Here is a 57,671-nt window from a genome sequence, read left to right on the forward strand (position 1 = left end):
GGCTCTCCGGGTCCTGGAAGACGATGCCCACCCGATCCCGGCTCTCGCGGGGGTCGAGCCCGTCGACCTCTACGGTGCCCTCCTGCTCGCCCGAGTCCTCGGGCAGCAACCCGGCCAGCGCGGCGAGCAGGGTGCTCTTGCCGGCCCCCGACGGTCCCAGCAGCAGCACCCGCTCGCCGGCCTCCACACGCAGATCCACCCCGCGCACGGCCCACGCCCGCCGCCCACCATGCCGCCACCCGAACCCCCGCAGCACTACCGCCCCCACAACACCCACCCCCTACCCCGTCCCCGACCCACCCCTGGCGTTGATCATGAGGTTGGCGGCACTCCCGGAGATCCACATCGCCGTCAACCTCATGATCAACCGGCTTCCCGCGGCGTGCGGGTCAGATTGGGGTGCGGTCGCGGCCCGCGGGGAAGCGGTCCAGGGCGCCGGTGGTGGCCAGGGCGCGGGTCAGGGCCCAGGCGCCGGCGCCGGCTACTGCGGCGGCGCTGACGATGGTGAGCAGGGCGTAGGGGATGCGGTAGCTGGCCAGGGCGTACTCGCTGTTCCAGACGAAGAAGTCGAACAGTGCCGCGCCGAGGCCGGTCAGCGCGCCGGCGATCAGCGCGGTGGGCAGCCGGAACGAGCGGTACCGGAACGCGGCGAAGGCCAACTCGGCGCCGAGGCCCTGGATCAGGCCCTGGACGATGGTGACGCCGCCCCACTCCGCGCCGAGCAGCGCGGAGACTGTCGCCGCCACCGCCTCGCAGAAGAGCGCCGCGCCGGGCTTGCGGATCACCAGGCCGCCGAGGACGGCCGGGACCAGCCACACGCCGTACATGATGGCCTGGCCGGCGGGGAAGAACGCGAACGCCGGGTCGACGGCCCGCCACAGCAGGCCCCAGGCCCAGAAGATGACGCCGAAGGCCACCGCGATCACCGCGGCGACGACGATGTCGACGGTGCGCCACCGGGTGGTGTTGTTGTCTCGCATGATTGCTCCCAGTTCTGAACGCGAACCAGGAGAAGACGCACGCCGCGTCCGGATGTGCCGGACGTCGACGCGGCTGGAGGTCGACCGAACTCCCTGCGCTGGCATTACCCAGATCAGGTTCGAGGGTCTGCGGGCGGTGCCCGCACTCTCAGCGCTGTGCGCTCCCCTGTCGGATATGAAGTTGTCGCGCCGACGCTAACACCTTTGAAGATCAACAGGCAATGTGATCTTTCCGCAGCTCACCGGCGCGATCGATCGACGCCGTCGATCCCGCCCCGGATGGTACGAGTGACCCACGCCGACCGTGGGTAGGCTCACGATCATGCGGATCGAGACCCGGGGGTTGACGTTCGACGTCCGCGTCGGCGGACCGGAGGGCGGCGCACCCGTCCTGCTGCTGCACGGCTTCCCCCAGCACGGCGGGGAGTTCGACGACGTGGTGCCCGCGCTGCACGCCGCCGGCCTGCGTACGTACGCGCCGGACCAGCGGGGCTACTCGCCGGGCGCGCGGCCCGAGGCGGTCGAGGCGTACCGGCTGCCGGAGCTGGTCGCCGACGCGGTGGGCGTACTCGACGCGTTGGGCGTCGACGCGGCGCACCTGGTGGGGCACGACTGGGGCGCGGTGGTGGCCTGGGCCGTCGCGGCCGGCCACCCCGAGCGGGTCCGCACGCTGACGGCGGTCTCCGTGCCGCATCCCGCCGCGATGGCGTGGGCGCTGGCCGAGGACCCGGGGCAGAAGGCGCGCTCGGCGTACATGACGCTGTTCCGCAAGCCGGGCAAGGCGGAGAAGGCGCTGCTGGTACTGGGCGCGACCGGGCTGCGCCGGATGCTGCACGGGGTCGGTGGCGACGCGCGGGTGGCCGCGTACGCGGACCCGATGCGTGAGCCGGGCGCGTTGACCGCCGCGCTGAACTGGTACCGCGCCATGTCCCGCCGGGACCTCGCGGCCACCGGGCCGGTGACGGTGCCGACCACGTTCGTGTGGAGCGGCCGGGACATCGCGATCGGCCGCACCGCCGCCGAGGCGTGCGCCGACCACGTGAGCGCCGACTACCGGTTCGTCGAACTGCCCCGGGTGAGCCACTGGATCCCCGACGAGGCGCCCGGACCGCTGGCCGAGGCGATCCTGGCCCGGGTGCACGACCCGGCCTGACCCTCCCCGCGACGCCGCCGGCAGATGCCGGGCCCCATTCCCGACGGAGGTACGACATGGACGGAGCAGACATGACGGTGAGCGCCGAGGACTTCCTGGCCGTGGTGACCGCCACGATGAACCAGGTGGCCGAGAGCCAGCGTGCGGCGGTGGGGCTGGCCGCCGACCTGATCGCCGAGGCGGTACGCGCCGACGGCGTGGTCCACGCGTTCGGCACCGGCCACTCCGAGGCGCTGGCCATGGAGATCGCCGGGCGGGCCGGCGGGCTGGTCCCGACCAACCGGATCGCCCTGCGGGATCTGGTGCTTCTCGGCGGTGCCCCGGCGGACACGCTCGGGCCACTGTTGGAACGCGATCCGTCGGTGGCGCACCGCCTCTACGAGTTGGCCCCGGTCAGCCCCCGGGACGTATTCGTGCTCGCCTCCAACTCGGGCGTGAACGGCGCGATGGTGGAGTTCGCGTCGCTGGTCAAGGAGAAGGGGCACGGGCTGGTCGCGATCACCTCGACGCGGCACTCCGGGCAGATGACCTCGCGTCACCCGTCGGGCCGTAAGCTCGCCGACTTCGCCGACGTGGTGCTCGACAACGGCGCCCCGTACGGCGACGCGACGCTGCCGTTGCCCGGCGGCGGCGCGGTCGGCGCGGTCTCGTCGATCACCGCGGCGCTGCTGGCGCAGCAGATCACGGTCGAGGTGGTGGCCCGACTGCTGGCTGCGGGGGAGCGGCCCCCGGTCTACCTGTCGGCCAACATCGCCGGGGGCGACGAGCACAACAACGCCCTGGAGGCCCGGTACGCGGGCCGCATCCGGCGTGGCTCCTGACGGTCGGGAGCTGGCCGGATCCGGGTGACTCCTGACGGTCCGGAGCGGGCCGCATCCGGCGCGGCTCCTGACGGTCGGGCGCGTTGACGGCGGCAACCGCAGCCCTCGGCGCATCCGCGCGGAACCGGGTGCCAGGCAGTGACGTGAGTCGGTTTCGCGCGTCGGCCGTTGGGGCATCAGCGATGCTGCCGCCGGCCGCCCCCCGCCGGCAGTACCGTCTGACCGGAGGTAGCGCGTGTCCAAGGAAACCGAGAAGCAGCGTTGGCAGCGAAACTTCGCCGACCTGCTCCAGGAGTTGCGGGTCGCCCAGACCGGCGTGCAGATCCTCTTCGCCTTCCTGCTCACCCTGCCGTTCAGCAACGGCTTCACCCGTACCAGCGCGTTCCAGAAGGACGTCTACATCGTCGCGTTGCTGGCGGCGGCCGCCGCCACCGCGATGATCATTTCTCCGGTGGCGTTCCACCGCGCGCTGTTCCGGCAGGGCCGCAAGCCGGAGCTGGTCCGGTTCGCCCACCGGATGGCCAGTGGCGGTCTGGCCTTCATGCTGATCGCCATGGTCAGCGCGGTGTTGCTGATCACCGACTTCGTGCTGGACCGTGGCATCGCCATGGTGCTCAGCGGCCTCACCGCGCTCTGGTTTCTCACCTTCTGGGTGTTCCTGCCGTTCTCCCGGCGCAACTGGGGTGAGGACGACGTCGACGACGACGAAGACGAGGAGCCGCGGTCCCTCGGCGACTGACAACTGTCGATCAAGTTCGATATTTACCGAACGCTACCCCTGGGTAACACCCGGGGGTAGCGTGCTGTTTGTCGAGCACGTTGACGCATCCGGACCGAGGTTCGAGGGGGCCGCCGTGACCACGACACATAACAGCCGACCCACACCCGACGGCTCAGGCGACGACCAGCCAGTGCCGACCGCTGCCGACCAGACCGCGGCGACCGCCACCGACCAGCCGGCGACGAGCGCCGCCGGGCAACCCACGGCGACCGCCGCTGAAGGCCCGCGCACGGCCGGCGCGGCCGGGCCGCTGCCGACGGAGGCGGGGCAGGTGTCCGAGAAGGAGGCCCGCCAGGTCGCCGAGGCGGCCCGGGAGTCCTCCTGGGACCGTCCCAGCTTCGGCAAGGAACTCTTCCTCGGCCGGTTCCGGCTCGACCTGATCGACCCCTGGCCTCGCTCCGACCCGGCGGACGTCGCCCGCGCCGACGAGTTCCTCGGCCGGTTCCGCGAGTTCCTCACCGCCGAGGTGGACGGTGCGGCCATCGAGCGGGACGCGTCCATCCCGGACGAGGTGTTCCAGGGCCTGGCCCGGCTCGGCGCGTTCGGCATGAAGATCGACCGGACGTACGGCGGGCTCGGACTGAGCAACCTGCACTACTGTCGGGCGCTCATGCTGGCCGGCTCGGTCAGCCCGGCGATCGGCGCGCTGCTCTCGGCACACCAGTCCATCGGGGTGCCGCAGCCGTTGAAGATGTTCGGCACCGCCGAGCAGAAGCAGCGTTTCCTGCCCCGGCTCGCCGCCGGTGAGGTGTCCGCGTTCCTGCTCACCGAGCCGGACGTCGGCTCCGACCCGGCCCGGCTGGCCACCATCGCCGAGCCCACGCCCGACGGCACCGGCTACCGGCTCGACGGCGTGAAGCTCTGGGCCACCAACGGCACCGTCGCCACCCTGCTCGTGGTGATGGCCCGGGTGCCCGCAGCTGAGGGGCGTCGCGGCGGGATCACCGCCTTCGTCGTCGAGGGAGACACCGAGGGCATCACGGTGGAACGGCGCAACGAATTCATCGGCCTGCGTGGCCTGGAGAACAGTCTGACCCGCTTCCACGACGTCTTCGTACCGAAGGAGAACGTCATCGGCGGCGAGGGCAAGGGCCTGAAGATCGCGCTGACCACCCTGAACACCGGGCGGCTGTCGCTGCCGGCCATGTGCGTCGGCGCCGGCAAGTGGGCGTTGAACGTGGCCCGGGAGTGGGCCGTCGACCGGGTGCAGTGGGGGCGGCCGGTGGGCGAGCACGAGGCGGTGGCCCAGAAGCTCTCCTTCATCGCCGCGACGACGTACGGCATGGAGACCATGCTGGATCTCTGCTGCCTGCTCGCCGACGACGACCGCAACGACATCCGTATCGAGGCGGCGCTGGTCAAGCTCTACGCCAGCGAGATGGCCTGGAAGATCGCCGACGAGCTGGTCCAGATCCGGGGCGGTCGCGGCTACGAGACGGCCGACTCGCTCGCCGCGCGGGGCGAGCGACCGGCCGCCGTCGAGCAGCTGCTGCGTGACCTGCGGATCAACCGCATCTTCGAGGGCTCCACCGAGATCATGCATCTGCTCATCGCCCGGGAGGCGGTCGACGCGCACCTGTCGGTCGCCGGCGACATCATCGACCCGGACGCCGGGCTCGGCCGCAAGGCGAAGGCCGGGGCGCGGGCCGGCGCCTTCTACGCGAGGTGGTTGCCCACCCTGGCCGTCGGCCGGGGACAGCGCCCGTCGGCGTACGCCGAGTTCGGCCCGCTCGCCGGTCACCTGCGGCAGGTGGAGCGTGCCTCGCGCAAGCTGGCCCGGTCCACGTTCTACGCGATGTCCCGGTGGCAGGGGAAGATGGAGCGCAAGCAGGCGTTCCTCGGCCGGGTGGTGGACATCGGCGCGGAGTTGTTCGCGATGTCCGCGGTCTGCGTCCGGGCCCACGCCGAGCGGGAGGACCGGCCCGAGAACGTGGAACTGGCCGACCTGTTCTGCCGGCAGGCCCGGGTCCGGGTCGACGCGCTCTTCACCGCCCTGTGGGACAACACCGACTCCGTCGACACGGCCGCCGCGAAGCGGATCCTGGCCGGACGCTACGCCGCCCTGGAGGACGGTGTGGTCACCCCCGCCGACGACCTGCCCTGGGTGGCCCGCTGGTCGCCCGGCCCGTCCACCGCCGACGACGTCCGCCGCCGCATCCCGCCCGTGCGGTGACGCCCCGGTGCCGGGCCGGTCCGTGATCGGTCCGGCACCGGCCGCCGGGTGGCCGCCCGGTCGTTGAGCAGTCGGGACGACAACTCCCGCGGCCACGCCCGTTCCGGTGGCCGGTGGGTGACGGACACCCGTGTCTCAGCGACCGCCCCGCAGGCCGAGTTGGCGCAGCTCCAGCGCGGCCAGCGCGTCGACGGTGGCGTCGTCGCCGCGCCGCCACGCCTCGGCCACGTCGGGCGCGATCCGGGTCAGCCGTCCCAGCGGCTGGGTGGCCAGCGCGCGCAGGGCGAGCAGGTCCCGGCCGGCGGGGGCGGCGGCCAGCTTCGCGGCCGAGCCGGCCCGGCGCATCCAGCGCACCCGCAGCGGCAACCAGCCGAGGAGCACCAGGCCGAGCGGGAAGACGAGCACGGCGACGGCCAGCGCGAGGGCGAGCTGGTCGACCAGCTCCTGCTGGTCGCGTCCCGCCTCGGCCAGCGAGCGGGCGGCCCCGGCGGCCCGCTCGAACGGCGCGGTCAGCTCGTCGCCGACCAGCGGCACCCGGCCGACCTTGCCACCCGCCTCGGCCAGGTTGTCGGCCAGCCCGCCGCCGGCCCCCTCCATCTTCTGTCCGGGTACGGCGAGCTTCTGGACCAGGTCGTGTAGCCACAGCGCGCCGCGGATCGCGCCGTACACCCAGGCGACGACGAGCAGGTCGGTGATCAACTGTCGGACGGCGGTCGGGAAACGATCGGCGTAGATCTTCACGTCGGACAGCGTGCCACGCGCGGCCGTCTCCGGCATGCGGCCCGAACGGCCGGCGCTACCGCCGAACGCGGGGCGGACCGGCAGGCGGAACCGAGGCCGGGCGGACCACCGTCGGCGCCGTCGCACGACGCGGGGTGGATCAGCGGCGGAGCGACGGCCCGCCGCCGGGCGGGCTCAGGCGGCGCAGGCCGGGCAGGTGCCGAAGATCTCCAGGGTGTGGCTGACGTCGGCGTAGCCGTGCTTCGCCGCCACCCGCTCGGCCCAGGTCTCCACCGTCGGCCCGGCCACCTCCACGGTGCGGCCGCAGGCCCGGCAGACCAGGTGATGGTGGTGGCCCTCGCTGCACCGGCGGTAGAGGTGCTCGCCGCCCGGCGGGCGCATCACGTCGATCTCGCCCGAGTCGGCGAGCCCCTGGAGCGTGCGGTAGACGGTGGTCAGCCCGACCCGCTCGCCGCGTTCGCGAAGCATGGCGTGCAGGTCCTGCGCGCTGTGGAAGCCCGCCAACTCGGCGAGCAACGCGCTCACGGCTGAGCGCTGCCGGGTGTTGCGGACCGTGGCACCCGTCATGGTCATGATCCCTCCCCGGCGTGGCTCACCGCGTCGGCCACGATGTGTGCGACGTGCTCGTCGACCAGCGCGTACGCGATCTCGCGACCCCGCCGGGAGCCGCGCACCACGCCGGCGCCCCGCAGCACCCGCAGGTGCTGGGAGACCAGCGGCTGCGCGGCGCCGAGCTTGTCGACCAGCTCGTGCACGCAGCGCTCGCCCTCGGCGAGCTCGCTGACGATGGCCAGCCGAATCGGCGCCGAGAGGGCACGCAGCAGCTCGCTCGCACCCTCGAAGGCCTCGTAGCCTGATCCGTCGGTCACCCCGTAACGATAACCAATCCCACCGACACGCCGCTGACCAGGATCAGTGGAGCACGACCTCGTGCGGCTCGGGCGTGGGAGTGTCGGCCGGGGTGCGCCGTCGGCGCAGCACCCGCCACGCCGCGCCGAGGACCGCGACCACCCCGAACGAGGCGATCGCCATCAGCACCACCGAGGCGCCGGGGGCGGTGTCGGCGTTCGCCGCCACCCAGACGCCGGAGCCGGCGGCGAAGAGCCCGAGTGCCATCGCCGCCGCCATCGTGCTCCGGAACCCCCGGGTCACCTGCTGCGCGGTGGCCACCGGCACCACCATCAGCGCGCTGATCAGCAGCACCCCGACGGCCCGCATCGCGATGGTCACGGTGACCGCGGTGGACACGGCGAGCAGCATGTTGAGCGTGCGCACCGGCAGGCCGGAGACCCGGGCGTACTCCTCGTCGTGGCAGACCGCGAACAGGGCCGGGCGCAGCGCCAGCATGGTCACCCCGATCGCCGCGCCGAGCACCGCGATGGTGGTCAGGTCCTGCGGGGAGATCGTGGTCAGCGACCCGAACAGGTAGGCGTTCAGGTTGGCGCTGGTGCTGTCGGAGAGCCCGACCAGCGTCACGCCGCCCGCGATGCCGCCATAGAAGAGCAGAGCCAGGGCCAGGTCGCCGGAGGTGCGCCCGCGGGCGCGGACCAGCTCGATGGTGATCGCGCCGAGGGTCGCCACGACCACCGCGACGAGCACCGGAGAGCGGTTGAGCAGCAGGCCCGCGCCGACGCCGGTGAGCGCCACGTGCCCCACCCCGTCGCCGATCAGGGCGAGCCGCCGCTGCACCAGATAGATGCCGAGCGCCGGGGCGGCCAGGCCGATGACCAGCGCCCCGATCAGGGCCCGCTGCATGTAGGGGTACTGGAAGAGTTCCATCTCAGCTGCTCCACAGCCCGGCGGGCTCGTCGGGACCGTGCGGGTGCACGTGGTCGTGGTCGGGCTCCGCGTGGTGGCCGGCGGGCTCGGGCACCGCACCGTCGTGGCAGATCCCACCCTGGTGTACGACGACCGCGCGGCTGATCAGCGGACGCAGCGGCCCGAGTTCGTGGGCGACCAGCAGCACCGTGCCGCCGCCGGCCACGAAGTCGTGCAGCGCCTTGGCGAACGCCTCCTGGCTGGCCACGTCGACCCCGGCGGTCGGCTCGTCGAGGACGAGTAGTTCCGGCTCGCCGGCCAGCGCCCGGGCGATCAGGGTGCGCTGCTGCTGCCCACCGGAGAGGGTGCCGACCGGGTCGCGGGCCCGGTCGGCGAGCCCGACCGCCTCCAGCGCGGCGGTCACCGCCGCCCGGTCCGCCGCGCCGGCGGGACGCAGCACGCCCCGCCGGGCGAGCCGGCCGGAGGCCACCACCTCGCGGACGGTGGCCGGTACGCCGCTGCCGGCGCCGAGGCGCTGCGGGACGTACCCGATGCGGTGCCACTGCCGGAAGCGGCGCAGTGGGCGGTCGAAGAGGGTGACCGACCCGGAGCTGAGCGGCACCAGACCGAGTGCGGCGCGAATCAGGGTGGACTTGCCGGAGCCGTTGGCGCCGAGCACCGCGACCACCTCGCCGGCGGTCACGGTCAGCGAGACGTCGCGCAGCACGGGGCGGCCGTCGTAGCCGACCACCCCGTTGGTGACGGTGATGACCGGGGTCGTCATGAGCAGCTCAACGCCGTCCGCAGGGTCTCGAGGTTGGTACGCATCACCGAAAGGTAGTTGCCGCCGTCGGTCGACAGCCCTTCCAGGGGATCCAGTACCGCGGTCTTCGCGCCGACCGTGGCGGCGATGGTCTCGGCCACCTTCGGGCTGACCAGCGTCTCGAAGAAGATCGTGGTGGCCTTGTGCTTCCGGGCCTCCTCGATCACCTCGGCCAGGCGCTGCGGGGCGGGCTCGTTCTCCGGGCTGAGCCCGGTGATGCCGACCTGCTCCAGCTGGTAGCGCTCGGTCAGGTAGCCGAAGGCGGTGTGGCTGACCACGATCTCCCGCCGCTGGCAGGTCTTCAGCCCGGCGGTGAACTCGGCGTCCAGCTTCTCCAGCTCGGCGCGCAGCGACCCGGCCCGGGCGGTGTAGTCGGCGGCGTGGTCTGGATCGGCCTGGCCGAGCCGTTCGGCGAGCTTGTCGCCGACCGTGGCCAGGCGGGTCGGGTCCAGCCAGAGGTGCGGGTCCTTGGCACCGCCCTCCGCAGCCTTGCTCGGCTCCTCGGGGTGGGCGTGCTCCTCGCCCTCGTGGTCGTGGCCGCCCGCGGCGGCGTCCATCAGCGGCTGCACGGTCGACACGTCGAACACGCGGTCCTTGGCGTTCTGCTCGACGGCCTCGTCCAGCGCCGGCTGGAAGCCCTTGAGAAGGATGACCAGCTCCGCCTCGACGACCTGGCCGACCTGGCGCGGGTTCAGCTCCAGGTCGTGCGGCTCCGCCCCGGGCTTGACCAGGTTGGTCACCTTCACCGCGTCGCCGCCGATGCGCTCGGTGAGGAACTGCAACGGGTAGAAGGCGGCCACCACGTCGACCCGCTGCGGGTCGGCGCCGGCCGCGCCGTCGTCGGCGCAGGCCGCGACACCGCCCAGGGCGAGCAGGGCGGTGGTGGCGGCGGCCAGGGTGCGCGGGGCGGAGCGGATGTTCATGCCATGAACTGTCCGCGACAACGATAATGATTGTCAAAAACGCATGCTTGCATGTCAGAGCAGCTTTGCCAGCCCCGCGGTGACCAGCAGGGTGAGCGCGACCAGCCGGATGATCCGGGTCGGCGTCGTCTGGACCGACCAGGTGGTGACCAGCAGCGCGGCGACGGCCGCGGCGAGCAGCAGGGTGAACAGGCCACCGACCACGCCGGGAGTGAAGAACGCGACCAGCACCAGCACCAGGGTGACCAGGAACACCGTCGTCGGGTTCGCCCGGGCCAGCCGGGCCGGCAGGGGGCTCTGCGTACGCTGCATTCCACAGACTCTACGAGGAGGAACCCCGTGCTGGTGACAAACCGGTTCGTGGTGGACGTCGATGTCACCGACGAGTTCACCGAGCGGGCGCACGCCGCCCTCACCGCGCTCGCGGCCCGCCCCGGTTACCTGCGCGGCCAACTGGTCCGGGCGCTGGACGACCCCCGCCACTGGTGCCTGGTCACCGAATGGGAGTCGGTCGGCACCTACCGGCGGGCCCTGGGCGGCTTCGACGTCAAGATCACTGCGGTGCCGCTGCTCGCCGAGTCGGTCGACGAACCGTCGGCGTACGAGGCACTCGCCAACGCCGCCCCGGGCGGGGACGTGGTCGTCGCCGCCAGCGATCGGGCCGCAGGTCCTTACCGCTGAGCCCGTGGGCACTACATTGCACTCATGACCGCTCCCGGACCGGCGACCCCGCCGTACCCTCCGCCACCCGGCCCGCAGGGGGCACAGCCGCCCGCCGTGCCCGGTCCGCCGGCGGACCCGGGCGTGCCCACCCCGCCGGCCGGACCGGGAGTCTCCCCGCCGTTCGCGGCGCCACCCACCGAGGGCCGAAACACCCGGCTCTGGCTCGGGCTGGGCGCCGGCGCGCTCGCCGTGCTGCTCTGCTGCGGCGGCGGCGGCGCAGCCGTGGTGGGCCTGGTCGTGACCGGGGTGCAGGCCATCCGCGAGCAGGGGCGCACCGTCTCCACCGACTACTACCGGGCGCTCGTCGAGCGGAAGTACGGCGCGGCGTACGACCAGCTCTGCGACGACGCGCAGCGGCGCGAGTCACGCCGGGAGTTCGAGCGCCGGGTGGCCGCCGAGCCGCAGATCGCCACCTTCCGGGTGGGCGACGTGGACACCGTCTCCCTCACCGTGCCGGTGGACGTGACCTACTCGGGCGGCCGGCAGGACCGGCAGGAGGTCACCCTCGGGCAGGACCAGCAGACCGGCGGCATGGAGGTGTGCGGGGTGAGCTGACCCGCCCCCGGTATTCTGCTGGGCCCGGGGCGGTACGGGTCGTACCGTTGTCCCGAACTGTTCCTTTCCATCCTCACCACGTCCCCGCCGACCGCCAGTCGGCGTAGGAGGAAACATGCCAGCCGACCGTATCGACGCCGTCGTCAGCCTCGCCAAGCGCCGAGGCTTCGTCTTCCCCTCCAGCGAGATCTACGGAGGTACCCGGTCGGCGTGGGACTACGGTCCGCTCGGCGTGGAGCTGAAGGAGAACGTCCGCCGGCAGTGGTGGAAGACGATGGTCCAGCAGCGCGACGACGTGGTCGGCCTCGACTCCGCCGTGATCCTGGCCCGCGACGTCTGGGCCGCCTCCGGCCACCTGGACGCCTTCGTCGACCCGCTGACCGAGTGCCAGTCGTGCCACAAGCGGTTCCGGGCCGACCACCTGGAAGAGGCGTACGAGGCCAAGCACGGCAAGCCGCCGGCCTCGCTGACCGAGCTGAACTGCCCCAACTGCGGCAACAAGGGCACCTTCACCGAGCCGAAGATGTTCAACGGCCTGATGAAGACCTTCCTCGGCCCCGTCGAGAGCGAGGAGGGCATGCACTACCTGCGGCCCGAGACCGCCCAGGGCATCTTCGTCAACTACAAGAACGTGGAGACGGTCGCCCGCAAGAAGCCGCCGTTCGGCATCGCGCAGACCGGCAAGTCGTTCCGCAACGAGATCACCCCGGGCAACTTCATCTTCCGCACCCGCGAGTTCGAGCAGATGGAGATGGAGTTCTTCGTCGAGCCGGGCTCGGACGAGCAGTGGCACGACTACTGGCTCTCCGAGCGCTGGAACTGGTACATCGACCTGGGCCTGTCCGAGGAGAACCTGCGCTTCTACGAGCACCCGAAGGAGAAGCTCTCCCACTACTCGAAGCGCACCGTCGACATCGAGTACCGCTTCCAGTTCGGCGGCACCGAGTTCGCGGAGCTGGAGGGCGTCGCCAACCGCACCGACTTCGACCTCACCACGCACAGCAAGCACTCCGGCGTCGACCTGTCGTACTTCGACCAGGCCAAGGGCGAGCGCTGGATGCCGTACGTCATCGAGCCGGCCGCCGGCCTCACCCGCGCGGTGCTGGCCTTCCTGCTCGAGGCGTACGACGAGGACGAGGCGCCGAACACCAAGGGCGGCGTGGACAAGCGCACGGTGATGCGCTTCGACCCGCGGCTGGCCCCGGTCAAGGTGGCGGTGCTGCCGCTGTCGCGCAACGAGGCGCTCTCGCCGAAGGCGAAGGGCCTCGCCGCCGACCTGCGCAAGCGCTGGGTGGTGGAGTTCGACGACTCGCAGGCGATCGGCCGCCGCTACCGCCGTCAGGACGAGATCGGCACCCCGTTCTGCGTCACCGTCGACTTCGACACCCTGGACGACAACGCGGTGACCGTGCGGAACCGGGACACCATGGCCCAGGAGCGCATCGCGCTGGACCAGGTCGAGCGCTACCTGATCGAGCGCCTTCCCGGCTGCTGAGCTGCTGCGGGGCCCGGCCGGCGTGGAAACACGGCAGTCGGGGCCCCGTACACTTGTCCGGTGACCGCTTCGACCGCGACCGCACTGCGCCCGTTGACCATCGGGCGGCACGAGGTGTGGCCGCCGGTGGTGCTCGCGCCGATGGCCGGCATCACCAATGTCGGCTTCCGGCAGCTCTGCCGGGAACAGGGCGGCGGCATCTACGTCTGCGAGATGATCACCACCATCGCGCTGGTCGAGCGGAACCCGAAGACGCTGCGCATGATCGCGTTCGGCGACGACGAGCGGCCCCGCAGCCTCCAGCTCTACGGCACCGATCCCGAGATCACCGCCGCCGCCGTGCGGATCGTGGTCGAGAAGGACCTCGCCGACCACATCGACCTCAACTTCGGCTGCCCGGTGCCCAAGGTCACCCGTAAGGGCGGCGGCTCGGCGCTGCCGTGGCGGCGCCGGCTCTTCGCGCGGCTGGTCAGGGCCGCGGTGGAAGCCGCGTCGCCCGCCGGGGTGCCGGTCACGGTCAAGATGCGCAAGGGCATCGACGACGACCACCTGACGTACGTCGAGGCGGGCCTCGCCGCCCAGGATGCCGGCGTGGCGGCGGTGGCCCTGCACGGGCGTACGGCCGCGCAGCGCTACTCCGGCACCGCGGACTGGGACGCCATCGCCACCCTCAAGCAGGCCCTCGATGTGCCGGTGCTCGGCAACGGTGACATCTGGGAGGGCGACGACGCGCTGCGGATGGTGGCGCACACCGGCGTCGACGGGGTGGTCGTCGGCCGTGGCTGCCTGGGCCGGCCGTGGCTCTTCGCCGACCTGGAGGCCGCCTTCGAGGGCCGTCCGGATCGCCGCCTGCCGAACCTCGGCGAGGTGGCCCGGACCATGCGCCGGCACGCCGAACTGTTGGTCGACCAGTTCACCGCCGGCTCCCGTACTCCTGCCCGGGGCGAGCGGGACGGCTGCACCGACTTCCGCAAGCACGTCGCCTGGTATCTCAAGGGCTTCCCGGTCGGCAGCGAGTTGCGCCGGGAACTGGCGATGATCGAGAGTCTGGCCCAGCTCGACGACCTGCTCGGCAAGCTGGACCCGACCGAGCCCTTCCCGATCGCCACGCTGGGCCAGCCGCGCGGTCGTACCAACTCACCCGGCAAGGTCTTCCTGCCCGAGGGCTGGCTGGCCAGCCGCGACGACGACACCGTTCCCGAGGGCGCCGAGCTGGCCGACTCCGGCGGCTGAGCCCCGGTTCGCGCGGCCGGACCGGCCCTACCCGGCCAGGTCCCCGGCAATCGGCCCTGCCCGGCCAGCGGTCCCCGGTACGGCCGACGGGCAGCGCCGTTGCGGTCTCGGAGTGCGGTTCCTTGCGTGCTGCCCCCATCGGTGACGGCGAGCAGGAAGAGACGACGAAAGGGCCGGCCCCTTGTGGGGGTCGGCCCTTGTCGTAGGTGCTGCGTGTGGTGGGTCAGGAGGTGTAGCCGCGGGTGGCGATCCAGTCGGCGAGGTTGTCGACGTTCATCCGGTAGGAGGCCTGGTTGGGGTCGGCCGAGTCGGAGATCGTCACGGTGTTGCCGTTGTCGCGGTAGCCGACGACGCTGATGTAGTGGCCGCCTTCGAAGGAGTGGGTGGTGCCGTCGGTGTCGGTGGCGGTGCCGGCGATGTTGGCGACCACGGCGTGGCCCTCGTCGACGGCCTTGACGATGTCGGTGCGTAGGGTGTCGGTCTGCTTGTCGTCGGCCTTGGGCTCGCGGATCTCCACGGAGCGGTAGGCGTCCTTGCCGGTTTCCTTGTTCAGGACGGGGGTGATGTCGTTGATGGAGTTGGTGCCGGCTTCGGTGGTGCCCATTCGCTTGGCCATGGCGTCGACGTCGATGTTCTTGCCCTGCACGCTCAGGGCGTTGCGGGCGGCGGCGGGGCCGCAGTAGAAGAAGTTCGGCTGGGCCTCGTAGCGGACGTCGAGTTCCCGCTCGCTGTTCTTGCGGTCCTGGCTGACCGACACCGGCTTGCCCTCGGTGGGGGTGGGGGCGGCGTGGGCGGCGGTGATGGGGCCGGCGATGGCGCCGCCGGTGAAGGCGAGCCCGGCGGCGGTCAGGGCGGTCTTGCGGAAGATGTCGGTACGCATGATGACAGCACCTTTCGATCGGGGGTACGGCACACGCGGGGGAGCGGTGTGTCGCGAAAGGGGGGTGTCGGAAGGGATCGCTCCGGCGGCGGGGCCTGCTCGGGGCGTCGGGGTGTCTCAACGACCGGGCTCGGCAATCCATTCCGCCGGCCGGTCGGGCCACCGTGGCACGGGGAGCGGGGAGCGCCGTGGGTATGCCATGTTCAACGACCCGGGCCGGCCCACGATTCCGCCGTCCGGGTGGTGCCGGTCACGGGACGCCGCCGACCTGGAGGGGACATCTGGGCGCGCACCGGACGACGCGAAACGGACACTCGGCGCATTCTTCGCCTGATCCGCCGCCGTCGGTCATCGCGTGAGCATGGTGCGGTGAGCGCCTGTCGAGCTGATGGCGTAAACGATTCAGTAGTGATGTCCCGTCCGTCCCGGATTCGGCGGGCGGCGGCGAGTGGCCCGTGCCGGAAGGGCAGCGTGGGTCGTCTACGACATCAGCTTGAGTGCTCCGGTGATCAGGACGCCATGGACGTTACCCGGCCGTCGTAGGGTCCATGGCGTCCTGATCACCGTTGCGTGGGCCGTGCGGCGTTCGTCGATTGCGTCAGTGGCAAGGCGGACAAGTCGCGTCCGTCGGGAGACGCGGCACCGACCAGAGTCGTACGGCGGTGGCAACAGTAGGACCGATCACTCGGTCGGCGAGCGGGAGGAACCCGCCCGGGCTGCCCGCCGGGTGCGTGCCCCGTGGGGAGTCGGGCGGACGGACGCGGAGACATACTCGTGCTAGTGGGTCCGTGCCCCGGTGGGAAATCGGGCGGACGGGACGCGGAGACACGTTCGCGCCAATAGGGCCCGTGCCCGCGGGAGTCAGGCGGACGGGGTGGGCACGGCAACCTCCTCGGGGCCGGGCTGGGTGGGGATCGTCGCCGGGGAGCCGGCGGGAGCCGGCCGTCCTGCCGGCCAGGGGATCTCCGGCGAGCGGTGGAAGGCGATGCCGGCGGCGGTCCAGCGTGGGCCGTGCCCGGCCAGCCGGCCGCGGAACCCGGCCCAGTCGTGCGTCGCACGGGGTGACCAGCCCAGCTCGGCGAGCGCGGGCAGGCGCGGGAAGATCATGAACTCGACCTCGGCCAGGGAGGTGATGGACTCGGTCCACAGCGGTGCCTCCACCCCGAGCACCGCGTCGGCGGGCACGTCGGTCAGGTGGGCACCGGGGTCCCAGTCGTACGCCCGGGGCAGGTCGATCAGGCCGGCCCAGTCGTGCCCGATGGGAGTGTCCGGGGCGTACTTCATGTCGAGGTAGGCGTGGTTGGCGGGGGAGAGGACGACCCGCGCGCCCCGCTGTACGGCGTCTGCCGTGACCGGGTCGTCGCCCGTGGTGCCCCACCATTGGAGCACCCGCCCCTCGGCGTGTGCGGCGGGCGCGATCTGGTGCCAGCCCACCACCGTCCTGCCGGTGTCGGCGACGATGCGCTGGGCCCGCTCGACGAAGTCCGCGTACGTGTCGGGGCGCACCTTGAACGCCTCGTCGCCTCCGATGTGCAGCCACGGCCCGGGGGTGAGCGCCGCGATCTCGGCCAGCACGTCGGCGACGAACTCGTACGTCCGCTCGCTGGTCGGGTCGACGTAGCTGAAGCCGACCTCGGTGCCGGTGTACGGCGGCGGCGCGACGCGGTCCGGGGCCAGTTCGCCGTACGCGCTCAGCGCCGCGTGGGTGTGCCCCGGCAGGTCGATCTCCGGCACCACGGTGACGTGCCGTTCGGCGGCGTAGGCCACGATCCGCCGGTAGTCGTCGCGGGTGTAGTGCCCGCCCGGCCCTCCGCCCACCTCGTTCGCCCCGCCGACCTCGGCCAGCCGGGGCCAGGAGTCGACCGCGATCCGCCAGCCCTGGTCGTCGGTGAGGTGCAGGTGCAGGTGGTTGAGCTTGTAGCGGGCCAGGTGGTCGATCACCCGCAGCACGTCCGGTACGCCGAAGAAGTGCCGGGCCACGTCGAGCATCGCGCCCCGGTAGGGGAACCGGGGCCGGTCGGTGATCGACCCGCCGGGCAGTGTCCAGCGCTCGGCGACCGGCGTCGGGCTCTCGATGGCCGGGGGCAGGAGTTGCCGCACCGTCTGTGCGCCGAAGAAGAGCCCGGCCGGGGTGGCGGCCTCGATCCGTACCCCGTCGGACGTCACCTCCAGCCGGTAGCCCTCGCGGCCGAGGTCGTCGGAGTCGACCAGCGCCAGGGTGATGCCGCCGGCCGGGTCTGGCCGGGCGGCGTCGGTCACCGGCAGCGGGTGCCCGGTTGCTGGTCGGAGCAGGGCGGCGAGCTGCCCGGCGACCGTGCGGGCGGCGGCGTCGGCGCTCACCCGGATCACCGCGTCGGCGGTGAGCACGAAATCGGCGTCCGGGACCGGCGTGACCCGCTCCGGGGCGGGCACGACGTCGCCCAGCCGGGTCCGGGCCGGCAGGGTGGGCAGGTCGTCGGCGGTCGGGGCCAGCCGGGGTGACTGATCGTCGGCGGTCCGGGTCGGTAGCGCGGGCAGGTCGTCGGCGGTCCGGGCCGGTAGCGCGGGCAGGTCTTCGGCGGTCCGGGCCGGGGCGGCGAGCAGGTCGCCGGCGGCCCGGGTCGCCGCCCGGGCGAGCTCGGCGGCGGCCGGTTCGTGGCCGGGTAGGTCGGGGTGGCCGGGTAGGTCGGGGTGCCTGGCCGACCGCTCGTTCGCGGGGGCGCGGGACGGGTCGAGCGGCTCCGGGTCGGCGGTGGGCGCGGTGGGCACGGCATCGGCTCCGAAGGGTGTATTTACGACGGTTATGGCAAAGGTCAGGTTCACCGAAAAGCGTGTGGTCAAGACTACGAGGCAGGGCCGGAATTGCGTGATCGTGCGCATGGAAGCGTTCCCAAAAACCGGTACGAACACGGATAGTCGTGATGGCTGTGCCTATTGTCACCGAACGGTCCCAGGCCGCGCGAAGTTCGCTTAGCCTTCGCCCACCGACCGGCTCGGCATCGGGATTACCGGTGGCCCGCCCCGGGGTACTGGGAGCAACTGAACCTTCGTTAAGTGTCGGACCGGCGCGCGTGGGAGGGCTCTGGTGGCAACGCAAGAGACGGTGGAACACAAGTACGTCTACGCCTTCGCCGAGGGCAACAAGGACCTCAAGGACCTGCTCGGCGGCAAGGGGGCCAACCTGGCCGAGATGACCAATCTCGGCCTGCCGGTCCCACCGGGCTTCACGATCACCACGGAGGCCTGCAAGGCGTACCTCGCCACCGGGGCGGAGCCCGACGGCCTGGCCGACCAGATCGCCGCGCACCTCGCGTCGCTGGAGCAGGCGATGGGCAAGCGCCTCGGTGACCCGGAGGACCCGCTGCTGGTCTCCGTCCGCTCCGGCGCCAAGTTCTCCATGCCCGGCATGATGGACACCGTCCTCAACGTCGGACTCAACGACCGCAGCGTCCAGGGGCTCGCCCGGCAGGCCGGCGGCTCGGGCGAGCAGTCCACCCCCGGCGGCGCGGACCGGTTCGCCTGGGACTCCTACCGCCGCCTGATCCAGATGTTCGGCAAGACGGTGTGCGAGGTGCCGGGCGAGGAGTTCGAGCACGCGCTCGACGACGTCAAGCGGGCCAAGGGCACCCACAACGACCTCGACCTCGACGCCGACGACCTGCGAGGGCTGGTCGACGCGTACAAGAAGATCTTCTCCAAGCACACCGGGCGGGAGTTTCCGCAGGAGCCGCGCGAGCAGCTCGACCTGGCCATCCGCGCGGTCTTCGAGTCGTGGAACGCCGAGCGCGCGGTGCTCTACCGCCGACAGGAGCGGATCCCGGCCGAACTCGGCACCGCGGTCAACGTGGTGGCGATGGTCTTCGGCAACCTCGGCCCGGACTCCGGCACCGGCGTCGCGTTCACCCGCGACCCCGCCAGCGGCGCCCAGGGCATCTACGGCGACTACCTGGCCAACGCGCAGGGCGAGGACGTGGTCGCGGGCATCCGCAACACCGTGCCGTTGCAGGACCTGGAGCGGCTGGACAAGCAGTCCTACGACGACCTGCTCGGCATCATGGCCCGGCTGGAGGGCCACTACAAGGACCTCTGCGACATCGAGTTCACCATCGAGCGCGGCAAGCTCTGGATGCTCCAGACCCGGGTCGGCAAGCGCACCGCCGCCGCGGCGTTCGTCATCGCCGGGCAACTCGTCGACGAGGGCCTGATCGACCTCGACGAGGCGTTGCACCGGGTCAACGGCGCGCAACTGGCGCAGCTGATGTTCCCGCGGTTCCGGCTCGACCACGAGTTCCAGCCGGTGGCGAAGGGCATCGGGGCGTCGCCGGGCGCGGCGTCGGGCAAGGTGGTCTTCACCTCCGCCCGCGCGGTCGAACTGGCCGCCGAGGGGGAGTCGGTGATCCTGGTCCGCCGGGAGACCAACCCCGACGACCTCAACGGCATGATCGCCGCCCAGGGCATCCTCACCTCCCGCGGCGGCAAGACCAGCCACGCCGCCGTGGTGGCGCGGGGCATGGGCAAGACCTGCGTCTCCGGTGCCGACGAGATCGAGGTCAACGTCCCGCAGCGCAGGTTCGTCGTCGCCGGGCAGACGGTCGTCGAGGGCGACGTCGTCTCCGTCGACGGCACCACCGGCAAGGTCTACCTCGGCGAGGTGCCCGTCATGCCGTCGGAGGTGGTGCAGTACTTCGAGGGCAGCCTCGACCCCGAGCACGTCGACAACGCGCTGGTCCGGGCCGTACACCGGATCATGTCGCACGCCGACGCCCGGCGGCGGCTGGCCGTACGCACGAACGCCGACACCGGCGCGGACGCCGCCCGGGCCCGGCGCTTCGGCGCGGAGGGCATCGGCCTCTGCCGCACCGAGCACATGTTCCTCGGCGACCGGCGTGAGCTGGTCGAGCGGCTGATCCTGGCCCGCGACAACGCCGAGCGGGAGGCCTCGCTGGCCGCGTTGCTGCCGTTGCAGCGGGCGGACTTCGAGGAGATCTTCCGGGAGATGGACGGGATGCCCGTCACCGTCCGGCTGATCGACCCGCCGCTGCACGAGTTCCTGCCCCCGCTGGAGCAGCTCGCGGTCAACGTGGCGGTCGCCCAGGAACGCGGCGAGGACGTCGCCCAGGAGGAGGCGCTGCTCGCCGCCGTCCGGCGGATGCACGAGGAGAACCCGATGCTGGGTCTGCGTGGCGTCCGCCTCGGCCTGGTCATCCCCGGCCTGTTCGCCATGCAGGTCCGGGCGATCGCGGAGGCCGCGGTCACCGTCACCCGCGGCGGTGCGGTGGCCAGACCGGAGATCATGGTCCCGCTGGTCGGCGCGGTGCAGGAGCTGGAGACGGTCCGCGCCGAGGCTGAGAAGATCATCGCCGAGGTGGTCGGGGACAGCGGCGTCGAGGTGTTGATCGGCACGATGATCGAGGTGCCCCGGGCGGCCCTGACCGCTGGTCAGATCGCCGAGGCGGCAGAGTTCTTCTCCTTCGGCACCAACGACCTGACCCAGATGGGTTGGGGCTTCTCCCGCGACGACGTCGAGGGTGCGTTCTTCTGGCGCTACCTGGAGCTGGGCATCTTCGGCATCTCGCCGTTCGAGTCGATCGACCGCGACGGGGTGGGCCGGCTGGTGCGGATCGCCGCGGAGGAGGGCCGGGCGGCCCGGCCGGGGCTGAAGCTCGGGGTCTGCGGCGAACACGGCGGCGATCCGGATTCGGTGCACTTCTTCCACGAGGTCGGCCTGGACTACGTGTCCTGCTCGCCCTTCCGGGTGCCCGTCGCCCGACTGGAGGCCGGCCGCGCGGCGGTCGAGACGGACGGCTCCGACAGCCGCTGACGCGGAGGATGCGACAGGCCGGCGGCGGACCCGGGGGAGCAGGTCCGCGGCCGGCCTGTCGTGGGGCGGGCGGCCCGTGCGGGCAGAGCCGCACGGCAGCGGCCCGACCTGTGCGGGCGGGCCGCTGCCGTGGGCGCGGAGCCGTACGCCCGGCTCCGCGTGACCGATTCCCGGGACCGACCGCTCAGATCGGCGGGCGGCGCCAGGCGTGGGGGGTGACGCGCCGGGGGAGCCGGCCGGCCGAGGTGCGGGCCATGAGTGCGGCGTGCGCCTCGGGCACCGGCGTCGCCCCGATCCGGCGGTGGGTGTCCAACATCGAGCCGGTGCGCCGGGCCACCGCCCGCGCGTCGGCGTGCAACTCCTCCAGGTCGGCGCCGGCATCGGCGACCAGGGTCAGCAGGGCGTTGCGCCCAGCGGGGTAGGTGACGACCGCGCCGGTCGAGGTGCGGACCACCGATTCCCGGAACTCGCCGTGCCGCACCGTGTCGGCCACCCGGTGGCCGAGGCCGAAGCTGGCCGCCGCGAGCGCCGCCAGGTGCGTGGCGTCCGTCGCCGGCAGGTCGCTGGAGATCAGCAGGCCGTCCGTGCCGGCCAGCACCGTGCCCGTCACCTCGGGGCGGCGCCAGCGCAGCCCCTGCAATTCCGTTCCCATCATCGTGTCCGTGTCCACGGGTGTCACTCCCACCGTCGGGCCCTCAGTCTGGTCACGTTCCGCGCCGGGAACGCTACCGCCGGCCACGCCGGACCGCGATCCCGTAACCGTCGGCGATCGGCCGACAACTCTCAACTGTTCGGAGGTTGCGCGGTCGCCAGGCCCACACCGGCGGCGAGCCGTCCGCGGCGCGCGGGCGTAACCTGATCAGCATGAGCAGCGCCTGGGAGAGCCTGACCGTCGACGCCCGGGACCCCGCCCGGCTCGCCCGCTGGTGGGCCGAGGCGCTGGGCTACCAGGTGGTGAACGAGCAACCGGACGAGGTGGAGATCCGCCGGTCCGCCGACCACCTGCCGGGCGTCGTCTTCGTGCCGGTCGCCGACGACAAGACGACCAAGAACCGGCTCCACATCGACCTGCGCCCCGACGACCAGGAGGCCGAGGTCGAGCGGCTGGTCGACATGGGGGCCCGGCACGTCGACGTGGGGCAGGGCGACCTCGGGTGGACCGTGCTGGCCGATCCGGAGGGCAACGAGTTCTGTGTGCTGCGGCAGCGTGAGGATTGAGCGTCCACACCGGGACGGATGATCCGGACGTCGCCCGCCGGGTCGGCGAACCGCCGAAGGACACCGGGTACGGGCGGTCGGCGTACGAGCGGGACCGCGCCCGGGTGCTGCACTCGGCGGCGTTCCGGCGGCTCGCCGCGAAGACCCAGGTGCACACGGCCGGCACCGACGACTTCCTGCGTACCCGGCTGACCCACTCGCTGGAGGTCGCGCAGATCGCCCGGGAGATGGGGGCCCGGCTGGGCTGCGACCCGGACGTGGTGGACACGGCCGGGCTCGCCCACGACCTCGGGCACCCGCCGTTCGGGCACAACGGCGAGGACGCGCTGGACGACCTCGCCGCCGGGTGTGGCGGCTTCGAGGGCAACGCGCAGACGCTGCGGGTGCTGACCCGGCTGGAGGCCAAGGTGGTCGCCCCGGACGGCACGTCCGCCGGCCTCAACCTGACCCGCGCCTCGCTCGACGCGGTCAGCAAGTATCCGTGGCCCCGCCGCCGGGGGCAGCGCAAGTTCGGGGTGTACGACGACGACCTCCCGCTCTTCGCCTGGCTGCGCGCCGGTGGCCCGGGTGGCGACCGGCGCTGCCTGGAGGCGCAGGTGATGGACTGGGCCGACGACGTCGCGTACTCGGTGCACGACGTCGAGGACGGCATCCACGGTGGATACGTGACGCTGCGTCCGCTGCTGCGTGATCCGCAGGAGCGGGCCGCCCTCTGCGCCGACGTCGCCGCCACCTACTCCGGCGAGTCCCCGGCCGACCTCGGGGAGGTGCTGCTGGAGCTGCTCGACGATCCGGTGCTCGCCCCGCTGGCCGGGTACGACGGCAGCCACCGCGCGCAGGCCGCGTTGAAGGCGACCACCAGCGTGCTGACCGGCCGCTTCGTCTCTACCGTGGTGGCGGCCACGCAGGAACGTCACGGCCCGGGTCCGCACCGCCGGTACGCCGCCGACCTGGTGGTGCCCCGGCGGATCCGGGCGCGGTGCGCGCTGCTCAAGGGCATCGCCCTGCGGTACGTGATGCGTCGCCCCGGCGCGGGGGACCGCTACCGGCGGCAGCGGGAGGTCCTGGCCGAGCTGGTGCACGCCCTGGCCGATCGGGCGCCGGACGGGTTGGATCCCGTCTTCGCCCCGCTGTGGTCGGCCGCGCCGGACGACGCGGCCCGGCTCCGGGTGGTTGTCGACCAGGTCGCCTCGCTGACCGACCCGGCAGCCGTCGCCTGGCACGCACGGGTGGTACGCGGTGCGGGGCGCGGTTAACCGCCGGCGCAGGATCGGGGGATGGGCGGCCGAGCCAACTTAGGTTAACCTAACCGCATGACGGAGCGCCCCATGAAGGTCACGACCGCCCGGGTACTGCGTACCGGGCGGCCCACGCCCCACCTGGTCCGGCTGGTGGTCGGCGGCGAGGAGTTGGACGGCCTGCCGGTGGGCGAGTTCACCGACCACTACATCAAGATCGTCTTCCCGGTGCCGGGCGTGGAGTATCCGAGCCCGATGGACCTCAACGCGATCCGTCGCGAACTGCCCCGGGACCAGTGGCCGCGGCAGCGCGCGTACACGGTGCGGGCCTGGGACGCGTCGGCCGGTGAGCTGACCGTCGACATCGTGCACCACGGCGACGCCGGGCTGGGCGGGCCGTGGGCAGCCGCGCTGCGCCCCGGCGACCCGGTGCGCTTCGTCGGCCCCGGTGGGGCGTACGCCCCGAGCCCGGACGCCGACTGGCATCTGCTGGTCGGCGACGAGAGCGCGCTGCCGGCCATCGCCGCCGCCCTGGAGCGGCTGCCCGCCGGCGCCCCGGCCACCGTGTTCGTCGAGGTCTCCGACCCGGCCGAGGAGCAGCAGCTGGCCAGCCCCGGCACGCTGAACCTGACCTGGCTGCACCGCAGCGACCGCCCCGTCGGGGAAGCCCTGGTCGCGGCCGTCCGCGCCCTGGAGTTCCCGCCCGGCGAGGTGCACGCCTTCGTCCACGGCGAGGCCACCTTCGTCAAGGAGTTGCGCCGCCTGCTCCGCGTCGAACGCGGCGTCTCCCGCGAGCGGCTCTCCATCTCCGGCTACTGGCGCCGGGGTCTCGACGACGAGGGCTGGCGCGCCAGCAAGTCCGACTGGAACCGGCAGGTGGAGGCCGAGGAGTCCGTCGCCGTCCCCGCCTGACCGGCCACCGACGTCCCTGAGCGGGCACCCGAGGGGCACGTTCGCCCGATAACGCCGTGTTCCGCCCCCGTCGCCCAGCAGGATGGGCGGGGGTGACCATGAGCGGGCAGGTACGGGACGGGGCGCAGGCCGTGGGCCGGGTCGACCGGCTGGTGCTGGTGCTCAGCGTCGGCGGCGTACTGGCCGTGGTGGCGTGGGGCGTGCTGGCCCGGGGATCCCTGGCCGGCTTCGGCGAGGCGGGCCTGGCCTGGGTCATCAGCACCTTCGGCTGGTTGTTCGTGGTGGCCGCCGACGCGTTCCTGGTGCTCGCGGTGATCATCGCGGCGACCAGGTTCGGCCGGATCCGGCTCGGCGCCGACGAGGACGAGCCGGAGTTCGACACGCTGGCCTGGGTCGCCATGATGTTCAGCGCCGGGATGGGGATCGGCCTGGTCTTCTTCGCCGTCGCCGAGCCCATCCAGCACTACGCGACGCCCCCACCGGCCACCGGCGTCGCACCGCAGACCGGCGCGGCCGGCGCGACGGCGATGCAGTACACCCTCTTCCACTGGACGCTGCATCCCTGGGGGATCTACGCGGTGGTGGCGCTCGCGCTGGCGTACTCGACCTTCCGCAAGGGCCGGGAGAACCGGATCTCCGCGGCTTTCCGTCCGGTGCTCGGTCGCCGGGCCGACGGGCCGATCGGGCGCGCGATCGACCTGCTGGCCGTCTTCGCCACCGTGTTCGGTTCGGCGACCAGCCTCGGCCTCGGCGCGCTCCAGGTCGCCGCCGGGCTCGACCTGGTGGCGGGCATCCGGAACACGACCACGGTGCAACTGGTCGTGATCGGCGCGCTCACCCTGGCCTTCGTGGTCTCCGCCTTCTCCGGGCTGCACCGGGGCATCAAGTGGCTCTCCACCACCAACGTGCTGTTGGCGGTGCTGCTGATGCTCTTCGTCTTCGTGGTCGGGCCGACCATCTACACGCTGGAGGTGCTGCCGGCCTCGGTCGGCGACTACCTGAGCAACCTGGTCTTCATGGCCACCCGCACCGGTGCCTTCTCCGATCCGTCGTGGCTCGGCTCCTGGACGATCTTCTACTGGGCGTGGTGGATCTCCTGGGCACCCTTCGTGGGCACCTTCATCGCCCGCATCTCCCGGGGCCGCACCGTCCGGCAGCTCCTCGTCGGGGTGCTGCTGGTGCCGAGCGGGGTCAGCGCGGTCTGGTTCGCGGTGATGGGCGGGAGCGCGCTGCGGGCGCAGGCCACCGGTGCCCGGGATCTGGTCGCCGACGTCGGGGCGGGCACCGAGCAGCCGCTCTTCGGCCTGCTGGACGAGCTGCCGCTGGCGACGCTGAGCAGCGTGCTGGCCATAGTGCTGATCGGGTTGTACTTCGTCACCAGCGCCGACTCGGCGTCGCTGGTGCTCGGCTCGCTGACCTCCCGGGGCGCGCTGCGCCCGCACCGGGTCCTGGTGGTGCTCTGGGGGGTGCTGATCGGCGCGGTGGCCGCCGTGCTGCTGCTGGTCGGCGGGCTGGACGCGCTGCAACAGGCGACCACCCTGGTCGCCCTGCCGTTCGTCGTGGTGATGCTCGGCCTGGCCGTCGCCCTGGTCCGGGACCTGGCCCGGGACCCGGCGGTCAACCCGCCGCCGCGGGTCCGCCGCTCCGGGCTCGCCGCCGCCGTGCGGGCCGCCCGGTCGTACGACGAGGAGGACCCGCCACCGGTACGGCGCTACCTGCGCCGCCCGCGCTGAACCGGCGCGCGCCCCCCGCTCGCCCGGGTGCCCGCCGATGCCCCCGGCCGGCCGGGCGTGACAACCGGTGGCGCTCGGTGCGTCGCGGGCGTGACCGCCGAGGTGACGGCGGTGGTCGTCACCCGTGGCGTCCCCCGGCGGCGCGGCGTCGGTGGGGCAGGGCAGGATGTACGCCGAGGGGGTGGCGGACATGGCTGGGCGGATCCGGGACGAGGACATCGCGCTGGTCCGGGAACGCAGCTCGATCGCCGACGTCATCTCCGAGACGGTGACCTTGAAGTCGGCCGGCGGCGGCAACCTCAAGGGGCTGTGCCCGTTCCACGACGAGAAGAGCCCGTCGTTCAACGTCTCGCCCGCCCGCAACGTCTGGTACTGCTTCGGCTGCGGCGCCGGCGGCGACGCGATCAAGTTCCTGATGGACGCCGAGCACCTCAGCTTCGTCGAGTCGGTCGAGCGGCTCGCCGACCGGGCCGGCATCCAGCTGCGCTACGTCGAGGGCGACTCCGCCGCGCCGCGCCCGCGCCCGCAGCACGGGCAGCGGCAGCGCCTCGTCGCCGCGCACGCCGCCGCCGTCGACTTCTACCGCGCCCAGCTCACCACCGCGGGCGCGCGCCCGGCCCGGGAGTTCCTGGCCCGGCGCGGCTTCGACCGGGCCGCCGCCGAGCGCTACGGCTGCGGCTTCGCCCCGGACGCCTGGGACCTGCTCACCAAGCACCTGCGCCAGCAGGGCTTCAGCCACGACGAGCTGGTCACCGCCGGGCTGTCCCGGCCGTCGCGTTCCGGCACCCTGATCGACCGGTTCCGCCGCCGGCTGATGTGGCCGATCCGCGACCTCTCCGGTGACGTGATCGGCTTCGGCGCCCGCAAGCTCTTCGACGACGACGACGGCCCGAAATACCTGAACACCCCCGAGACGCCCATCTACAAGAAGTCACACGTCCTCTACGGCATCGACCAGGCCAAGCGGGAGATCGCCAAGCAGGGCAAGGTGGTCGTGGTCGAGGGCTACACCGACGTGATGGCCTGTCACCTGGCCGGGGTGCCGACGGCCGTGGCGACCTGCGGCACGGCGTTCGGCGCGGACCACATCGGCGCGCTGCGCCGGTTGCTGCTGGACACCGACGCCGTGGCGGGCGAGGTCATCTTCACCTTCGACGGGGACGCCGCCGGCCAGAAGGCCGCGCTGCGCGCCTTCGAGGACGACCAGCGTTTCGTCGGGCGCACCTTCATCGCGGTCAGCCCCGACAACATGGACCCGTGCGACCTGCGCCTGGCCAAGGGCGACCTGGCGGTCCGCGACCTGGTCGCCCGCCGCGAGCCGCTGGTCGACTTCGCGCTCCGCCACGTGATCAACCGGTACGACCTCGACACCGTCGACGGCCGGGTGGAGGCGATGCGCCGGGCCGCACCGCTGGTCGCCAAGCTCAAGGACCGGGAGAAGCGCCCCGAGTACGTCCGCAAGCTCGCCGGTGATCTCGGCATGGAGATCGAGCCGGTGCAACGGGCCGTGCTGGCCGCAGCGTCGGCCACGGCCGGGAGGGACGCCGCGCCGGCGCCCCGCCCCGCCCCGGCCGAGCCGGTCATCGACAACCCGCACTCGATGGTCGAACGGGAGGCGCTGAAGCTCGCCCTCCAGGAGCCGGTGCTGGCCGGGCCGATGTTCGACGCGGTCGAGGCGTCGGACTACCGGCACCCCGTACACGCGGCGGTGCGGGCGGCTGTCGCGGCTGCCGGCGGGGCCGCCACGGCGGCCGGCGGCGCGGTCTGGATCGAGTCGGTCCGCGACGCCTGCGAGGACCTGGCGGCCCGGGCGCTCGTCGGCGAACTGGCCGTGGAGCCGCTGCGCATCGACGGCGAGCCCGACCCGCGCTACGTCTCGGTCACCGTGGCCCGGTTGCAGTGGGGCTCGGTGACCAGCCGGATCAGGGACCTGAAGTCCCGGATCCAGCGGATCAACCCGGTCAACAACAAGGACGAGTACTTCGCCGCCTTCGGCGAGCTGCTCTCGCTGGAGCAGCACGCCCGGGCGTTGCGCGAGCAGGCCGCGGGAGGGCTGTGATGGGACTGTTCCGCCGCAAGCCGAAGCTGCCCCCGGCCGACCGGCCGCCGCTGGCCGCCGACGAGCGGGTGCTCGCCTGGGCGGCGGTCGGCGACGGCCAGGGCGACGGCGTGGTGGTGGCCAGCAACCTCGGGCTCTGGCTGCCCGGCCGGGCGCACCGGCTGGGCTGGCACGACGTCCTCAAAGCGGTCTGGTCCGGCCGGGAACTGACGGTGACGCCGGCCGAGCGGCTCGCCGAGCGCGACAGCTATCTGGTGGTGGCCGACTGCCCGGCCGAGAGCTACCTGCTGCTCGACCCGGGGGAGCTGCCACACCAGGTGCGGGAGCGGGTCACCCGGTCGGTGGCGTACACCCGGCACCATCCGGTGCCCGGTGGCGCCGGCCGGGTCGCGGCGCGTCGGGTGCCGGGGGTGGACGGCCTCACGTGGACGGTCCGTTTCGACCCCGGCACCCCGACGGACGACCCCGAGGTGTTCGCCGAGACGGACCGCCTCGTGGCGGACGCCCGCGCCGCCACCGCCCCGGCGGACGTCTGACCGGCGCGGCTCACCCGCTCTGGTAGAACCGGGCGGCCCCCGGGTGCAGCGGAATCGGGTCGGTGCCGGCGGCGCTCTGCTGGGTGAAGTTGCCGCCCTCCCGGTGCACGCTGACCAGGTCCGCCTGGTAGGTGAAGAGCAGCCGGGTCAGGTCGTACGCCAACTGGTCGGGCATGTCGGCGTTGACCAGGATGACGTTCGCCACCGTGACCGTCGGGGTGTCGCTCTTCGTCTTGTAGACGTCCTTCGGCAGCTCCGCCGTGGTGTAGACCGATCCGTGCCGCGCGGTGAGCGGCTCCATCAGGTCGACGAGCGGCAGCAGTGCGTACGTGCCGGGGGCGCTGGAGATCAGGTCGGCGATGCCCGGCGTGGGCAGGCCACCGGAGAAGAACATCGCGTCGAGCGTGCCGGCCCGCATCCGCGTCACCGTCTCCGGCAGGGACAGCGTGGCCCGGCGGACGTCCCGGTCCGGGTCGAGCCCGGCGGCGGTCAGCAGGCGCCCGGCGATGATGTCCGTGCCGGACTTCGGCGAACCGGTGGAGACCCGCTTCCCGCGCAGCTCCGACAGCTTGGTGATCTCCGCGTCGGCGCGGACGATCACGTGGGTGTAGTTGCTGTAGACCCGGGCCAGCGCCCGGACCGGCTGTGGCTGGCCCTCGAAGGCCCCACGCCCCTGAACGGCGTCCGCCGCCGTGTCGGCGAGACTGAAGGCGATCTCCATGTCGCCGCTGGCCAGCCGGTTGACGTTCTCCACCGACGCTCCGGTCGGCTCGGCCCGCGCCTCGTAGCCGGGCAGGTGGCGGGTGATCACGTCCGCGTAGCCGCCGCCGAGCTGGTAGTAGACGCCGGTGGTGTTGCCGGTGGCGAGGAAGATCCGGCCGTCGTGCCAGGGCTGTGGCCCGGCCTCGTCCGTGCCGCAGCCGGCGGCGGCGAGCATGGTCGCCAGCAGGGCCGCCAACAGCCGGGAGGGCCGTCCGGTCACGCCCGGACCGCCGGCTCCAGGGCCTCCGCGACCCGCTGGACCAGCATGGCGGTCTCGTAGCCGATCTGGCCGAGGTCACAGCCGGGTGCGGCGAGCACCCCGACGAGCGCGCGCTCGCCGACCGCCATCACCAGCAGCACGCCGCCGTCCATGTCGACGATCTGCTGGCGGACCCGGCCGGCCGACATCAGCCGGGCGGCACCGATGGTCAGGCTGGCCAGGCCGCTGATCACGGCGGAGAGCTGGTCCACCTGGTCGGTCGCGAGATGGGGCGAGGCCGCCAGCCGCAGCCCGTCACCGGAGACCGCGAGGGCGTGCGACACGTCCGGCACCTGCTCGGCGAAGTTGGCCAGGAGCCAGTCCAGGCCGGCGCTCACGGATGGGGTCATGGGGTTCTCCTGGGGGGTGTTGTCTGGGTACGTCGGGTCGCGGCGGCCACTCCCTCGGCGAGCGAGGAAAGCCGGGACCGTACGACCTCGGGGTCGAGCAGGTCACCCGCCGGACGCGCCAGCGGGGCCTCGTGCAGCGGGGCCGGCAGCTGGCCGCCCCGGGTGCGGCGGGGCAGCCCGGCCCCGGTGACCGGGGGCGGGGTCGACGCGGCGTACGGCGGCGCGGTGCCGCCGGCCGGCCCGGTCGCTCGCGCGCCGAGCACCGGGAGCGCGACCGTCGGCGCGTGGTGGACGCTGGCCAGGTCGGGCAGGGCGGCGGGGTCACCGGTCCCGGTCCGGGGCCGGAACCAGGCGGTCTGCGCGGCGGCGACCGGCGCCTGCGTGCGCACGCCGGGCCCGGGCGGCGGCGTCTGCACGCGAACCTGCGGGACGGGTGGCGCCTGCGCGCGCATCTCCAACGCGACCGGTGCCGGCGTACGCGCCTCCTGGGCGGGGCGCGGGGCGACCGCCTCGACGCGGGTCAGGGCCGACTCCGGGATGTCGACCTGCGCGACGGTGCCCGCGCCGCTGTTGCGCAGCTGCACCCGGACCCCGTGCCGGGCCGCCAGGTGGGCCACCACGTGCAGGCCCATGCTGCCGGCCGAGGCGCTGGAGAGCATCGCGGGAGCGAGCAGCCGCTCGTTGATCGTGGCGAGCCGGCTGTCGCTGATGCCGATGCCCTGGTCGTGCACGCGCAGTGTGAGGCCGTCGATCGTGCGCCGGCCGTCGACGTGCACCGGGGAGTCCGGCGGGGAGTAGACGGTGGCGTTCTCCAGCAGCTCGGCGAGGAGGTGGACCAGGTTGCCCACTGCGGTGGCGTGCACCGCGGCGGTCGGCACGTCCATCTCCACCCGCGGGTAGTCCTCGATCTCCGAGGCGGCCGCCCGGACCACGTCGGCGAGCAGGTGGGCGCCGTCGTGCGTACGGCCGGGCTCCCCGCCGGCGAGGACCAGGAGGTTCTCCCCGTTGCGCCGCATCCGGGCGGCGAGGTGGTCCAGCGCGAAGAGCCGGGCCAGCGCGTCCGGGTCGGTCTCCTCGCGTTCGAACTCGTCGAGCAGCCGCAGCTGCCGGGTGATCAGGGTACGGATGCGCCGGGCCAGGGCCTCGGCCATCCGGGTCACGTCCATCCGGACCTCGGCCTGCTCACCGGCCAGGCGTAGGGCCGCCCGGTTGACCGTGTCGAAGGCCTGGGCGACCTGGGCGATCTCGTCCCGGCCCTGCCCGATGCCGGCGGTCAGCCGGGTGGCCGCGCCGTCGGCCGGCGCGCCGTCGCCGGCCGCGATCGCGGTGATCCGCTCCGGCAGTTCGCGGTGTGCCATGGTGAGTGCCGCCACCCGCAGCCGGCGCAGCCGACGGCTGGTGCGGACGGCGAGCAGCACGGCGGCGGTCAACGAGGCCAGTGCGACGGCGGTGGTCGCGCCACCGGTGGCCAGGGCCCGCTGTTGGGCGTCCCGGGCCAGGCCGGCGGCCTTGCGGTCGAGTTCCTCCGAGAGTTCCCGGCCGAGCAGGTTGTACCGCCGGATGGCCCCGCTCTGGGCCACGTACCAGGCGTCGCCGTCGGTCCTCAGCCCGGCGGGCTCGGTCTCCACGTTGAGCGCGCTGTCGCGCATCCGCCGGGCGGTGGAGACGTCGGTGCCGGCCACCAGCCGGGTGTACGTGTCCGCCGCCGACCGGCCGGCGATCCGGGAGAACTCGGCCTGGCGCTGCTCCTGCGCGCCCCGCAGCTGGCCGAGGCGGACCAGTTCCCCGTTCGCCAGCGCGCCCCGTACGAAGACGGTGCGCAGCAGGTCGCGTTCCACGGCGGCGAGGTGCTCCTGGGCGGCCACCGAGGCCACCTCCCGCGCCCCGTTGGCCAGCTCCAGGTCGCGGAGCTGGGCCGGCAGCGCGTCGGCGACGGCGAGCAGCGACTCGACCAGCGACAGGTAGGTCGGGTCGGCGGTGGTGCCGCCCAGCGCGGACCCGCGGGCCGGTTCGAGCTGGCCGAGCTGCGCGTCTGCGCCGTCGAGCACCTGGCGAAGGTCGGGGGCGGCCCGGCGGGCGTCCCGGCTGGAGTCGCGGTACCGCTCGACGGACGTGTCGACCCGCCGTCGCTGCGCGTCGACGAGGGGACGCCCGGCGGTGCCGCCCCGCTGGCGCAGGGCCGCCGTCTCGCCGAGTTCCCGTTCCAGCTCGTGGACCAGGCGCACGGTGGCGGTCGCGGTACCGGCCAGCACCCGGGCGCGGTCCGCGTCGTCGGAGGCGTCCAGGGCGGTGGCGGTCTGGGTCGCCCCCAGCACCACCAGGCCGACCGTGGCCACCAGGATGGGCGCGAGCAGTTGGGTGCGTACCGACCACAGGCGGTCGGTGTGGTCGGCAGGCCGGTGGTGCCGGCGTACGCGGCCGGTGGTGGGGAGCGACACTCGGGCCTTCCGGGGGGTGTGGTCGGGGGTGCCGGGTCCGGGCGGGCGGCCCGGACCCGGCACCGAGGATCAGCTGGCGCCGAGGTCCTGCAACGCCTTGGCCGCGCCGCGGTGCAGCGGTACGGGGTCGGTCTTGCGGGCGTTGTCCAGGCTGATGCCCTTGGCGGCCGGGTTGGCCTGGGCCAGGGCGTCCTTCTTGTCGAACACGGTGCGGGCGATCGCGCAGGCCACGTTCGCGTTGAGGTCCTTGCGGACCAGCAGCACGTTCGGCACCACGATGGTCGGGGTGGCCGCGGCGGTCTTGTAGATGTCCGCGGCGATGGTCCCGGCCTGGTACGCCGGGTTGATCTCGGCCATCTTCGGCAGCAGCGGGGTGATGTCGATGAACTTCACCTTGTCCCCGGCGGTGGTGAACAGGTCCGTCAGGCCGCCCGTGGGCACCCCGCCCGACCAGAACAGGCCGTCGATGCTGCCGTCCTTGACACCCTCGACGGTCTTGGTCAGGTCGAGCCGCTGTGCCTGGACGTCCTTGGCCGGGTCGAGGCCGGCGGCCTCCAGCAGCCGGTTGGCGATGACCTCGGTGCCGGACTTGGGTGAGCCGGTCGAGATCTTCTTGCCCTTCATGTCGGCGACCGAGTTGATCCCCGAGTCGGCCCGGACGACGACCTGCGTGTAGTTGTCGTAGATCCGCGCGAGTGCCTCGACCGGCTGCGGGGCCGTGAAGGTGCCCTTGCCCTGCACCGCGTTGACCGCCGTGTCGAAGAGCGAGAAGGCGACGTCGTACTGGCCGCCGACGAGCTGCTCGATGTTCTGCACCGAGGCGCCGGTCTCGGCGGCGGTGCCGGTCAGCTTGCCCTCGGTCGCCCCGGAGAGCTGAGTGGCCAGGGCGTTGCCGACCACGTAGTAGACGCCGGTGGCGTTGCCGGTGGCGATGCCGACACGGGTGCTGTCGGTGACCTTGCAGGTGATCTCACTGGCGGCGTCGTCCTTGGTCGCGCCGTCCTGCCGGCCTCCGCAACCGGTGGCGCCCGTCGCGACGAGGGCCAGCACACCAATCCCCGCTGCGATCCGCACGTTGATCCGTCTCACTGTTCTTCCTCCCCATGGTTCACCGTTGGTCCTGCTGACGGTCCGCCGGTCCGGCCGGCGGAACCGCGTCTGACGAGCACACCCGCCACCATGACGGCAGCCAGGACGGCGCCGATCGCGACGGGCACGGGTTCGAGCCAGAGCAGCGTCAGTCCGGCGAGCGCGCCGAGAATCCGCTCCGGGGTGCCGGCCGGGCCGACGCCGGGCAGCCAGCCGCCCGCCGCCACCGCCAGCACGGCGACGCTGAGCGCGGCGATCGTCGCGGCGACGGCGATCCGCTGCGGGCCCCCGATACCGAGCAGCCCGAGGCCGGTCGGGGTGACCACGAAGGCGAGCGGGATGAGGTAGGCCGGCAGGGCGTACCGCAGGGTCTGCCACATGGTCGGCACCAGCCGGCCGCCGGTCACCGCGGCGGCGGCCACCGCGGCGAGCGCGGTCGGTGGGGACGCCTCGGACAGTACGGCGAAGTAGAAGACGAACATCGCCGCGGCGGGCGCGCTGACGCCCAGGTCCAGCAGGGCCGGGCCGATGATCACCCAGCCGATCACGAACGAGGCGGTGACCGGCACGGCCAGCCCGAGCAGGGTGAGGGCGACGGCGGCGAGCAGCGCGGTGAGCGCCAGCACCACGGCCGGCTCGGAGCTGACGGCCTGGGCGCCGCTGACCAGCAGCGCAGCCGCCTGGGGGCCGAGGCCGGTCTTGGTGGTGGTGGCGGTGATGATGCCCGCGGCGGCGCAGACCGCGCTCACCGCGAGCACCCCGCGCACCCCGGCGCTCAGCGCGGCGAGCAGGCGGGCCGGGGTGAGCCGGTGCCGACGGTCGAGGAAGGACAGCACGGCGGCCAGGATGGTGGCCAGCACCACGGACCTCGTCGCGGAGAAGCCGACGGCGAGCAGCCCGACGATCGCGAAGAGCGAGAGGAAGTGGTAGCCGAACCGGGCCAGCAGTTGACCGGCGGAGGCCGTGTCGATGACGACGGGCCGCACGCCCGAGCGCCGGGCGTCGATCTCCACCGCGAGAAGGATGCCGAGGTAGTAGAGCACCGTCGGGACGGTGGCCCAGCCGAGCACCTGGAGGTATGACACGCCGAGGTACTCGGCGATGATGAAGGCCGCCGCGCCGAGGGTGGGCGGGGAGAGGATCGCCCCGACGCCGGCCGCGGCGAGCATGCCACCTGCCCGCTCCGGCGGGTAGCCGGCCCGCTTGAGGACGGGCCAGGTGACCGCGCCGATGCTGACCGTCGTCGCCGCGCCGGACCCGGAGACGGTGCCGAGCAGGAACCCGGAGGCGACGGCCGTGCGCCCGGCGGCCGTGCGCGAGCGCCGGAAGGCGGCGGCGGACAGCTCCACGAAGAACCGGCCGGCCCCGGAGAGGTCCAGCACCGCGCCGTAGATGGTGAACAGCACGATGTACGTCGCCGCGACGTCGAGCGGGGTGCCGTAGAACCCGCTGTCGGAGTTGTAGAGGCCGTCGACGATCTGCCCGAAGTCGAGGCCCGCGTGGGCCACCGGCCAGGACTGGGGCAGCAGGCCGCCGTAGTAGCCGTAACCGAGGAAGACCACGCAGACCGCCGGCAGGATCCATCCGGTGGTGCGCCGGCACGCCTCCAACAGCAGGAGCAGCAGGATGGTGCCCATCGCCACGTCCATGCCGACCAGCAGGCCCTGCCGATCGAGGAAGGCGTCGTACCCGCCGCCGCCGTCGGCCAGGCCGACGGGCAGCACCGGGTAGAGGCAGCTGACCAGCGCCGCGACGGCAAGGAGCCAATCCAGCAGGGTGGGGCCCCGGTGCCTGGGTCGCTCCGTGGGCGGGGCGTCGGTCGGCTCGTCGGCACCCGTGCGGCGCAGTCGCCGGGGCAGTCGCAGATCCGCCGGGTACGCCAGGAAGACCATCGGCAGGATGCCGGCCAGGAAGATGATGAGGTAGAACTTGCTCCCCTGCGGCAGCGGATTGAACACCTGCCAGAGCGCGAGCAGCGCGATAGCCAACGTCGTTCCGGTGACCAGCACGCCGATCGGACCGGCGAGTTCCCGTCCGGGTTTCTCGTCCTCGAACTGCGCGGCGAGTTCGCGTGGATCGGGTGCGGCGCCGTCTGGATCGGTCCGATCGTCCGCCTCGGGTGGCAACGAAACCGGGCCGTTGTCCGGAATGGACAGTGGGCCCACTGTGGACGGCTGTGGGGTGGACTCGCCGGAGGAACGCACTGGTGGCACGAGGGGGCACGATACGCGAATAACATACCGGGCGGAATATTGCTGATCACGATTGCAGTCAGTAATGAAATGGAACTCTCGACTACGGAGAGAGACCACAATCAAATCCGGGCATACAACAAGGGTGTACGCCGTAATTGGTAATAATGCGGCAAGCCGCGAGCGGGTTGCAGCCGATCCGTCCACTCTGGTCCGGTAGTCGGGTGCACCTGGGCTCCCTGCCGGGTGCTGTCCCGGCATCGGTGGCGCTGAGCGGGCCATGACGCAGCGTAGTTTTCGTCGCTCTCCGTCGCCAGATGCGGCCTGACCAGGGCGGCTTCACCCCTACCGCCCGACCCCAATCCTGCCGTCCGGTCCCACCCCTACCGCCCGGCGTCGGGTCCGGCCGGAATCCGGCGGGAGGTGTCGGATCCGGGGGCTATGGTCGGGCGGTGACCACGGCTCCACCACTCATCCAGGCGCGGGCGCTGGTGAAGCGGTTCGGCGACTTCACCGCCGTCGACGGCATCGATGTGGAGGTGCGAGCCGGCGAGGCGTTCGGCTTCCTCGGGCCCAACGGCGCCGGCAAGTCCTCCACCATGCGGATGGTCGGGTGCACCTCCCCGCCCAGCGGCGGCGAGCTGCGCATCCTCGGCATGGATCCGGTCCGCGACGGGCCGGCGATCCGGGCCCGCCTCGGCGTCTGCCCCCAGCTCGACAACCTCGATCCCGACCTCACCGTCCAGGAGAATCTCACCACCTACGCGCGCTACTTCGGCATCTCCCGCCGGGTGGCCCGGGCCCGGGCCACCGAGTTGCTCGACTTCGTCCAGCTCACCGAGCGGGCCGACAGCAGGGTCGAGCCCCTCTCCGGCGGCATGAAGCGGCGGTTGACCATCGCCCGCGCGCTGGTCAACGAGCCCGAGATCGTGCTGCTGGACGAGCCGACGACCGGCCTCGACCCGCAGGCCCGGCACCTGGTGTGGGAGCGGTTGTTCCGGCTCAAGCGGCAGGGCGTCACGCTGGTCCTCACCACGCACTACATGGACGAGGCGGAGCAGCTCTGCGACCGCCTGGTCGTGATGGACGGCGGGCGGATCGTCGCCGAGGGCTCGCCCCGCGCGCTGATCGACCGGCACTCCACCCGGGAGGTGGTGGAGCTACGCTTCGCCGCCGAGTCGCAGGAGGCGTTCGCCGGCAAGCTCGACGGGCTGGGGGAGCGGGTCGAGGTGCTGCCCGACCGGATCCTGCTCTACGTGCCCGACGGCGACGCGGCGGTCGCCGAGGTCGGCGGGCGGGGGCTGCACCCGGCCAACGTGCTGGTCCGGCGCAGCAGCCTGGAGGACGTCTTCCTCCACCTCACCGGCCGCACCCTGGTCGACTGACCGGGCGGGCGCGTCCGGGGCGCTACCGCCGGAAGGCCGGTGGTGACCGCTGCCGGGAAGGCCGGTGGTTGCGGGCGCCCGGAGGGCCGGCGGGTGCGGCGGCGATGGCCGTTACGTAGCATCGGCGGGCCGGCGGCACCCCGTCCGTCCGGCGACGCGCACGGGGGTGTCATGTCGAGCATCGAGTTTCAGTCCCGCCGCCAGGCCGGGCTGACCGCGCTCTACCTGGGTGTCTTCGCGACGATCTGGTTCAGCGTGCCGGCCGCCGACCAGCCGCTGCGTGCCCTGCTGGTGGTCGCGAGTGGTGCGGCGCTGGTCACGGCGGTGGTCGGCGCCGTCGTGGTGGCCCGGAGCCGGCAAGCCGGTGACGTCGCCCGGGACGCTGCCGCCGACCGTCGTTACCTCCTGATCGTCCTCGCCGAGTTCGCCGCCGCCGGGCTCGGCGCCGTGGTGCTTTCCCTCGCCGGGTGGTCGGAGTTCATCCCCGTGCTGATCTGTGCCGTGGTGGGGCTGCACTTCTTTCCCCTCGTCCCGGTGCTGCGCGACCCGCGGCTGTGGCTGCTCGGGGCGGCGATGTGCGTCGTCGCCCTGGCCGGGCTGGTCACCGCGCTCGCCTCGGCGGTGTCGGCGGGGCTCGTCGTCGGCACCGGCGCCGGGCTGCTGCTGCTCGGCCACGCGGTGCTGGCGCTGCTCAGCACGGCCCGGCAACGCTGATCCCAGGGCGGCGCGCCGAGCCTCGCCGGAGGTGAGAGGCGACGACAGGGCGACGGTTCGCCGTAGGGTGGCGGCTGATCGCCGGACGGGGTGACGGTGGATCTCGACCCGTACGGCCTGTCGTACCCGCGAGGTAGGAATGCCGTGGTGGACGGACGCCGAGCGAGGCGGGGTGGTCGGGTGAGTGCGGGGCGGTCGGCGCGGGAACGGGCACGGCCGGCGCTGCCACGGGTGCCGGCGGTGGTGGTGTTGGCGCACCATCTGGTCGGCTACCGGCGCACCTGGCGGGCCGGGATCTTCTCGTCGTTCCTGTTGCCGGTGCTGACCGTGCTCGGGTTCGGGGTCGGTGTCGGCTCCTACATCGACCAGGGCATCGGCGGGGTGAGCTACCTCGACTGGATCGTGCCCGGCCTGATCGCCTCCACGGCGTTGCAGACGGCCGTCAGCGAGTCGACGTGGCCGGTGTTCGGCAACTTCCAGTGGGTCAGGACCTACTTCGCGCAGAGCGCGGCGCCGCTGCGGGTGGGCGACATCCTCAGCGGGCACCTGGCCTTCGTGGTGTTCCGGGTGCTCATCACCATCGCGGCGTTCCTGCTGGTGACAGCCCTTTTCGGCGCGCTGCGCGCGCCGTGGGCCGTCGCCGTGCTGCCGGTGGTGGCACTGCTCGGGCTGGCGGTCGCCGCGCCGACCTTCGCGTACGCGGCGGTGGTCTCCGTCGACAGTTGGTTGGCGATGCTGCTCCGCTTCGCGGTGATCCCGATGACGCTGTTCGCCGGCGTTTTCTTCCCCGTCGAGTCGTTGCCCCTGGCGCTGCGCTGGCTGGCGTACGCCACCCCGCTCTGGCACGGCGTCGAGCTGTGCCGGGCGGCGACACTCGGCGTCGCTCCGCAGTGGTCGGTCGCCGGCCACCTGCTCTACCTCGCGGCCTGGGCGGTCGCCGGCTGGCTGCTGGCCCGCCGCGCGTTCCGTCGCAGGCTGGTCGTCTAGGAGGGTCGCCGTGGTCGGTCTGCTCCTGCCCCGACTGGTCGCCGCGTCCCGCCGGTCGGTCTCCGTGGCCGAGCGCAACGTGGCGGCCCTGAAGGCCGTCTACTGGCTGCTGCTCGTCTCCGGTTTCGTGGAGCCGCTGCTCTACCTGCTCTCCATCGGTGTCGGGGTGGGCGCGCTGGTCGGCGACCTCACGCTGCCCGGCGGCGAGGTCGTCACCTATGCGGCGTTCGTCGCGCCGGCCATGCTCGCGTCCTCGGCGATGTCCGGCGCGCTGTCGGAGACGACCTTCAACTTCTTCGGGAAGATGAAGCAGATGAAGCTGTACGACGGGGTGATCGCCACCCCGGTACGGCCGTTCGAGATCGCGCTGGGGGAGCTGATCTGGGCGATGCTGCGCGGCAGCGCCTACTCGGCCGCCTTCCTCGTGGTGATGGTGGTGATGGACCTGACCACCGTGGCACGGGCGCTGGTCGCCTTTCCGGCGGCGGTGCTGGTCGGCTTCGCCTTCGGCGCGCTGGGAATAGCGCTCACCACCTTTTTGCGCAGCTGGCACGATTTCGACCTGATCGCGGCGGCCCAGTTCACCCTCTTCCTCTTCTCCGGCACGTTCGTCCCCGCCGAGTCCTACCCGTCCGGGCTGCGCTGGGCGGTGGAGGTGACCCCGCTCTACCGCGCGGTGCACCTGATCCGGGGCGTCTCGGTGGGTGCGGCCGGCTGGGGATGGGTGCTCGACGTGCTCTACCTGCTCGCGGCGGTGGCCGTGGGGCTGCTGGTCGCCTCGCGCCGGATGGGCAGGTTGCTGTACCCGTAGGTGGTTAACCCTGGCCGCCGCCGGGGCATGTCGAGAGGACTGACGCCTATCACGAGGAGGGGCGATGGCCTCCGACGAGTCTTCCGCCCGCAGCGGGCGCGACCGCGACCGCGACGATTCCGGGGCGGTTGCCGCCGGCCGGGCGGGCGACCGCGGGACGGGTCGCGCCGACGGGGGGATGGGTCGTGCCGCCGACCGTGCGACGGGTCGTGCCGCCGACCGTGCGACGGATCGCGCCGCCGACCGCGTGACGGGTCGCGCCGACCGGAGGAACGAGTCCGGGAGTGCCGAGCGGCACCCGGGACGCCGCCCGGTCGGGCCCGACGAGGGCCCCGACAGCCCGACCGAGCTGCCGGGCACCGGCTGGAAGGCGGCGCTGCGCCGCACGGTGCGGGAGTTCCAGGACGACAGCCTGACCGACTGGGCGGCTGCCCTCACGTACTACGGGGTGCTCTCCATCTTCCCCGGCCTGCTGGTGTTGATCTCGATCCTCGGCCTGCTCGGCCCGGGCGCGACGCAGGGCGTCAAGGACACCGTCAACCAGGCCGTCCCGCAGGGGGAGATCCGGCAGATCGTGGAGGGCGCGATCGACCAGGCGCAGCAGAGCGGCGGGTTCGCCGGCCTCGCCGCCATCCTCGGTCTGCTGGCCGCGTTCTGGTCGGCGTCGGGTTACATCGCCGCGTTCATGCGCGCCTCCAACACCATCTACGACGTGCCGGAGGGGCGTCCGATCTGGAAGACGCTGCCGATCCGTGTCGGGGTGACCGCGGTGATCGGCGTGATGCTGCTGGCCAGCGCGGTGATCGTGGTCTTCACCGGCGGCCTCGCCGAACAGGTTGGAGAGGCGATCGGGCTGGGCTCCACGGCGGTGACCGTGTGGAACATCGCCAAGTGGCCGGTGCTGCTACTCCTGGTCAGCCTGATGTTCGCGATCCTCTACTGGGCGTCGCCGAACGCGAAGCACGGCGGCTTCCGCTGGGTCAGCCCCGGCGGCGTACTGGCCGTGGTGATCTGGCTGGTGATCTCGGGCCTGTTCGCGTTCTACGTCAGCAACTTCGGCTCGTACAACAAGACATACGGGGCGCTCGCCAGCGTGATCATTTTCCTGGTCTGGCTGTGGCTGAGCAACATCGCGATCCTCCTCGGCGCGGAGTTCGACGCCGAGTTGGAGCGCAGCCGCGCCATCGAGGCGGGACACTCCCCGGACGAGGAGCCGTACGTCGAACTGCGCGACGACCGCAAGCTCAAGAAGAAGCGCAACGCGGCCACCCCCCGCTAGCCACCCGCCCCGTCCCCGTCCCCGTCCTCGCCTGCGCCCCCGTTCCCCGCCCCGCACCCCCCGCCCGTGCCCCCGTACCCCCCGCCCGTGCCCCCGCGCCCCGCCCGTGCCCCCGCGCCCCGTCCGCGCCCCCGCCCCCGTCTCGCCCCGCCCGATCTTCCCGCCCCGCCTCCGCCCGCCCTTTCCCGCGATCTTGCACTTGTGGCCTCCTCTTTGCCCTGATATGCGAACTATGTACGGGCATAAAGTGCAAGATCGCGGAGGCTGGGCGGAGGCGGGGCGAAAGAGCGGGCGGGGCGGGGGCGGTCGCGGAGGCGCAGGGGCGGGGCGGGGACGGTCGCGGAGGTCCCGGGGGTGGGAAGGGCTGGGGAGGGCTGGGGAAGGGGTTTTTCTTGGGCTGGCGAGGGCTTTTGTCTGAGGGGACAAAAGTTCGTTTCAAATCGGCTGAAGCTCTGGACATGTGACGCGTAGCACTTCTACTGTGTCGGCACGACATCTCGGCATTGCGTCGATGTGAACGAGCCCGCGAAGAGGTGAGTCCGGTGCGCACGGTCGACCCCCTGCACGTACGGCTGCTGCGGCTGCTCCGCGACGAGGGGGCGGTGTCCCGGGCCGAGTTGGGCGCCCGGTTGCAGATGCCGCGTCCCCGGTTGCTGGCGGAGCTGGAGCGGCTCGTCAGCCTCGGCTACGTCGCTGAGGCGGGGCTGGCCGCCTCCCGGGGCGGTCGCCGCTCCACCCTGGTCGAGCTGAGCCCGCGCCTGCGCTTCGCCACGGTCGACCTCGGTGCCAGCTCCATCGACGTCGAGGTGGTCAACGGCCGGCTGGAGCCGGTCGCCGCGTACGCCGAGCCGGCCGACATCCGCACCGGCCCGAAGGTGATCCTCCAACGGGTCAACGAGCTGCTGCACAAGGCCAGGGTGGACGGCGCCTACGAACGGCTCGACGCTGTCGGCATCGGGGTGCCCGGCCCGGTCAGCTTCCGCGACGGCGTGCCGGTCTCCCCGCCGATCATGCCGGGCTGGGACCGGTTCCCGGTGCGCGAGCTGCTCACCCGCGAGCACGGCTGCCCGGCGGTGGTCGACAACGACGTCAACATCATGGCGATCGGGGAGCGGCACGGCGGGGTGGCCCACTCCGTGGACGACTTCCTCTTCGTGAAGATCGGCACCGGAATAGGGTGCGGGATCCACCTCAGCGGCGAGGTCTACAGGGGCACCGACGGCTGCGCCGGGGACATCGGCCACATTCAGGTCGACGCGCACGGTCCGATGTGTTCCTGCGGCAACATCGGCTGCCTGGAGGCGCTGTTCAGCGGTGCCGCGCTGGCCAGGGACGCGACCGTCGCGGCGCGCGCCGGCACCTCGCCCGCGCTGGCCGAGCGGCTCGCCACAAGGGGCGCGCTGACCGCCCGGGACGTCGCCGAGGGTGCCGGCGAGGGGGACGTCACCTGCATCCAGCTGATCCGCGACGGGGGTCGACGGGTTGGTGGGGTCCTGGCCGGTCTGGTCAGCTTCACCAACCCGTCGATGATCGTGATCGGCGGCGGGCTCGCCCAGCTCGGGCACATCCTGCTGGCCGAGATCCGCAGCGTGGTCTATCGCCGGTCGTTGCCGTTGGCCACCGGCAACCTTCCGGTCGTCCTTTCCGAGTTGGGGCCCCGCGCCGGCGTCGCCGGTGCCGCCGTGCTGGCCAGCGACGTGGCCTTCGCGGAGGCGTCATGAACGAGCAGAGTGCCGGCAGCAGCGAGCCTGAGGCCGGCGCCCCACTGGTCGAGGCCCCCGCCGACGCCGTCGCGGGCGAGGTGGTGCTGCGCCTCACCGACGTGGTCAAGACCTTCCCGGGCGTACGGGCCCTGGACGGGGTGCAGTTGGAGGTGCGGGCCGGCGAGGTGCACTGCCTGCTCGGGCAGAACGGCGCCGGCAAGTCCACCCTGATCAAGGTGCTGGCCGGGGTGCACCGGCCCGACTCGGGGCGCGTCGAGTGGCGGGGCGAACCGGCCACCTTCGCCAACCCGCAGGCCGCCATGCGCGCCGGCATCGCCACCATCTACCAGGAACTCGACCTGGTCGATGACCTCTCGGTCGCGGAGAACGCCTTCCTCGGCCACGAGCCGCGCCGGCTCGGCTTCGTCCGACGCGGCACCATGGCGCGGCGCACCCGGCAGATCCTCGGACGGCTCGGCCACGCCGAGATCGCGCCCGGGCGGATGGTCCGCGCGTTGCCCGCCGCCGGCAAGCAGATCGTCAGCATGGCCCGCGCGCTCTCGCACGAGGCCCGGCTGATCATCATGGACGAGCCGAGCGCCGTGCTGGCCCACGACGAGGTGGGCAACCTGTTCCGGATCATCCGTGAACTGACCGCGCAGGGCATCGCCGTCATCTACATCTCGCACCGGCTGGAGGAGATCCGCGAGATCGGTGACCGGGTCACCGTACTCAAGGACGGCCGGACCACGGCGGCGAACCTGCCGGCCCGCGACACCCCGACCCGCGACCTGGTCAGCCGGATGACCGGCCGCACCATCGAGTACGTCTTCCCGGACCGCCCGACCGGCGCGGCCGGCGGCGCGGAGCTGCTCGCGGTCGAGGGTTTGACCCGGGCCGGCGAGTTCGCCGACGTCTCGCTGCGGGTGCGGGCCGGGGAGATCGTCGGCATCGCCGGGCTGGTCGGCTCGGGTCGCTCCGAGCTGCTGGAGACCGTCTACGGCGCCCGCCGGGCCGAGGCCGGCACGGTGCGGATGGCCGGCAGGGCACTTCGGGCCGGCAGCGTCGGCGCGGCGGTACGGGCCGGGATGGGCATGGCCCCCGAGGAGCGCAAGAGCCAGGCGCTGCTGCTGGGCGAGCCGATCTACCGCAACGTCACCCTGGCCACCTTCGCCCGCTACGCCCGCGCCGGGTTCACCGACGCCGGGCGGGAGCGGGCCGAGGCGGACCGGATCGCCGAGAGCCTGGAGCTGCGCCCCCGCGATGTGCGCCGGCCGGTGCGCACCCTCTCCGGCGGCAACCAGCAGAAGGTGGTGGTCGGGCGCTGGCTGCTCGGCGACACCCGGCTGTTGCTGCTCGACGAGCCGACCCGGGGCGTCGACGTCGGTGCCCGGGCGGAGCTCTACCAGGTGATCCGAGGGCTGGCGGCGCGCGGCGTCGGGGTGCTGCTGGTCTCCAGCGAGGTCCCCGAGGTGCTCGGCCTGGCCGACCGGGTGCTGGTGATGCGGGAGGGGCGGGTCGTCCGCGAGGCCCCGGCCGGCGAACTCGACGAGAACAGCGTGCTCGACCTCGTCATGGCGGGGTCCCTGATGGAAGGCGCACCGGCATGACCGAGGGGACCACTCCCACTGCCGCGCCGGAGCGGGCGGCGCAGCTTCCGGCGCAGTCGCCGCCGGTGGACCCGGCACAGAGTGCGGCGGCCGTCGACAAGATGCCGGTGCCAGGCCGGATCTCCTGGTGGCGGGGGAAGGTGGCGAGGGCGCCCGCCGCAACCTGGCCCTGGTCGGCGTACTGGCCGTGCTCGTCGTGATCGGCGCGCTGACCCGCTCCGACCTGTACTCCAATCCGGACTGGGTGTGGGACAACGTCCTGAGCATCCTCAAGCTGGCGGCCGTGGTCGGGGTGGTCACCGTCGGGATGACCTTCGTGATCGTCGGTGGTGGCATCGACCTCTCCGTCGGCGCGATCGTCGCGCTGGCCGGGGTCTGGTGCACCACGGTCACCACCCAGAGCTACGGCGCCGGCGGCATGATCTTCAGCGCGCTCACCGTCGGGTTGGCGGTCGGCCTGGTCAACGGGCTGCTCATCTCGTACGGCCGGTTGGTGCCGTTCATCGCCACCCTCGCCATGCTGGTGGCGGCCCGAGGGCTCGCCGCCGAGATCTCCGACAAGCAGACCCAGGTGTCGGGCAACACCTTCATCAACGGTCTGGCCAGCAACGAACTGCTCGGCATCCCGTTGCTGGTCTACATCCTCGCCGCCGTGGTCGCCGCCGGCTGGGTGCTGCTCAACCGCACCACCTTCGGCCGGCGTACGGTCGCCGTCGGCGGCAATCCGGAGGCCGCCCGGCTCGCCGGCATCAACGTCCGGCGGCACACCGTGCTGCTCTACGGGCTCTCCGGCCTCTGCTGCGGCATCGCCGCCATCATGCTCACCGCCCAGGCCAACTCGGCGCAGGCGGCGATGGCGAACCTCTACGAGCTGGACGCGATCGCCGCCGCGATCATCGGCGGCACGCTGCTCAGCGGTGGGCGGGGCACCATCATCGGTTCCCTGCTCGGGGTGGTCATCTTCGCCACCATCACCAACCTCTTCGCCATCAACGGCCTCTCCACCGAGGCCCAGAACATGGTCAAGGGCGGCATCATCGTCGCCGCCGTCCTGGTCCAGCAGGTCCAGTTCCGCAGCCTCACCCAGTTCCTGGGCCGCAACCGGCTCACCAGCACCTGACCCGCACCGCACCGACCCGCACCGCACCGACCCGCACCGACCCCGCGCGGCATCCGGGCCACCTGAGCGACGGTGGCCGGGCACCGCACGCCCTCTTCCGTCCCGTACCGCGAGTTCTCCTCCACCACCGTCAACCCAGGAGGTCGTCATGACCCAGCACAGTCGCGACGTGTCGCGCCGCCGGCTGATCTTCGGCGGGGCCGCCGTCGGCGCCGGCGCGTTGCTCGCCGGCTGCACCAGCAACGAGACCCAGCCGACCGAGGCGCAGACCAAGGCGGCGGCGCCGGGCGGTAACAACGAGCCCGGCAAGCGGGTCGTCATCGGGTTCTCCGCACCGGCCGCCGACCATGGCTGGATCGCCGCCATCACCAACAACGCCAAGGCGCAGGCCGGGGCGTACTCCGACGTGGAGTTCAAGTCGGTGGAGGCCGGCGCGGACGCGGCAGCCCAGCGGGCGGCGCTGTCCACGCTGATCTCGCAGAAGCCGGACGTGATCGTGCTGCTGCCGCACGACGGCAAGGAGCTCAACGCGTTCGGCCTGGAGGCGATGAAGGCCGGCATCCCGGTGGTCAACCTGGACCGGGCCTTCCCCGACGCGCGGGCCTACCGGCTCCAGATCAAGGGCGACAACCACGGCATGGGCGTGGCCGCCGCCACCTACATGATCGAGCAGTTCAGGGCCAAGGGCGTCAGCAACCCGGTGATCGGCGAGATCGCCGGCATGGACGAGTTGGAGTTGACCCAGGAGCGGTCGAAGGGCTTCGTCGACACCCTGACGGCGAACGGCTTCAAGGTCGCCAACCGGCGGGCGGCCCGGTTCACGGCCGACTCCGGGCAACAGGAGGCGGCGCAGCTGCTCCAGGCCCTGCCGAAGATCGACGCGATCTGGAACCACGACGACGACCAGGGCATCGGTGTGCTGGCCGCGATCAGTCAGAGTGGCCGCAAGGAGTTCTTCATGGTCGGGGGCGCCGGCTCGAAGAAGGCGATGCAGGACATCCAGGCCGACAACACGGTGCTCAAGGCGACCGTGACCTACAGCCCGTCGATGGCCTCCTCGGCCATCTCCCTGGCGCGGCTGATCGGCCAGGACAAGGGCATGTCCGACCTGGTGGAACTCCAGGTGCCCAAGGAGATCATCCTCGCCTCCGAGACGATCACCAAGGAGAACGCGGGCGACTACCTCAAGCTCGGGTTCTGACACACGGGGGGAGACCCACCTTGTCCACGACAGACAGGCAACTGCGGGTCGGCATGGTCGGCTACGCGTTCATGGGCGCCGCGCACTCGCAGGCGTGGCGCACCGTGAACCGGGTGTACGACCTGCCGGCGCGGGCCCGGATGGCGCTGATCTGCGGCCGGGACGCCGGGAAGGTCGCCGACGCCGCCGACCGGCTCGGCTGGGAGGCGTACACGACCGACTGGCGTGACCTGATCGCCTCCGACGGCATCGACGTGGTCGACATCTGCACGCCCGGGGACAGCCACGCCGAGATCGCCATCGCCGCGTTGGCCGCCGGCAAGCACGTGCTGTGCGAGAAGCCGCTGGCCAACACGGTTGCGGAGGCCCGGTCGATGGCCGCCGCCGCGGCCACCGCGCAGGCCGCCGGGGTGCGGTCGATGTGCGGGTTCAACTACCGGAGGGTGCCGGCGGTCGCGATGATGCGCCAGCTCGTCGCCGACGGGCGGCTCGGGGTGATCCGGCACGTCCGGGCGACGTACCTGCAGGACTGGATCGTGGATCCACAGTTTCCCCTGGTCTGGCGGTTGCAACGGGACAGGGCGGGCTCCGGCGCGCTCGGCGACATCGGCGCGCACATCATCGACCTGACCCAGTACGTCACCGGCCGGCGGATCACCGGGGTCAGCGCCGTCACCGAGACCTTCGTCAGGGAACGGCCGCTGCCGGCCGGGTCGAGCGGGCTGGCGGCCACGGTGGACGGGGGCGCGGCGAACGGGAGCGCGGTGGACGGGGGCGGTGCCGACGGCCACCACCCGGCCACCGGCGCGGTAACCGTCGACGACGCGGCGGTCTTCGTAGCCCGGCTCGACGGCGGCGTGCTGGCCACGTACGAGGCGAGCCGGTTCGCCACCGGCCGCAAGAACGCCCTCCGGGTGGAGATCAACGGATCTCTCGGCACGGTGGCCTTCGACCTGGAGCGCCTCAACGAACTGGAGTTCTACGACGCGTCGCGTCCCGCCGCCGAGCAGGGCTTCAGCCGCATCCTGGTGACTGAGGGCGAGCACCCGTACATGTCCGCCTGGTGGCCGCCCGGCCACCTCATCGGCTACGAGCACTCGTTCACCCACCAGATGCGGGACTTCGTCGAGGCGGTCGCCACCGGCGTGGACCCGGCCCCCTCCTTCGCCGACGGGTTGCAGGTCCAGCTGGTGCTGGACGCGGTGACCCGGTCGGCGGAGCTCGGCTCCTCGTGGACGGAGGTGGAGCCGGCCCTGGCCACGGTCGCGGCCTGAGCCACCTCCGGCGCCGACCGGCGAGGGACCGGCCGGGGTTGCGCCCCGCGGCCGGGACGAGGTCGGGACCGGAGGACGTGCGGCCGGGCCGGCGTGGCCCGGTGACGCACGAGCAGGACGGTCGTCCGGTGCGGCCGGACCGGGATTCCCCGGTCGCACCGGGGGACCGCCACACACGGCCCGGTGAGGAAGTCCGGGGCGTGCGCCCACCCGGTGACCCCCGAGGTGGGGTCACCCACGACGGCCGGTCGGCGCGTGCCCGCGTCCCGGCCGACGGATGCGGGGGAGGCAGGGACGGGACGCCGACCGGCCCTGCCTGCCAGCCCCGTCCGTCCGCGCCCGCACCGGGAACCGGACCGGGGTCGTCGCCGCCGACGTCGACACCGGACCGGTGGGCTCGTCCCGGGGCGGCCGGCGGACGGGGCCTTTCCGCACAGATCCATATCTCTCAGAACAAAATTCTGATATCCATATAGCTCAATGCACAGCTGTTCCTCCTGATCGGGAAGGGGCACCATGCGTACGGGTGTCTGGCTGGTGGGAGCGCGCGGCTCGGTCGCGACCACCAGCGTCGTGGGGGCGCTGGCGCCGTGGACCACGCTCGCCGGCTTCGACGAGGTGCTGCCGCCCAGCTCGCGCTACGCGTACGCGGCCGTGCGGGCGGGATCGTGACCGTCACCGTCGCCCCGACCGACGCGAGTGGGCTGCGGGCCCGGTTCGACGCCGAGCTGGCCGGGTTTCTCGACCGGCAGGGCCGGGACTGGCCGGACGGTGCGCCCCGGGGCGTCTTCACCGCGTTGCACCGGTTCGTGCTGGCCGGCGGCAAGCGGCTACGCCCGCTCTTCTGCTACTGGGGGTGGCGGGGTGCCGGCGGCGTCGACGGCACCCCGATCGTGGTGGCCGCCGCCGCGCTGGAGTTGTTCCACGCGTTCGCGCTGATCCACGACGACATCCTGGACGGCAGCGACCGTCGCCGGGGTGCGCCGTCGGTGCACCGGCTCTTCGCCGACCTGCACGCCCGCTCGTCCTGGCGTGGCGACCCCGAGGCGTACGGGCGGAACACCGCGCTGCTCTGCGGCGACCTCTGTGCCGCCTGGGCGGACCAGATGTTCCACGAGTGCGGCCTGGGCTCGGGGCGGGTGCACCGGGGGTACGCGGTCTACGCGCTGATGCGCACCGAGGTGATCGCGGGGGAGTACCTCGACCTGGTCTCGGCGGTGGGCGACGGCTCGGTGGCGAGCGCGCTCACCGTGGTCCGGATGAAGGCGGCCCGCTACACGGTCACCCGGCCGTTGCAGATCGGGGCCACACTGGCCGGGGCCGGACCGGCGTCGGTCGCCGCGCTGGCCGAGTTCGGCGACCCGTTGGGCGACGCGTTCCAACTCCGCGACGACGTGCTGGGGGTCTTCGGCGATCCGGCGGTCACCGGCAAGTCGATTCTGGACGACCTGCGGGAGGGTAAGCCGACGGTGATGATGGCGCTGGCCCGTGGCGCCGCCGACCGGGCGCAGGCCGCGCGGCTGCGGGAGCTGTTCGGCAACCCCGCGCTGGACGGCGACGGCGCCGCCGAGCTGCGGAAGATCATCGAGAGCACCGGCGCCCGCGAGCGGATCGAGCGGATGATCGGGGTACGCGCCGAGGCCGCCCTGGTGGCCCTGGAGTCCGCCCCGGTGACCGACGAGGCCCGCGCCGTCCTGGCTGCCCTCGCTGCCCAGGCCGTCGACCGCCCGCTCTGAGCCACCGGAGCCGCGCAGCACGCCGTCGGGCTCGCCGTGGCCTGGCCGCTGCTGACCATGTGGAACTTTCGACGGGATCGACGAAAGTTCACGCCGATTCGGCGGAAGGCATGGACACATTGACGTACCTCATTTAATGTCGGGCCCATCTATCCCCCATCCCTCGCAGGTCACGGCCGGCCGGACACGGCACCCGGCGGGCCGAGGCGCATCCCCGCTACGGCATCCGGCGCGACGGCGCGCGCCCGCCCTGGCAGTCACTCGTCAGGAAGGGACGGCACAACGATGTCCACGAAGGACAGCTCCACCCACCGGATCCGGCGACGGTTCGCCGCCGCCGCCGCGCTGCTGCTGGTCGCCACCGCGGGCACGGTCGCCCTCGGCGCGGGCCCGGCCGAGCTGGGCGGCCCCACCCCGGCCCAGGCCCACCCCGTCGTCGGCACCGACTTCCAGCAGGTCACCCTCGCCAAGGGCGTCGCCGAGGTCGGCGAACCCATGACGATCTCGGTGCTGCCCGACCGGTCGGTCCTGCACACCGCCCGCAACGGCACCGTCCGGCGGACGGACTCCGCCGGCACCACCTCCGTGATCGGCACGCTGCCCGTCTACACCCACGACGAGGAGGGCTTGCAGGGCATCGGAGCCGACCCCAGCTTCGTCACCAACCGGCACATCTACCTCTACTACGCGCCGCCGCTGTCCACCCCCACCGGCGACGCGCCGGCGACCGGCACCGACTTCTCGGCCTGGCAGGGCGTCAACCGGCTCTCCCGGTTCACCCTCAACGCCGACTTCACCCTCAACACCGGCAGCCGGGTCGACATCCTCGACGTGCCCGCCGACCGGGGCATGTGCTGCCACGTCGGCGGCGACATCGACTTCGACGCCGCCGGCAACCTCTACCTCTCCACCGGCGACGACACCAACCCGTTCGACTCGGCCGGGTACGCGCCGATCGACGAGCGCACCAACCGCAACCCCGCGTACGACGCGCAGCGCAGCGCGGCCAACACCAACGACCTGCGCGGCAAGATCCTGCGGATCAAGGTGAACGCCAACGGCACGTACGCGATCCCGGCGGGCAACATGTTCGTCGACTCGGACCCGCGCACCCGCCCCGAGATCTACGCGATGGGCTTCCGCAACCCGTTCCGGATGAGCGTCGACCGGGCCACCGGCATCGTCCACGTCGGCGACTACGGCCCGGACGCCGGCACCACCAGCGCCCGGGGCCCGAGCGGGCAGGTCGAGTTCAACCGGGTCACCGGTCCCGGCAACTACGGCTGGCCGTACTGCACCGGAACCAACACCGCCACCGAGACGTACGCCGAGTGGGACTTCGCCGCCGGGACCGCCGGGGCCAAGTTCAACTGCTCCGGCGGGCCGACCAACAACTCGTTCCGCAACACCGGCCTGCCCATCCTGCCGGGGGCGAAACCGGCCTGGATCCGGTACGCCGGCGACGCCGGCAGCCCGCCGGAGTTCGGCGGCGGCTCCGAGTCGCCGATGGCCGGCCCCGTCTACCGGTACGACGCCGCACTGAACTCCACCACCAAGTTCCCGCAGTCCTTCGACGGGCAGTTCTTCGCCGGGGAACTCGGCCGGGGCTGGGTCAAGCCGATCCACCTCAACGCCGACGGCTCCCCGGGCGGCATCGACACGTTCCCGTGGAACGGCAAGCAGATCATGGACATGGCGTTCGGGCCCGAGGGCGCGCTCTACATCCTCGACTACGGCACCGGCTACTTCAACGGCGACGCCAACTCGGCGCTCTACCGCTACGACCACATCGGCGGCGGCAACCGGGCGCCCACCGCCGTCGCCTCGGCCGACAAGACCTCCGGGACGGCCCCGCTGGCCGTGAACTTCTCCTCGGCCGGGTCCAGCGACCCGGAGGGCGGCGCGCTGACGTACTCCTGGGCGTTCGGCGACGGCACCAGCTCGACGACGGCGAACCCCAGTAAGACGTACACCGCCAACGGCACCTACCAGGTCACGCTGACCGTACGCGACCCGCAGGGCGCCACCGGCACGGCGAACGTGCAGATCGGGGTCGGCAACACCGCGCCCACGGTCACCATCACCAGCCCGGCCAACGGCCAGCTCTTCAGCTACGGCGACACCGTGCCGTTCAGCATCACGGTGACCGACCCGGAGGACGCCGCCATCGACTGCACCAAGGTCAAGATGACCTACGTGCTGGGCCACGACAGCCACGGCCACCAGATCACCTCGAAGAACGGCTGCTCGGGCTCGATCACCATCCCCGTCGACGGCGAACACGACGACGCGGCGAACATCTTCGCCATCTTCGACGCCGAATACACCGACGCCGGTGGGCTGACCACGCACGAGCAGCACACCCTCCAGCCGCGCAAGCGCCAGGCGGAGCACTTCAAGACCTCCTCCGGCGTCGGGACCTTCGACAAGCCCACCGCCGAGGGCGGCAAGACCGTCGGCGACATCAACAACGGCGACTGGATCGCTTTCGAGCCGTACAAGCTCACCGACGCGACCTCGTTCAGCGCCCGGGTCTCCTCCGCCGGTTCCGGCGGCACCCTCCAGGTGCGGGCCGGCTCGCCCACGGGCGCCGTGCTCGGCTCCGCGACCGTCCCCGTCACCGGCGGCTGGGACACGTTCACCACGGTCAGCGGCGGCCTCTCCGGGGCGCCGGCCGGCACCACCACGCTCTACCTGACCTTCGCCGGTACGGGCACCGGCGCGCTCTACGACGTGGACACGTTCGCCTTCAGCACCGGCGCGGCGGTCCGCACCGGCCCGGTCGTCGGGCTCGGCGGCAAGTGCCTCGACGTGCGCAACGGCGCCACAGCCGACGGCACCCAGATCCAGATCTACGGCTGCAACGGCTCCGCGGCGCAGACGTGGACGGTGACGCCGAACTCGACGGTGAAGGCGTTCGGCAAGTGCCTGGACATCTCCGGCGGTGCCTCCGCCGACGGCACGAAGATCCAGCTGTGGACGTGCAACGGCACGGCCGCGCAGAACTGGTCGGCACAGTCGGACGGGACGCTGAAGAACCCGCAGTCGGGCAAGTGCCTCGACGTCTCCGGCAACAACCCGGCCGACGGCCAGCCCGTACACCTCTGGACCTGCCACACCAACGCCAACCAAAAGTGGACCCTGCCCTGACCTGAGAGGAAGGGCCCTTTACCAACGCTTTCGTTATAGAAGGGGCCCTTCCCCAGCACCTGTTGGGAGAGCGACATGCGCAGACTCCTCCGACCCGTCCTCGGCGCGGCCACCGCCGTCCTCGCCGTCCTCGCCTGCACCGCCCCGGCCACCCCGGCCAGCGCCGCCGACGCCCCGTACGACGTGCTGGTCTTCTCGAAGACCGCCGGCTTCCGGCACGACTCCATCGCGGTCGGCACCCAGGCGATACGTGACCTCGGCGCGGCCAACAACTTCACCGTCACCGCCACCGAGGACGCCGCCCAGTTCAACACCGCCAACCTGGCCCGGTACGAGGCGGTGGTCTTCCTCAACACCACCGGTGACGTGCTCGACGCCGCCCAGCAGGGCGCCTTCGAGTCGTACATCGGCGCAGGCGGCGGCTTCGTCGGCGTGCACGCCGCCGCCGACACCGAGTACGGCTGGTCGTTCTACGGCAACCTGGTCGGGGCGTACTTCGCCTCGCACCCGGCCATCCAGCAGGCCAACGTCAAGGCGGAGAACCGGGCGCACCCGGCCACCGCGCACCTGCCGCGGACCTGGACCCGCACCGACGAGTGGTACAACTACCAGACCAACGCCCGCTCCACCGCCCGGGTGCTGGCCACCCTCGACGAGTCGTCCTACTCGGGCGGCTCGATGGGCGCCGACCACCCGCACTCCTGGTGCAAGACCCAGAGCGGCGGCCGGGCCTTCTACACCGGCGGCGGGCACACCCAGACGTCGTACGCCGAGCCGGCGTTCCGCGCCCACCTGCTCGGCGGCATCCGGTACGCGGCCGGCCGGGCCAAGGCGGACTGCCGGGCCGAGACCGGCTACACCGCGCTCTACGACGGCGCGACCACCGGCTGGTCCCAGGCCGGGCCGGGCAACTTCAGCAACGCCGACGCGACCCTCACCTCGGTCGGCGGAATGGGCCTGTACTGGTACAGCGGGAAGCAGTTCACCAACTACTCGCTCAAACTGGACTGGCGGCTCGCCGGCGACGACAACTCCGGCGTCTTCATCGGCTTCCCGGCCTCCAGCGATCCCTGGTCGGCGGTGAACAACGGCTACGAGGTGCAGATCGATGCCACCGACGCGGCCGACCGGACCACCGGCGCGGTCTACACCTTCAAGTCCGCCGACACCGCCGCCCGGGACGCGGCGCTGAACCCGCCGGGGGAGTGGAACACCTACGAGCTGCTCGTCGAGGGCGAACGCCTCCAGGTCTTCCTGAACGGGGTGAAGATCAACGACTTCACCAACACCGACCCGGCCCGTTCGCTCGCCGGCCACGTGGGGCTCCAGAACCACGGCACCGGCGACGACGCCTCGTTCCGCAACATCCGGATCAAGGAACTCGGTTCCACCCCACCGGGCGGCGACACCACCGTGCAGGCGGAGGCGTTCAGCTCGGCCAACGGGGTCGCCCCGTTCACCAAGGCCGGCGCGAACGGCGGCCAGACGCTGGGTCACATCGACCCGGGCGACTGGGCCGCGTACGCCGGACTCGACCTGACCGGGGTGACGTCGTTGCGGGCGCGGGTCGTCTCCGGTGGGCCGGGTGGCACGATCCAGGTCCGCGCCGGCTCCACCACCGGCGCGTTGCTCGGCTCGGTGGCGGTGCCGAACACGGGCGGCTGGACCAGCTTCGCGAACGTCACGACGGCCCTGTCCGGGGTCCCGTCCGGCGCCGGCAACCTCTATCTGACCTTCACCGGATCGGGCGCGGGGCTCTTCGACGTGGACGACTTCACTCTGGTGAAGGCCAGCGGCGGCACCGGCACCGGCCCGGTCCGGGGCCTGGCCGGCAAGTGCCTGGACGTACGCAACGGCGCCACGGCCGACGGGACGCAGATCCAGCTCTACGGTTGCAACGGCGGCGCCGCGCAGACGTGGACGGTGACGCCGAACTCGACGGTGAAGGCGTTGGGTAAGTGTCTGGACGTGTCCGGTGGCGGATCGGCCGACGGCACGAAGATCCAGTTGTGGACGTGCAACGGCACGGGCGCGCAGAACTGGTCCGCCCAGCCGGACGGGGCGCTGAAGAACCCGCAGTCCGGTAAGTGTCTGGACGTCTCCGGCAACAACTCCGCCGACGGCACCCCCGTACACCTCTGGACCTGCACCGCAGCCGCCAACCAGAAGTGGACCCTCCCCTAACCACCCCTCTCCCCACCACCCGTCTCACCCCCATTACCCACCGCCCGTCCCACCCCACCGCCCGCCCGCCCACGGCCCGCGCGCCCACGGCCCGCGCGCCCACGGCCCGCGCGCCCACGGCCCGCGCGCCCACGGCCCGCCCGCCCACGGCCCGCCCGCCCACGGCCCGCCCGCCCACGGCCCGCCCGCCCGCGCGCCCGCGATCTTGCACTTGGTGCCCTGGCAATCAGGACAAAGGCCGTGAGTTGGGGGCCGAAAGTGCAAGATCGCGGGGGCGGGCGTGGGGGCGGGTGCGGGCGGCGCTGCGGCGGGCGCGTGCGGCGGGCGCGGGCGGGTGGGGCGCGTGCGGTGGCGGGCGTGGGGACGGTGGGCGTGGGGGCGGGGCGTGGGGGTGGTGGGGGCTTTCGTGTGGAGGGTGGCGGTCCTAGAGTGAGGACGGCGACCGTGGCGGTTTGCCGGTGACCTGGCGGGAGGCGCAACCCGGCGGGTTCAGGTGCGTACGCGCGCCCGCCGGCGTCCCGCCGTGGCCCGCCGCGCACCGGTCCGGCCGGTCACCCTCGCCCAGGTCACGCATCCACGGAATCCCCCATCACCACAGGGGAGAAGCACCATGGCGCGACCTATCACGCTCTTCACCGGCCAGTGGGCCGACCTTCCGTTCGACGAGGTCTGCCGGCTCGCCTCCGGGTGGGGCTACGACGGGCTGGAGATCGCCTGCTGGGGCGACCACTTCGAGGTCGACCGGGCACTCGCGGACGACTCGTACGTCGATCGGAAGCGGGAGACCCTGGCGAAGCACAACCTGGAGGTCTTCGCGATCTCCAACCACCTGGTCGGCCAGGCCGTCTGTGACCATCCGATTGACGAGCGGCACCAGGGCATCCTGCCCGCCCGGATCTGGGGCGACGGCGAGCCCGAGGGGGTACGCCGCCGGGCCGCCGAGGAGATCAAGGACACCGCCCGGGCGGCGGCGAAGCTCGGGGTGGACACCGTCGTCGGCTTCACGGGATCGTCGATCTGGCACACGCTGGCGATGTTCCCGCCGGTGCCGCCGTCGATGATCGAGCGGGGCTACCAGGACTTCGCCGACCGGTGGAACCCGATTCTCGACGTGTTCGACGAGATGGGGGTGCGCTTCGCCCACGAGGTGCATCCGAGTGAGATCGCGTACGACTACTGGACGACGAAGCGGACGCTGGAGGCGGTCGGGCACCGGCCGGCGTTCGGGCTCAACTGGGACCCGTCGCACTTCGTCTGGCAGGAGCTGGACCCGGTGAACTTCATCTTCGACTTCGCCGACCGGATCTACCACGTCGACTGCAAGGACGCGAAGGTACGCACCGGCGACGGGCGGCGGGGCCGGCTCGCCTCGCACCTGCCGTGGGCCGACATGCGGCGCGGCTGGGACTTCGTCTCCACCGGCCACGGCGACGTGCCCTGGGAGGACTGCTTCCGGGCGTTGAACGCGATCGGCTATGCCGGCCCGATCTCGATCGAGTGGGAGGACGCCGGGATGGATCGCCTGGTCGGCGCCCCGGAGTCGTTGCAGTTCGTCCGCCGGCTCGCCTTCGACGCCCCGGCTGCGGCGTTCGACGCCGCGTTCACCAGCAACGACTGACCGGTCCCTCTGGCGGGCGACGTCACCCCGGGTCGGGCCCTGGCCACGACCGGCCCGGGTATCGCGGGTGAGCGGCCCGGCCCCGGTCGCGTATGTGAGCGGCCCAGCCGGAAGGGATCACGCACACGAGCGGGCCGGTAGCCCGAAGGCGACCGGCCCGCTCGAAGGTGTGCTCAGAGGGTGCTGCCGTTGGTGCCCGAGCTGGACGGCTTGCTACGGGGCGTGGTGGTGGCCGACGTCGACCCGGAGGCCGGCGGCGTGCTCGACGACCCGGTGGCGCTCTTCGCGCCGATGGTGGCCGGCGTGCCGGCGAACGCGTCGTCGGCGGCGGTCATCTCCTGCTTGTGGCCGTTGCTGGTCAGCTTCTCGCCCAGCTTCGACTGGCCGATCTTGTCCTTGCCCTCGCTGTAGAGACGCGTCGCCTGGGCCTGCGCGACACCGGCCGCCTCCTGGACGGTCGGGTGGTCGAGCACCTTGCGGCCCCGGATCACCAACTCCTCGTACTTCTCCCGACCGGCACGGGCGCCCAGGACGAATCCCGCAGCCAGCCCGCCAAGGAACATCATCTTTCCGCGCATGGCGGCTCCTTCCGTACCTGACGCGCCGTCGCCCGGCGGGCTGCCCCACCGGAGGCGACCAAATCGCGCCTGCCTTCTCTGTCCGCAGCTAACTACCCATCCTGCTCTCCGCTCATACCTCCTTGTGCCGTGATGACGATTTGTCTGGTTTATTGTCGTGTGGATCAAGCGCTGGTCCCGAGGGTAACCCCCTGGACCAACACCCCCCGGAATCCTGTACTCTTGTCCCCGTCACACGGCGTAGAAAGATCGGCGCCGGATGGCGCAACGGTCCCCCGTAGCTCAATTGGCAGAGCAGCCGGCTGTTAACCGGCAGGTTTTTGGTTCGAGTCCAAACGGGGGAGCTTCCACACCAGATGCCCGTCGGCCCACGCCGGCGGGCATTCGCCGTTCCGGCCGCCGCCGTGCCGGTGTCCGTGGCCGGGGACCACCGGGACAGCCCTCCGTCCAGGGGGCGCTGGCGAGCGGCCGGCGGGCCGCCGGGGCCGTCCTGACGGAGCTGCGTACCGGCTGAACGGAGGGCTGCCGGCCGCTGAAGATCACCTATTATCCTCGCCATGCCCGCACCACTCTCGCCGCCCAACTTCGACGCCGCGGCGGCGTACCCCCAGGTCAGTCAGGTGCGCGCGGCTCTCGCGGCGCGCGACTGGCCGGCCCTGCGCGAGGTTGTCGACGGGCAGGACCCGCACGGCCAGA

Annotated in this window: 48 protein-coding genes, 1 tRNA gene, 1 pseudogene and 1 riboswitch (2 of these 51 running past the window's edge); of the genes and pseudogenes, 32 read left to right on the forward strand and 18 right to left on the reverse strand. The window is 72.5% G+C overall.

Features of this window, described 5'->3' with window-relative positions; genetic code table 11:
• Positions 1 to 268: the 5' end (the start) of an ABC transporter ATP-binding protein gene (locus GA0070608_RS16590; RefSeq protein WP_091628989.1), read on the reverse strand. The gene continues 1,148 nt to the left of window position 1, outside the view; only the first 268 of its 1,416 coding nucleotides appear in the window; its start codon is at positions 266 to 268; the stop codon falls past the left edge of the window.
• A gap of 121 nt (positions 269 to 389) precedes the next feature.
• Positions 390 to 980: an ECF transporter S component gene (locus GA0070608_RS16595; protein WP_091628992.1), complete on the reverse strand. Its 591-nt coding sequence runs from the start codon at positions 978 to 980 to the stop codon at positions 390 to 392.
• 72 nt (positions 981 to 1,052) lie between these two features.
• Positions 1,053 to 1,158: riboswitch (TPP riboswitch) on the reverse strand.
• Positions 1,159 to 1,302: 144 nt separating this feature from the next.
• Here GA0070608_RS16595 and GA0070608_RS16600 point away from each other — a divergent pair.
• The 4 genes from GA0070608_RS16600 to GA0070608_RS16615 all read left to right on the forward strand — a co-directional run bounded on the left by GA0070608_RS16600 (position 1,303) and on the right by GA0070608_RS16615 (position 5,908).
• The gene (locus GA0070608_RS16600) at positions 1,303 to 2,133 is read left to right on the forward strand and encodes an alpha/beta fold hydrolase (RefSeq protein WP_091628996.1); all 831 of its coding nucleotides are present in this window, start codon (positions 1,303 to 1,305) and stop codon (positions 2,131 to 2,133) included.
• Positions 2,134 to 2,204: 71 nt separating this feature from the next.
• Positions 2,205 to 2,954 (forward strand): sugar isomerase domain-containing protein, encoded by a 750-nt coding sequence (locus GA0070608_RS16605; protein WP_091628998.1) that lies wholly within the window; start codon positions 2,205 to 2,207, stop codon positions 2,952 to 2,954.
• Positions 2,955 to 3,189: 235 nt separating this feature from the next.
• Positions 3,190 to 3,693: a DUF6328 family protein gene (locus GA0070608_RS16610; protein WP_091629000.1), complete on the forward strand. Its 504-nt coding sequence runs from the start codon at positions 3,190 to 3,192 to the stop codon at positions 3,691 to 3,693.
• A gap of 172 nt (positions 3,694 to 3,865) precedes the next feature.
• Positions 3,866 to 5,908, forward strand: coding sequence for an acyl-CoA dehydrogenase family protein (locus tag GA0070608_RS16615; RefSeq protein WP_425413251.1), 2,043 nt, complete (start codon positions 3,866 to 3,868; stop codon positions 5,906 to 5,908).
• A gap of 135 nt (positions 5,909 to 6,043) precedes the next feature.
• Here the strand turns inward: GA0070608_RS16615 and GA0070608_RS16620 are convergent, their stop codons facing one another.
• The 7 genes from GA0070608_RS16620 to GA0070608_RS16650 form a co-directional block, all read right to left on the reverse strand.
• A complete protein-coding gene (locus tag GA0070608_RS16620; protein ID WP_091635289.1) occupies positions 6,044 to 6,649 on the reverse strand; it encodes a hypothetical protein in 606 nt (201 codons plus the stop codon).
• Positions 6,650 to 6,823: 174 nt separating this feature from the next.
• The gene (locus GA0070608_RS16625; protein WP_091629002.1) at positions 6,824 to 7,222 is read right to left on the reverse strand and encodes a Fur family transcriptional regulator; all 399 of its coding nucleotides are present in this window, start codon (positions 7,220 to 7,222) and stop codon (positions 6,824 to 6,826) included.
• On the reverse strand, positions 7,219 to 7,518 hold the full coding sequence (locus GA0070608_RS16630; RefSeq protein ID WP_091629004.1) for an ArsR/SmtB family transcription factor: 300 nt from the start codon (positions 7,516 to 7,518) through the stop codon (positions 7,219 to 7,221). Before GA0070608_RS16630 ends, GA0070608_RS16625 begins: the two co-directional genes overlap by 4 nt.
• A gap of 43 nt (positions 7,519 to 7,561) precedes the next feature.
• The gene (locus GA0070608_RS16635) at positions 7,562 to 8,428 is read right to left on the reverse strand and encodes a metal ABC transporter permease (protein ID WP_091629006.1); all 867 of its coding nucleotides are present in this window, start codon (positions 8,426 to 8,428) and stop codon (positions 7,562 to 7,564) included.
• A gap of 1 nt (position 8,429) precedes the next feature.
• The gene (locus tag GA0070608_RS16640; protein ID WP_091629009.1) at positions 8,430 to 9,191 is read right to left on the reverse strand and encodes a metal ABC transporter ATP-binding protein; all 762 of its coding nucleotides are present in this window, start codon (positions 9,189 to 9,191) and stop codon (positions 8,430 to 8,432) included.
• Positions 9,188 to 10,153 carry a metal ABC transporter substrate-binding protein gene (locus tag GA0070608_RS16645; protein ID WP_091629012.1) on the reverse strand — a complete coding sequence of 322 codons (966 nt, stop codon included), beginning with the start codon at positions 10,151 to 10,153 and terminating at the stop codon, positions 9,188 to 9,190. Before GA0070608_RS16645 ends, GA0070608_RS16640 begins: the two co-directional genes overlap by 4 nt.
• 54 nt (positions 10,154 to 10,207) lie before the next feature.
• Positions 10,208 to 10,465, reverse strand: a complete 258-nt coding sequence (locus GA0070608_RS16650; protein ID WP_091629014.1) for a hypothetical protein — start codon at positions 10,463 to 10,465, stop codon at positions 10,208 to 10,210.
• A 27-nt stretch (positions 10,466 to 10,492) separates the two neighbouring features.
• Here GA0070608_RS16650 and GA0070608_RS16655 point away from each other — a divergent pair, with 27 nt between their 5' ends.
• The 4 genes from GA0070608_RS16655 (at position 10,493) to dusB (ending at position 14,159) form a co-directional block, all read left to right on the forward strand.
• Positions 10,493 to 10,834, forward strand: coding sequence for an antibiotic biosynthesis monooxygenase family protein (locus GA0070608_RS16655; RefSeq protein WP_091629016.1), 342 nt, complete (start codon positions 10,493 to 10,495; stop codon positions 10,832 to 10,834).
• 123 nt (positions 10,835 to 10,957) lie between these two features.
• Entirely contained in the window at positions 10,958 to 11,431 is a 474-nt protein-coding gene (locus GA0070608_RS16660; protein WP_091629018.1) for a hypothetical protein, read from the forward strand.
• A gap of 115 nt (positions 11,432 to 11,546) precedes the next feature.
• Positions 11,547 to 12,926 (forward strand): glycine--tRNA ligase, encoded by a 1,380-nt coding sequence (locus GA0070608_RS16665; RefSeq protein ID WP_091629020.1) that lies wholly within the window; start codon positions 11,547 to 11,549, stop codon positions 12,924 to 12,926.
• Positions 12,927 to 12,986: 60 nt separating this feature from the next.
• Positions 12,987 to 14,159 carry a tRNA dihydrouridine synthase DusB gene (gene dusB, locus GA0070608_RS16670; protein WP_091629022.1) on the forward strand — a complete coding sequence of 391 codons (1,173 nt, stop codon included), beginning with the start codon at positions 12,987 to 12,989 and terminating at the stop codon, positions 14,157 to 14,159.
• 223 nt (positions 14,160 to 14,382) lie between these two features.
• Here dusB and GA0070608_RS16675 read toward each other — a convergent pair whose 3' ends face one another.
• Together GA0070608_RS16675 and GA0070608_RS16680 are read right to left on the reverse strand one after the other, a co-directional pair.
• Entirely contained in the window at positions 14,383 to 15,039 is a 657-nt protein-coding gene (locus GA0070608_RS16675) for a C39 family peptidase (protein WP_091629025.1), read from the reverse strand.
• Positions 15,040 to 15,900: 861 nt separating this feature from the next.
• A complete protein-coding gene (locus GA0070608_RS16680; RefSeq protein ID WP_245715808.1) occupies positions 15,901 to 17,787 on the reverse strand; it encodes a beta-N-acetylhexosaminidase in 1,887 nt (628 codons plus the stop codon).
• 316 nt (positions 17,788 to 18,103) lie between these two features.
• Between GA0070608_RS16680 and ppdK the strand changes: the two genes are divergently transcribed.
• A complete protein-coding gene (ppdK, locus tag GA0070608_RS16685) occupies positions 18,104 to 20,839 on the forward strand; it encodes a pyruvate, phosphate dikinase (protein WP_091629030.1) in 2,736 nt (911 codons plus the stop codon).
• Between the two features lie 184 nt (positions 20,840 to 21,023).
• Here ppdK and GA0070608_RS16690 read toward each other — a convergent pair whose 3' ends face one another.
• Positions 21,024 to 21,491: a roadblock/LC7 domain-containing protein gene (locus GA0070608_RS16690; protein ID WP_245715809.1), complete on the reverse strand. Its 468-nt coding sequence runs from the start codon at positions 21,489 to 21,491 to the stop codon at positions 21,024 to 21,026.
• A gap of 212 nt (positions 21,492 to 21,703) precedes the next feature.
• On the opposite strand from GA0070608_RS16690, the gene GA0070608_RS16695 reads away from it, so the two are divergent.
• The 6 genes from GA0070608_RS16695 to GA0070608_RS16720 all read left to right on the forward strand — a co-directional run bounded on the left by GA0070608_RS16695 (position 21,704) and on the right by GA0070608_RS16720 (position 28,535).
• Positions 21,704 to 22,057, forward strand: a complete 354-nt coding sequence (locus GA0070608_RS16695; protein ID WP_091635292.1) for a VOC family protein — start codon at positions 21,704 to 21,706, stop codon at positions 22,055 to 22,057.
• Entirely contained in the window at positions 22,054 to 23,313 is a 1,260-nt protein-coding gene (locus GA0070608_RS16700) for a deoxyguanosinetriphosphate triphosphohydrolase (RefSeq protein WP_091629034.1), read from the forward strand. Before GA0070608_RS16695 ends, GA0070608_RS16700 begins: the two co-directional genes overlap by 4 nt.
• 57 nt (positions 23,314 to 23,370) lie before the next feature.
• Entirely contained in the window at positions 23,371 to 24,207 is an 837-nt protein-coding gene (locus tag GA0070608_RS16705; RefSeq protein WP_091629036.1) for a siderophore-interacting protein, read from the forward strand.
• 98 nt (positions 24,208 to 24,305) lie between these two features.
• Positions 24,306 to 25,940 carry a BCCT family transporter gene (locus tag GA0070608_RS16710; protein ID WP_091635297.1) on the forward strand — a complete coding sequence of 545 codons (1,635 nt, stop codon included), beginning with the start codon at positions 24,306 to 24,308 and terminating at the stop codon, positions 25,938 to 25,940.
• A gap of 166 nt (positions 25,941 to 26,106) precedes the next feature.
• Positions 26,107 to 27,999 carry a DNA primase gene (gene dnaG, locus GA0070608_RS16715; protein WP_091629039.1) on the forward strand — a complete coding sequence of 631 codons (1,893 nt, stop codon included), beginning with the start codon at positions 26,107 to 26,109 and terminating at the stop codon, positions 27,997 to 27,999.
• Positions 27,999 to 28,535, forward strand: a complete 537-nt coding sequence (locus GA0070608_RS16720) for a hypothetical protein (RefSeq protein WP_091629041.1) — start codon at positions 27,999 to 28,001, stop codon at positions 28,533 to 28,535. The genes dnaG and GA0070608_RS16720 overlap by 1 nt, the downstream gene beginning before the upstream one ends.
• A gap of 10 nt (positions 28,536 to 28,545) precedes the next feature.
• Here GA0070608_RS16720 and GA0070608_RS16725 read toward each other — a convergent pair whose 3' ends face one another.
• From GA0070608_RS16725 to GA0070608_RS16745, 5 genes are all read right to left on the reverse strand, one after another.
• A complete protein-coding gene (locus GA0070608_RS16725) occupies positions 28,546 to 29,517 on the reverse strand; it encodes a TAXI family TRAP transporter solute-binding subunit (RefSeq protein WP_091629043.1) in 972 nt (323 codons plus the stop codon).
• The gene (locus GA0070608_RS16730; protein ID WP_091629045.1) at positions 29,514 to 29,906 is read right to left on the reverse strand and encodes a roadblock/LC7 domain-containing protein; all 393 of its coding nucleotides are present in this window, start codon (positions 29,904 to 29,906) and stop codon (positions 29,514 to 29,516) included. The genes GA0070608_RS16725 and GA0070608_RS16730 overlap by 4 nt, the downstream gene beginning before the upstream one ends.
• Complete coding sequence (locus tag GA0070608_RS16735) at positions 29,903 to 32,344, reverse strand: sensor histidine kinase (protein ID WP_091629047.1); 2,442 nt, start codon at positions 32,342 to 32,344, stop codon at positions 29,903 to 29,905. Before GA0070608_RS16735 ends, GA0070608_RS16730 begins: the two co-directional genes overlap by 4 nt.
• Positions 32,345 to 32,413: 69 nt before the next feature.
• On the reverse strand, positions 32,414 to 33,433 hold the full coding sequence (locus tag GA0070608_RS16740) for a TAXI family TRAP transporter solute-binding subunit (protein ID WP_091629049.1): 1,020 nt from the start codon (positions 33,431 to 33,433) through the stop codon (positions 32,414 to 32,416).
• Positions 33,430 to 35,646 carry a TRAP transporter permease gene (locus tag GA0070608_RS16745; protein WP_218107517.1) on the reverse strand — a complete coding sequence of 739 codons (2,217 nt, stop codon included), beginning with the start codon at positions 35,644 to 35,646 and terminating at the stop codon, positions 33,430 to 33,432. Before GA0070608_RS16745 ends, GA0070608_RS16740 begins: the two co-directional genes overlap by 4 nt.
• Positions 35,647 to 36,077: 431 nt before the next feature.
• On the opposite strand from GA0070608_RS16745, the gene GA0070608_RS16750 reads away from it, so the two are divergent.
• From GA0070608_RS16750 to GA0070608_RS16815, 15 genes and pseudogenes are all read left to right on the forward strand, one after another.
• Positions 36,078 to 37,010: an ABC transporter ATP-binding protein gene (locus GA0070608_RS16750; protein ID WP_091629052.1), complete on the forward strand. Its 933-nt coding sequence runs from the start codon at positions 36,078 to 36,080 to the stop codon at positions 37,008 to 37,010.
• A gap of 171 nt (positions 37,011 to 37,181) precedes the next feature.
• Positions 37,182 to 37,724 carry a hypothetical protein gene (locus tag GA0070608_RS16755; RefSeq protein ID WP_091629055.1) on the forward strand — a complete coding sequence of 181 codons (543 nt, stop codon included), beginning with the start codon at positions 37,182 to 37,184 and terminating at the stop codon, positions 37,722 to 37,724.
• A 180-nt stretch (positions 37,725 to 37,904) separates the two neighbouring features.
• On the forward strand, positions 37,905 to 38,711 hold the full coding sequence (locus tag GA0070608_RS16760) for an ABC transporter permease (protein ID WP_091629059.1): 807 nt from the start codon (positions 37,905 to 37,907) through the stop codon (positions 38,709 to 38,711).
• A gap of 10 nt (positions 38,712 to 38,721) precedes the next feature.
• Entirely contained in the window at positions 38,722 to 39,522 is an 801-nt protein-coding gene (locus GA0070608_RS16765; RefSeq protein ID WP_091629062.1) for an ABC transporter permease, read from the forward strand.
• Positions 39,523 to 39,700: 178 nt separating this feature from the next.
• A complete protein-coding gene (locus GA0070608_RS16770; RefSeq protein WP_091635300.1) occupies positions 39,701 to 40,801 on the forward strand; it encodes a YihY/virulence factor BrkB family protein in 1,101 nt (366 codons plus the stop codon).
• A 542-nt stretch (positions 40,802 to 41,343) separates the two neighbouring features.
• The gene (locus GA0070608_RS16775; protein ID WP_091629064.1) at positions 41,344 to 42,522 is read left to right on the forward strand and encodes an ROK family protein; all 1,179 of its coding nucleotides are present in this window, start codon (positions 41,344 to 41,346) and stop codon (positions 42,520 to 42,522) included.
• Entirely contained in the window at positions 42,519 to 44,114 is a 1,596-nt protein-coding gene (locus GA0070608_RS16780; protein ID WP_091629067.1) for a sugar ABC transporter ATP-binding protein, read from the forward strand. The genes GA0070608_RS16775 and GA0070608_RS16780 overlap by 4 nt, the downstream gene beginning before the upstream one ends.
• Positions 44,111 to 45,234, forward strand: a pseudogene (locus GA0070608_RS16785) (ABC transporter permease). Before GA0070608_RS16780 ends, GA0070608_RS16785 begins: the two are co-directional and overlap by 4 nt.
• 148 nt (positions 45,235 to 45,382) lie before the next feature.
• The gene (locus GA0070608_RS16790) at positions 45,383 to 46,435 is read left to right on the forward strand and encodes a substrate-binding domain-containing protein (protein ID WP_091629072.1); all 1,053 of its coding nucleotides are present in this window, start codon (positions 45,383 to 45,385) and stop codon (positions 46,433 to 46,435) included.
• Positions 46,436 to 46,488: 53 nt separating this feature from the next.
• Complete coding sequence (locus GA0070608_RS16795) at positions 46,489 to 47,709, forward strand: Gfo/Idh/MocA family protein (protein WP_176733974.1); 1,221 nt, start codon at positions 46,489 to 46,491, stop codon at positions 47,707 to 47,709.
• A gap of 516 nt (positions 47,710 to 48,225) precedes the next feature.
• Positions 48,226 to 48,381 carry a hypothetical protein gene (locus GA0070608_RS33455; protein WP_176733594.1) on the forward strand — a complete coding sequence of 52 codons (156 nt, stop codon included), beginning with the start codon at positions 48,226 to 48,228 and terminating at the stop codon, positions 48,379 to 48,381.
• Complete coding sequence (locus tag GA0070608_RS16800) at positions 48,378 to 49,445, forward strand: polyprenyl synthetase family protein (RefSeq protein WP_091629078.1); 1,068 nt, start codon at positions 48,378 to 48,380, stop codon at positions 49,443 to 49,445. Before GA0070608_RS33455 ends, GA0070608_RS16800 begins: the two co-directional genes overlap by 4 nt.
• Positions 49,446 to 49,730: 285 nt before the next feature.
• Entirely contained in the window at positions 49,731 to 52,595 is a 2,865-nt protein-coding gene (locus tag GA0070608_RS16805) for an RICIN domain-containing protein (protein ID WP_091629081.1), read from the forward strand.
• Between the two features lie 75 nt (positions 52,596 to 52,670).
• Positions 52,671 to 54,779, forward strand: coding sequence for a ThuA domain-containing protein (locus tag GA0070608_RS16810; protein ID WP_091629083.1), 2,109 nt, complete (start codon positions 52,671 to 52,673; stop codon positions 54,777 to 54,779).
• A gap of 610 nt (positions 54,780 to 55,389) precedes the next feature.
• A complete protein-coding gene (locus GA0070608_RS16815; protein WP_091629086.1) occupies positions 55,390 to 56,397 on the forward strand; it encodes a sugar phosphate isomerase/epimerase family protein in 1,008 nt (335 codons plus the stop codon).
• Between the two features lie 173 nt (positions 56,398 to 56,570).
• Here the strand turns inward: GA0070608_RS16815 and GA0070608_RS16820 are convergent, their stop codons facing one another.
• Complete coding sequence (locus tag GA0070608_RS16820; protein WP_091629088.1) at positions 56,571 to 56,975, reverse strand: hypothetical protein; 405 nt, start codon at positions 56,973 to 56,975, stop codon at positions 56,571 to 56,573.
• 271 nt (positions 56,976 to 57,246) lie between these two features.
• Between GA0070608_RS16820 and GA0070608_RS16825 the strand changes: the two genes are divergently transcribed.
• Positions 57,247 to 57,319, forward strand: a tRNA-Asn gene (locus tag GA0070608_RS16825).
• A gap of 213 nt (positions 57,320 to 57,532) precedes the next feature.
• A protein-coding gene (locus GA0070608_RS16830; RefSeq protein WP_091629090.1) for a hypothetical protein crosses the window boundary here: on the forward strand, positions 57,533 to 57,671 show its start. Its footprint extends 815 nt past the window's final position; 139 of the gene's 954 nt are visible here — the first part of the coding sequence; the start codon lies at positions 57,533 to 57,535; the stop codon falls past the right edge of the window.

The organism is Micromonospora peucetia (assembly GCF_900091625.1).
Classification (GTDB): domain Bacteria; phylum Actinomycetota; class Actinomycetes; order Mycobacteriales; family Micromonosporaceae; genus Micromonospora; species Micromonospora peucetia.

What these genes read in the sequence shown, in the direction of transcription:
- GA0070608_RS16730 (WP_091629045.1), bottom strand. Translation starts at nt 29,906, where the DNA reads ATGACCCCATCCGTGAGCGCCGGCCTGGACTGGCTCCTGGCCAACTTC.
- GA0070608_RS16770 (WP_091635300.1), top strand. Translation starts at nt 39,701, where the DNA reads ATGGGTCGTGCCGCCGACCGTGCGACGGGTCGTGCCGCCGACCGTGCG.
- GA0070608_RS16595 (WP_091628992.1), bottom strand. Translation starts at nt 980, where the DNA reads ATGCGAGACAACAACACCACCCGGTGGCGCACCGTCGACATCGTCGTC.
- GA0070608_RS33455 (WP_176733594.1), top strand. Translation starts at nt 48,226, where the DNA reads ATGCGTACGGGTGTCTGGCTGGTGGGAGCGCGCGGCTCGGTCGCGACC.
- GA0070608_RS16695 (WP_091635292.1), top strand. Translation starts at nt 21,704, where the DNA reads ATGAGCAGCGCCTGGGAGAGCCTGACCGTCGACGCCCGGGACCCCGCC.
- GA0070608_RS16795 (WP_176733974.1), top strand. Translation starts at nt 46,489, where the DNA reads ATGGTCGGCTACGCGTTCATGGGCGCCGCGCACTCGCAGGCGTGGCGC.
- GA0070608_RS16755 (WP_091629055.1), top strand. Translation starts at nt 37,182, where the DNA reads ATGTCGAGCATCGAGTTTCAGTCCCGCCGCCAGGCCGGGCTGACCGCG.
- GA0070608_RS16605 (WP_091628998.1), top strand. Translation starts at nt 2,205, where the DNA reads ATGACGGTGAGCGCCGAGGACTTCCTGGCCGTGGTGACCGCCACGATG.
- GA0070608_RS16690 (WP_245715809.1), bottom strand. Translation starts at nt 21,491, where the DNA reads ATGGGAACGGAATTGCAGGGGCTGCGCTGGCGCCGCCCCGAGGTGACG.
- GA0070608_RS16665 (WP_091629020.1), top strand. Translation starts at nt 11,547, where the DNA reads ATGCCAGCCGACCGTATCGACGCCGTCGTCAGCCTCGCCAAGCGCCGA.
- GA0070608_RS16600 (WP_091628996.1), top strand. Translation starts at nt 1,303, where the DNA reads ATGCGGATCGAGACCCGGGGGTTGACGTTCGACGTCCGCGTCGGCGGA.
- GA0070608_RS16810 (WP_091629083.1), top strand. Translation starts at nt 52,671, where the DNA reads ATGCGCAGACTCCTCCGACCCGTCCTCGGCGCGGCCACCGCCGTCCTC.
- GA0070608_RS16820 (WP_091629088.1), bottom strand. Translation starts at nt 56,975, where the DNA reads ATGCGCGGAAAGATGATGTTCCTTGGCGGGCTGGCTGCGGGATTCGTC.
- GA0070608_RS16625 (WP_091629002.1), bottom strand. Translation starts at nt 7,222, where the DNA reads ATGACCATGACGGGTGCCACGGTCCGCAACACCCGGCAGCGCTCAGCC.
- GA0070608_RS16805 (WP_091629081.1), top strand. Translation starts at nt 49,731, where the DNA reads ATGTCCACGAAGGACAGCTCCACCCACCGGATCCGGCGACGGTTCGCC.
- GA0070608_RS16650 (WP_091629014.1), bottom strand. Translation starts at nt 10,465, where the DNA reads ATGCAGCGTACGCAGAGCCCCCTGCCGGCCCGGCTGGCCCGGGCGAAC.
- GA0070608_RS16780 (WP_091629067.1), top strand. Translation starts at nt 42,519, where the DNA reads ATGAACGAGCAGAGTGCCGGCAGCAGCGAGCCTGAGGCCGGCGCCCCA.
- GA0070608_RS16720 (WP_091629041.1), top strand. Translation starts at nt 27,999, where the DNA reads ATGGGACTGTTCCGCCGCAAGCCGAAGCTGCCCCCGGCCGACCGGCCG.
- GA0070608_RS16635 (WP_091629006.1), bottom strand. Translation starts at nt 8,428, where the DNA reads ATGGAACTCTTCCAGTACCCCTACATGCAGCGGGCCCTGATCGGGGCG.
- GA0070608_RS16815 (WP_091629086.1), top strand. Translation starts at nt 55,390, where the DNA reads ATGGCGCGACCTATCACGCTCTTCACCGGCCAGTGGGCCGACCTTCCG.
- dnaG (WP_091629039.1), top strand. Translation starts at nt 26,107, where the DNA reads ATGTACGCCGAGGGGGTGGCGGACATGGCTGGGCGGATCCGGGACGAG.
- GA0070608_RS16640 (WP_091629009.1), bottom strand. Translation starts at nt 9,191, where the DNA reads ATGACGACCCCGGTCATCACCGTCACCAACGGGGTGGTCGGCTACGAC.
- GA0070608_RS16705 (WP_091629036.1), top strand. Translation starts at nt 23,371, where the DNA reads ATGACGGAGCGCCCCATGAAGGTCACGACCGCCCGGGTACTGCGTACC.
- GA0070608_RS16675 (WP_091629025.1), bottom strand. Translation starts at nt 15,039, where the DNA reads ATGCGTACCGACATCTTCCGCAAGACCGCCCTGACCGCCGCCGGGCTC.
- GA0070608_RS16790 (WP_091629072.1), top strand. Translation starts at nt 45,383, where the DNA reads ATGACCCAGCACAGTCGCGACGTGTCGCGCCGCCGGCTGATCTTCGGC.
- GA0070608_RS16710 (WP_091635297.1), top strand. Translation starts at nt 24,306, where the DNA reads ATGAGCGGGCAGGTACGGGACGGGGCGCAGGCCGTGGGCCGGGTCGAC.
- GA0070608_RS16645 (WP_091629012.1), bottom strand. Translation starts at nt 10,153, where the DNA reads ATGAACATCCGCTCCGCCCCGCGCACCCTGGCCGCCGCCACCACCGCC.